This is a genomic window from Bartonella bennetti, from assembly GCF_045945445.1.
Lineage (GTDB): Bacteria > Pseudomonadota > Alphaproteobacteria > Rhizobiales > Rhizobiaceae > Bartonella.
In genome coordinates this window covers 173,014-230,684 of sequence record NZ_CP174576.1, presented here as the reverse complement: position 1 = coordinate 230,684, position 57,671 = coordinate 173,014, and the positions used below count along the sequence as shown (strand labels likewise).

The window sequence follows — 57,671 nt, the reverse complement described above, 5'->3', positions numbered from 1 at the left end:
AAGGGTAATACCAATATAAGAAATAACAATAAAAACCAGTAATTTTAAAATATCTGCAATATTTGAAGTTGCTCCCACCTTAGTCATTAGAGCAAAAATACCATAAGGTGTTAAAGAAATTATAATACGCACTAATCGCATAATCCAAGACTGTATAATTTGAATCAATACAAGCGCTTTCTCCCCTTTATCTGGTTCATCCTTTTTTAAAAGAATAACCGCAGCTCCTAAAAAAGCTGAAAAAATAACAACGCTAATAATTGATGTAGCCTTTGTTCCTATTAACTCAGCGAATAAATTTTGAGGAATAAATGATAAAATCAACTTTGGTATACTGATATCTTCAAGCTGAGAAGTATGACTTGCAAGAATAGTAGATATATCTTCTCCTCCATGTACTAAAGTACTTGCAGTGAGTCCAAAGAAATTAACCATCAAGATACCAATCAACGCAGAAAAAGATGTTGTCAAAAGGAGTATTGAAATTGTTATTATGCCAATTCTGCCAACAGCATAAAAAGAATGCAAATGTGCTACTGCCGAAACGATAGAGATAAAAACCAATGGCATAACAATCATTTTTAATAACGATATATATCCATCACCAACAATGTTAAACCATTCAACAGATTCTAATAGAATAGGATTGCCTTCCTTATAAATAATCTGCAAAACACTACCAAAAATTAAACCAATGATAAGACCTAGTATAACGTGCAATGTAAAATTTTTTTTAATTCTCTTGTAACAAACAAGACATAACAAAAAAATAACAAATAAAAATAAATTAATAAAAAAACCAAATATCATTATTTATTCCTATTATTATTTTTAAAAATTAAAAAATTATTCACAAATAAAATGTAAATATTATTATAATAAATATAAAAATTATTATTTTTTTATAATATTTAATATAATTTAAAAATATTTTTTATCTATAAATAATTTATTTCTAATAATTATTTTATCTAAAATAAGGTGACTTAATAAAAATAAATGTACACATAATGAATCTCGTATTCCAACACAAAACAATGTACAACAATAATCAAGCAATTTATCTAAAACAATAGTTAAATCTCTTCTGATTATTTCAAAAACCTTACTTTAAAAATACAGTTGCCTAAGGATTTCTTAACCGAAAAATATTGAGTGAAAGAAATTTCCCATTGTTTATCAATATTCTCCCTTTATCAACATATTAAAGAAGAAGGTTTTTTAGAACTTGAATCAATGGCTTATCAGCGTCAGGCATAGAATATTCATCAAGACTGCTAATAAAAACCCATTCTAAATTTTGTCCTTCCCGTCCTTTTGGAATCCCCTCATAACGGCGGCAAATATATAACGGCATTAACAGATGAAAAGTTTCATAATTATGGCTTGCAAATGTTAAGGGTAATAAATTATTCGGTTGAACATAAATGCCAAGCTCTTCTGCTAACTCACGAATTAATGATGCCTCTGGCGTTTCACCATTTTCAATCTTTCCACCAGGAAATTCCCATAAACCAGCTAATGATTTTCCTTGAGGCCGTTGTGCAAGTAAAACCCGATTATTCGGATCTAATAAAGCGCATGCAACAACAAGAAGGAGTGGATTTTTTATATGCATACTAATGGCCAAAAAAGTAATAGGTGACTATCATTTTTGCTATTGTAAAGCCCTATCCCAGAATAAACAACTAAATATCCAGTATTTTTCAGAAGTATATAAATACTAAATATTCAAGTTTATGTTTTATTAATCAACTTCTATAATCACTATTGACCGCAACATATTCCTTCGTTAAATCACAAGACCAGACTGTTGCTTTCCCACTCCCAAGACCGATATCAACACAAATTGTAATATGTTGACTTTTCATATAAGCACTCACTGATTCTTCGCTATAATGAGGATCACGTTCACCATTAAAAGCCACACGATGTTCACCAAACCAAATTTTTAATCGATCACGGTCTGCTTCAACACCTGCTTTACCAATCGCCATAACAACTCTCCCCCAATTAGCATCTTCACCCGCAATAGCTGTTTTTACAAGTGGTGAATTTGCAATTGATAGAGCAATAGTCTTAGCAGCACTATTTGTTGTAGCACCAATAACAGATACCTCAATTAAATGACGGGCTCCTTCACCATCACAAACAACTTGTAATGCAAGTTCATGCAAAAGCTCACGCAAGTTCTTTGCAAATATCCAATAACGAGGATCTAATTGGCTTGTCAAACAAGGGAGGCAGCCCTTCGCTTTTCCTGTTGCAAAGATCATTAATGTATCAGACGTCGAAGTATCACTATCAACAGTAATCGAATTGAAAGTTTCCTGAACAGCCTCTGACAACATCATTTGAAGTATATCTGAAGAAATCTCTGCATCACTTACCACAAAAGAAAGCATTGTTGCCATATCTGGTGCAATCATACCAGCGCCTTTTGCAATTCCATTAATAGTAACAAGCTCCCCCCCAAAATCAAACTGACGCGTTGCAAGTTTTGGAAAAGTATCGGTTGTCATAATAGCTTTTGCAGCTTCTAACCAGCATCCTTCCTTTGCTTTAGAAACCATATCAGGTAAAAGATTTAAAATACAAGCCTCAACCATTGGTTCACCAATAACACCTGTAGAAGCTATAAAAATTTCATTTTCTCTCGCCTTTAAAGCACTAGATGCGGAACGTACTATTGCATTTGTTGTCTGCTTACCTTTGTACCCTGTAAAAGCATTTGCATTTCCAGAATTAACAACAAGACCCCTAGCAACCCCATAAAGAAGCGATTCACGACAATGATCTACAGCAGAAGACCTACACTTTGAACGTGTAAAAACACCTGCCACATTAGCTGGCTCATCAAACACAATAAAAAGAAGATCTGTACGACCTTTATATTTAATACCAGCTTCAGCTGTAGCTATTCGCACACCAGATAATGGTGGGAGCTCTTGTATTTGTTTAGGTGACAAAGGCGATATCTTTACAGCCATTAAATGCTTTTCCATAAATGTAATTGAATACAATCATAAAGGTGCTGGGCCTTGTAAAAATGACCCAGCATAAGAAAAAGATTATTCTCCCCCCTCTAAATTGGATGCTTCACCTAGAAATGGTGCTTCATTTTCATTAAAAGATTGCATACGTTTTGCAATATTAGAATCAGGGTATTGTACATTGACCTTACTTCGTAAGTCAGTGATAAGTGTTTGATAATGTTCTCTTATAAGCTGTGTACGCAATACCTCTTTGACATCGTCAAAGACAGGAGGTTGTTTCAAACGACGATCCTCTATCTTAATAACATGCCAACCAAATGGACTTTCAATAGGTTTTTTAGTATATTCGCCTACTTTCAAATTAAACGCAGCCTCTTCAAATGATTTAACCATTTGACCACGACTAAAATAACCAAGATCTCCACCAACAGCAGAAGAACCATCTGTTGAGTCTTTTTTTGCAATTTCCTCAAAGTTTTCACCTTTATTCAAACGCTTAATAATTTTTTCTGCTTCTTCTTTTGTCTTAACTAAAATATGGCGTGCTTTAATTTCATCTTCTTTAGGTAAAGCAGCAATTTCTTTATTATAAAGGGCTTTCACATCAGCATCTGCAATCTTGTCAACAACCATCTCTTTAAAATAAAGTTGCTGAAGAATATTATCGCGCATTATTGCCATACGTTTATCATAAGCTTCTGTCTTATCTAAGCCTTTTTGCAGTGCTGCTTTAGCAAGTGCCTGCATATCCAAATAAGCTTTTAAGACCGTTACACGACGTTGTTCATCCGGAACACGAACTAAATTAGGATTTATTTCGAGTGCTAGCTCATCTAATTGCCCCGCTGTAATATTTTTCCCATCAATCACTGCTATTACATGAGAAAGAGAAACTGGTTTTTCAGTAGCGTTCTCTAAAGTACTTAAATCATTTTTCGCAGACTTTACACTTTCTTGGGCTATCACGCCCGTATGTACGCTAACTAATAAAGTTGAGGCCAAACATAGTGCCCTAAAATTGAATTTCATAAATATACTCCCTTTTAAAAATTAATGCATTTTCAAATTTAAATTTTTTTACCATAGCACTTTAAAATCTAGACATAGATAAATTTGATAATTTTATTTCACACAAACAAAAAAATGATCCTTCTATTCTATTACACTTTATTCCAGATAATACAAAACATGATAATATAGAAAAATGTCACATTATACCCTAAATTACTTCATACCTTAATTATTCAAATAATATCACTAAAGTTGACATGACGCTTTTAGGCCCTTAATCTCTATTTTTAGAAAAAAATGAAAAAAACATTATATATTACTTAACATAAAGCGCTGCACACACCTAATTATATCAAGCGTTTTAGGTAATGCAGAGTGATAGGTACAATTTATAAACACCCATTGCGGTGATAACAAATGAAAGAAAGGACCAGAAATGGTCAATTTAGGTGCTCTTGCGCATAAATTTTTTGGTTCGGCTCATGAACGCCGCATAAAAGCACTTCGCCAAAAAACAATACAAATTAATGCCTTAGAAGAACAATTGCAGAAATTAAGCGATAAGCAATTACACCAAAAAACCGCGGAATTTCGTAAAAGATTAACTGAAGGCGCAACGGTTGATTCGCTATTACCAGAAGCATTTGCAACTGTTCGTGAAGCAGCAAAGCGTGTTTACGGCATGCGCCCCTTTGACGTACAGCTTATTGGTGGAATGGTTCTTCATAACCGAGGAATTGCTGAAATGCGTACTGGTGAAGGTAAAACATTAATGGCAACCTTACCAGTGTATCTTAATGCCTTAGAAGGAAAAGGGGTCCATGTTGTCACGGTTAATGATTATCTTGCCGGTCGTGATGCTGAAACAATGGGGAAAATCTACGATTTTTTAGGTATGACAACTGGTGTTATTCTCAACCATCTTGATAATGATTCTCGTCGAGCAGCTTATGCATGTGATATTACTTATGCAACAAATAATGAATTAGGATTTGATTATCTTCGCGATAATATGGCTTTTGATCGTAGCCAAATGGTACAACGTGGCCATCATTATGCAATTATTGATGAAGTTGACTCAATTCTCATTGATGAAGCACGAACCCCGCTTATTATTTCTGGTCCCTTAGAAGATCGTACTGATTTTTATAATCTTATTGATGCATTTATTGCTTTCCTAACACCAGAGGATTACGAAATAGATGAAAAACAAAAAACAACAACTTTTACTGAAATTGGTACTGAAAAAATTGAGGAAATACTTAAAAAAGCTGGGCACCTCAAAAATGAAAGCCTCTACGACATAGAAAATGTTACAATTGTCCACCATATTAATAACGCTCTAAAAGCACATAAATTGTTTATTCGTGATAAAGATTATATTGTCCGCAATGGTGAGATCGTTATCATTGATGAATTTACTGGTCGTATGATGCCAGGGCGGCGTTATTCTGAAGGATTACATCAAGCATTAGAAGCCAAAGAACATGTCACTATTCAACCAGAAAATCAAACCTTAGCTTCTATTACTTTCCAAAATTATTTTCGTATGTATAAAAAATTATCTGGTATGACTGGAACAGCTATAACGGAAGCTGAAGAATTTAATAATACATATGATCTTGAGGTTGTTGAAGTCCCTACAAATTTACCCGTTCAACGCCGTGATGAAGATGATGAAATTTATCGAACAGCAGAAGAAAAATATCGAGCCATTGTTCGCGATATTCGTCAAGCTCATGAAAAAGGACAGCCTATTCTGGTTGGAACTACTTCTATTGAAAAGTCGGAACAATTAGCAGAACGCTTACGGAAAGAAGGTATTACTGATTTTCAAGTTTTGAACGCTCGCTATCATGAACAAGAAGCACATATTATAGCGCAAGCAGGTGTTCCTAAAGCGTTGACTATTGCAACCAATATGGCAGGTCGTGGTACCGATATACAACTTGGTGGCAATGTTGAAATACGTATTCGGCAAGAATTGCAGAATATACCTGAAGGCCCAGAACGAACCGCTAAAATTGAAGAAATCAAAAAAGATGTTCAACAACTTAAAGAGACAGCGTTAGCTGCTGGGGGTCTTTATGTTATCGCTACTGAACGCCACGAAAGTCGTCGAATTGACAACCAACTTCGCGGTCGTTCTGGTCGCCAGGGTGATCCTGGACGTTCAAAATTTTTTCTTTCTCTTCAAGATGATCTCATGCGTATCTTCGGTTCTGACCGTATGGATAGTATGCTGCAAAAGCTTGGACTAAAAGAAGATGAAGCCATTATCCATCCATGGATTAATAAAGCTCTTGAGAAAGCTCAAAAAAAGGTTGAAGCGCGGAACTTCGAAATTCGTAAAAATCTTTTAAAATATGACGATGTGATGAATAATCAACGCCAAGTTATTTTTGAGCAACGCATGGAAGTTATGAATGCAGAAAATTTAACTGAAATGACCGTTGAAATGCGTAATGAAGTCATTGAAGATCTAGTAGAAACCCACATTCCATATGGAACATACGCAGAAAAATGGAATGTGAAAGATTTACAAAAGGAACTATATCAGGTTTTCAATTTAAACCTTCCAATAGAAAAATGGGCAAGCGAAGAAGGAATTGTAGAAGAACAAATTGTAGAACGCATAACAAAGGCTGTTGAAAAATTTGAAAAGGAACGCTCTGAACGCTATAGTCCAGAAATAATCACTTACTTTCGTAAAGCTATACTACTTGAAACAATTGATATGTTATGGCGTGAGCATTTAGTTCATTTAGATCATTTACGTTCTGCTGTTGGCTTCCGTGGTTATGCACAACGAGATCCTCTCAATGAGTACAAAACAGAGTCATTTGAACTCTTTCAAACTATGCTTATCAATCTCCGTAAAAATTTTATTTCTAAATTCATGCATTTTGAAATTATTCAACAACCCGTAGAATCAAAAATACCGGAAAGATCTCGCTCCCAATATCCTTCCAGTAGTCAGAGCGAAAAAAATAACATTACAGCATGGACGCAGATAAACGAAAATCGGTTAGTTAATCCCCAAAAACGCAATCCTAATGATCCAAAAACATGGGGAAAAGTTGGACGAAATGAATCTTGTCCTTGTGGTTCAGGAAAAAAATATAAGCATTGTCATGGATCCTTCACCTAAAAAATCAAAGAATTAAATGAATAAACAAAGTTATGAAAAAGAATTGCGAATCGCCGGTCTAAGAGTAACGCGTCAAAGACGTATCATTCTTGACGTTTTAGCCGACACAGATGATCATCCGAATGCATTTGAAATTTTTCAGCGTGTTCATAAAATAGACTCTAGTATTTCGCTATCAACTGTTTACCGCACAATGAAAACATTAGAAGAAAATGGAACTATTCATCGCCATGCCTTCAATGGGGGACCTTCTCGTTTTGAACAAGCAAAAAGTGAACATCACGATCATCTTATTGATATAGACACAGGAGAAGCTATTGAATTTCAATCTGCTATCATTGAAAAGTTGCAAGAAGAAATTGCCCATTCCCTTGGCTATAATATTGTTCATCATCGTCTTGAAATTTACGGAAAAAAACGCACTTCCTAAATTAATAAACCTATGTGTATAATAAAAGAAACTACTTATGCACATCAAGTTTTTACATAAATTTATTCTAAAATTCTATAATTTGGTTGGCAAGAGTATTTTTCTTCTTTATTACCCCCTACAATAATATAATGGTATAATATTATCAACTTCTAACATTCAATGAATTAGGCCGATATTGCCATGGTTTCTTTGCCACAAGACCGCATGAAGCAGCTTGAAAAACGCTTCAAAATAATTGAAAGCCAAATGGCTGAGAACCCAAATGCGGAAACATATGTAAAATTAGCTTCCGAATACGCAGAATTACAGCCAATTATAGTTCCTATACGAGCATTAAATTCTCTCTATAAAGAAATAGCAGATATCGAAACCATAATAAGTGATACACAAACAGACACAGAAATGCGTAATTTGGCCCAAGAAGAGCTATCATCATTATATCAAAAAATTCAGGAACTTGAGCAAGAACTCCAAATTCTTCTTTTGCCCAAAGACATTGCTGATGAAAAAAGCGTTATTATTGAAATTCGAGCAGGAACGGGAGGATCAGAAGCAGCACTTTTTGCAGGAGACCTTTTCCGTATGTATGAACGTTATGCTAATACTCATAACTGGAAAGTTGAGGTCATTTCTTTGAGTGATGGTGAAGTTGGTGGATATAAAGAAATTATAGCAACCATTTCAGGAAAAGGTGTATTTTCTAAACTTAAGTTTGAATCAGGTGTCCATCGCGTACAACGCATCCCTGAAACAGAGACAGGAGGACGCATCCATACATCAGCCGCCACTGTTGCAGTTTTACCAGAGGCGGAAGAAATTGATATTGAAATTTGCCCAGAAGATATCCGCATTGATACAATGCGTGCATCTGGTGCAGGTGGGCAGCATGTCAATACAACTGATTCAGCTGTTCGTATTACGCACATACCAACAGGAATTATGGTTGTTCAAGCAGAAAAATCACAACATCAAAATCGCGCACGCGCACTCCAAATTTTACGTGCGCGTTTATTCGATATTGAACGACAAAAAGCAGAGAGTGAACGTTCAGCATCCCGCAAAACTCAAGTTGGCTCTGGTGATCGATCAGAACGTATTCGCACCTATAATTTTCCACAAGGACGTGTAACTGACCATCGTATTAATCTGACTCTATATAAACTTGATCGTATCATGGAAGGAGATTTAAATGAGCTGATTAATGCACTCATTTCTGATCATCAGACAACACTCCTTACTGAAATGGATCATAGTAGATGAACGATCATTCGCTCAGCAAAACCATTCAAAAAACACAAAAAAAATTGCAATATCAAGGAATTTCTGAAGCCGATCTTAACGCAAAAATACTCGTTGAATGGGTAACAGGAACTACTGCATCCGATAGAATTCTGCAACCAAATATGTGTCTATCTTCTGAACAGCTCGTACAATTAGAACAAGCTATAAATCGACGTATTGCAGGTGAACCTGTCTACCGTATTACCGGGACACGAGAATTTTACGGTATACCATTTACCTTGTCTAAAGATACGTTAGAACCACGTTCGGATACAGAAACACTTGTTGATCTTGTTTTACCAATTCTTAAAACATATCTAAAGAAATCAGAACAAGCTACACTGCTTGATATGGGAACAGGAAGTGGAGCTATTGCCATAGCAATTCTCAAGCAAATTCCTCAAACCTATGCTGTAGCCGTTGATATTTCCGAAGATGCTTTAAAGACAGCTACAAAAAATGCACAACATGCAAATGTTGCCCACCGTTTTACACCTCTTCTCAGCAACTGGTTTGATTCCGTCAAGGGACAATTTGATCTCATTATTTCCAATCCTCCTTATATTCCAGAAAAAGAAATCAAAAACCTTGCAAAAGAAGTGCGCCAACACGACCCTTTGCGCGCCCTAATTGGTGGAGAAGACGGCCTTGATTTTTATCGAAAATTGGCCCATGAATCAGCAAATTATTTAAAAGAGAAGGGCCATATCGCTGTTGAAATTGGCTATTCTCAAGAAAAAGAAGTTTGTGATTTATTTAAAAAAAATGGATTTAAATGTTTAAAAATACGTGAAGATTTAAATAAAATACCTCGTGCGCTTCTCTTTTCCTTCACTCATTAAAACGCCCAATCCTCATCCACAGTTGCAACTGCTTTACCAATAACATAAGAAGAACCTGATCCTGAAAAGAAGTCATGATTTTCATCAGAATTCGGTGACAAAGCTGCTAAAATAGCAGGGTTAACACGGCACACTTCAGGTGGAAAAAGAGCTTCAAAACCTAAATTCATTAATGCTTTATTTGCATTATAATGAAGAAAAACCTTAACATCCTCTGTTAACCCAATAGCATCATAAAGATCTTCAGTATATTTACACTCAATATTATAAAGATCAAAAAGTATATTAAAAGCAAAATCTTTTATTTCTTGTTTTTTAGCTTCATCAAGCTTCGCAAAACCTAATTGAAATTTATAACCGATATAATAGCCGTGAACAGCCTCATCACGAATAATAAGCCGAATTAAATCAGCGGTATTAGTCAGCTTAGCACGACTTGACCAATACATGGGTAAATAAAAACCAGAATAAAATAAAAAGCTCTCAAGCAAAGTCGAAGCAATTTTTTTCTTTAGCGGTTCATTCGCCTCATAATGCTCAAGTATTAATCTCGCTTTTTTTTGCAAATAGGTATTTTCTTCCGACCATCTAAATGCATCATCAACTTCCACTGTCGAACATAAAGTTGAGAAAATAGAGGAATAAGAACGTGCATGAACCGCTTCCATAAATGCAATATTCGTTAATACTGCTTCCTCGTGTTCTGTTACAGCATCAGCCATAAGCGAAATAGCTCCCACAGTATTCTGAACCGTATCCAGAAGAGTAAGACCTGTGAAAACACGAATTGTCAGTTTTCGTTCTTCCTCCGTCAAACTAGCCCATGAAGGAATATCATTGGACAATGGTACTTTCTCAGGTAACCAAAAATTACCAGTTAAACGATTCCAAACTTCAAGATCTTTTTCGTCATGGAGTCTATTCCAATTTATAGCGCAAACAACAGCATTTTTGGTTGTAATTTTGGTCATATAATCATCTCCTACAAACTGCATGAAACACAACCATCGACTTCTGTTCCACTCAATGCCATCTGCCGTAACCGTACATAATAAATGCTCTTTATGCCTTTTTTCCAGGCATAAATTTGTGCACGATTAATATCACGTGTAGTTGCTGTATCAGGAAAAAACAAAGTTAACGAAAGACCCTGATCGACATGCTGCGTAGCAACAGCATAAGTATCAATAATTTTTTCAGGCCCAATTTCATAAGCATCCTGATAAAACTCTAAATTCGTATTATCCATATAAGGAGCAGGATAATAAACACGTCCTATTTTTCCCTCTTTGCGAATTTCAATCTTCGAAGCAATTGGATGAATAGAAGAAGTTGCATAGTTAATATAGGAAATAGATCCTGTAGGTGGTACAGCCTGAAGATAGCGATTATAAAGCCCATATTGAGCAACTAATTGCTTGAGCTCTTGCCAATCTCTTTGGTTCGGAATAACGATATTATTACGTGTAAAAAGCTCTTGTACTAGCTCAAATTGTGGTTTCCATTCTTTCTCAATATACTTTGTAAAAAAATTTCCATCTGCGTAAGCTGATTTTTCAAATCCTACGAACATTTTTTTACGTTCACGCGCAATTAAATTAGAAGCACGCAATGCATGATATGTAACTGTGTAAAAATAGATATTGGTAAAATCAATTGCTTCCGGCGTTCCATAATAGATCTTTTCACGGGCTAGAAAACCATGCAAATTCATTTGTCCCAAACCAATCGCATGACTCTCAGCATTGCCTTTTGCAATAGAAGGCACACAAGCAATATTACTCATATCAGAAACAGCTGTTAGGGCACGCACAGCTATTTCCACTGTTCTCCCAAAGTTATTACTCTCCATCGCTTTTGCAATATTCATTGAGCCAAGATTACAAGATATATCATTGCCAACAGCACGATAAGTTAAATCTGTTTCCAGTTCACTGGCTTCACTCACCTGAAAAATTTCTGTACACAAATTGCTCATACTAATACGGCCTTCTATCGGATTTGCCCGATTGACCGTATCTTCAAACAAAATATATGGATATCCTGATTCAAACTGAATTTCCGCTAATGTTTGGAAGAAAACCCGCGCACTTATTTTCTTTTTGCGTATCTTTGAATTATCAACAAAAGAGCGATAATGCTCTGTCAAAGAGATATCACTAAAAGGTTTTCCTGTAACCCGCTCAATATCGTAAGATGAGAAAAGATACATATCCTCATTATTGCGAGCAAGCTCAAAAGTGATATCAGGAATAATAACACCAAGAGAAAGCGTTTTAATTCTGACTTTTTCGTCAGCATTTTCTCGTTTTGTATCCAAAAATTTCATAATATCTAAATGATGTGCGTGTAAATAAACAGCACCAGCGCCTTGTCGCGCACCAAGTTGATTAGCATAAGAAAATACATCTTCTAACATTTTCATCACAGGTAAAACACCCGATGATTGATTTTCTATTTTCTTAATTGGTGCCCCTGCTTCTCGTAAATTTGTCAAACAAAGTGCCACACCTCCACCGCGTTTCGAAAGCTGTAAAGCTGAGTTAATGGAACGACCTATCGATTCCATATTGTCTTCAACGCGTAACAAAAAGCACGATACTAATTCACCTCTTTGCTTCTTGCCCGCATTCAAAAATGTTGGTGTTGCTGGTTGAAACCGCCCTGTAATAATTTCATCAACCAACCCCTCAGCAAGGTCTTTAATCCCTTGTGCTAAATATAAAGCAACAAGACAAACACGATCCTCATAACGCTCAAGATAGCGTTTACCATCAAAAGTCTTTAATGTATAACTCGTGTAATATTTGAACGCGCCTAGAAAAGTAGGAAAACGAAATTTAAATGCATAAGCGCGTTTAAAAAGCTTTTTGATAAAAGAAAAATCATAAAGTTCAAATAATTCTCTCTCATAATAATTTTCTTCTACCAAGTAATCTATTTTCTCCTTTAAATTATGAAAAAAAACCGTATTCTGATTAACATGTTGGAGAAAATACTGCCGAGCAGCAAGTCTATCCATATCAAATTGAATATGACCATTCTCATCATAAAGATTAAGCATCGCATTGAGTGCATGATAATCTGTAATTTGATCTGGCGTCTCCAGTTTTTTTACACTTATTGTTTCCAAAACTTTTCCAATCCCTTTTTCACACAAATAACGTCTTCCTCAGTTCCTCGAAGCTCAAAACGATAGAGGCAAGGTATACAACATTTCTCTGCAATTATCTTGCTCGCTAAATTATAATAACAACCGAAATTGCGATTTCCACCACCAATGACACCACGAACCAATTCACGGTTTTCCACTTCATTAAGAAAATGAATCACTGCTTTTGGCACAGCCAATCTACCTTTACCATCTGCATAAGTAGGTACAGCTAACACGTACGGCTCATTAACCAATATTGATGGATTTTTTTTATCAATTTTGAAAAGTCGTTGGTCAAGCTGAGAAACAAAATGTTCAGTATTACCCGTTGCACTCGAATAATAAACAATAAGCCCCATTAGCCACAAAGACCATTAATCATATCTGGTCTAAAACCCGACCAATGATTATCATCGCAAACTACTACAGGCACTTGACGATATCCTAAAGATTGAACAAAATTATACGCTTGTTCATCACAAGAAATATCAATAACATTATAATCAACACCCTTAGCATCAAAAGCACGATAGGTAGCATCACATTGAACACAAGATGGTTTACTATAAATAGTGATCATTCTTTTCAACTTTCATAATTCAAAAAATAACTTAGAAACAAATTAATTATGATAATTTCACAACATTTACACAATAATTACACACTAAAACACTTAGTCATGTTTCAATTAAAATGACTTACAAGCTGATGAATGTAGTTTTAAATTACTACATTCCCTTAAAATAAAACATAGTACAAACGAAGAAATGGCTTACAGTCGCAATAACTGCTCTCCGTTATACAACAACTACCTACTAGCATTTTTCTTGTTTCACTGTTTTTGAATGAAAAGCATCATAAAGCCAACTACCTTTGTAGCCTTTACAGCCACTTTGTTAGTGCCTTCATTTGTTTTCCACCACAAAAAAATTTAATACATAGACAATGAACAAAAAAACTCCCCTAAGGTGACATTCCAATTGAACTGCTACTCTAAAATATATGGTACTGCACTATGAAATAATCTGATTTCAATAAAATGAACAATGTATTCACATTTAGCATTTATTTTGAATCACCGATCATTCTAATACTATATATAGTATACATAGACATGATTTCGTCAAGAGAAATTCAAAGCTATTTTAAATTTTCTACGATATTCCCATTGCCGTGAAAAGTCTCCTAAAAACAAAGGATATAAGATAACATTTGATTGACATATGTAATTATATAACATAACGTATTTGAAAATATTAAAAAAAGAATGGTATCAATATGAGCTTACAGTTCAATAATGTGGTATTAGGTTACACAAACAGAATTGTTATAAAAAAATTTTCAGCAAAACTGACAAAAAATTCATTAATTGCAATAACCGGTGATAACGGTTCTGGGAAATCTACACTTCTTAAAGCTATTGCCGGATTAATTAAACCTATCAGTGGTAAAATTACAAAACTAACGAAAAGCCGTATTGCTTACCTTGGCCAATACTGTGACATTGATCGAACATTCCCAGTTGATGTAGAAACACTCGTTAAAATGGGACTATGGTCTTTCTGTGGCTTATGGAAAAGCCAACATTCCTACCAATATAAAATTCAAAATGCACTAGAAATAGTTGGGCTTACAGCACTTGCTCACCGTTCACTTAACACACTATCAAATGGGCAATTACAACGTGCTCTTTTTGCACGTATTATTGTCCAAGATTCCGATATTATATTGCTTGATGAGCCTTTCAACGGTGTGGATCTTAAAACCCAAAAAGAACTCCTAAAACTGATTACTCATTGGCAACAAAAAGGTCGCACAATTCTTATAGCGCTTCACAATCCTCTTATTGTTCAAGAATATTTTCCACAAATGATTCATATTAATAAAAAACACGCTTTTTATGGAGAAACAACGCACTTATTAAGTGCCAATAATCCCCCTATTACGTCATCTCTCATATCCAATTTTTCCATATCAAGCGACAAGAACGAGGCTTTTCTGTCAAGTAATTTTATCTAAACTGGATTATCACACGTGTACGCATTTTTTCTCGCGCCTTTTATTGATTTCCAATTTATGCAAAATGCTTTAATTGGTTCCGTTTTATTAACGATCAGCGCCTGCCCTATTGGGGTATTTTTAATGTTACGTGGTATGAGCTTAACAGGTGATGCAATATCACACGCTATTCTTCCTGGTGTCGCCGTCGCTTTTCTTTTCTGTGGTTTTTCTCCCATATTCATGACTCTTGGTGGAGTTGGAGCTGGTATTATTGTCGCATTAGCAGCTACTTTGATTTCGCGAAATAGTTTTCAAAAAGAAGATGCCTCAATGACTGTCTTCTATCTTTTTGCATTAGCAACAGGTGTCACGATTATTTCTCTCAAAGGATCAACAATTGACTTATTGCATCTTTTATTCGGTTCAGTGCTTTCTATTAATACACAGGCTATTTGGCTAATTACTGTTATAATGCTCATAACAATAAGTAATCTGTGTATTTTTTGGCGAGCTCTTGTAGTAGAAAGTTTTGATTCACTATTTTTTAAATCACTCTCTCCACTAGGAAAATATGTTCACATTTTATTACTTGGACTCATGGTATTAAACCTAGTTGGCGGTTTTCAATCATTAGGAACACTCATGTCCATCGGCATTATGATGATTCCAGCCATCACTGCCCGTTTTTGGCTTTCGCGTTTGGGCCCTATCTGTGTATTATCAATTATTTTAGGAATAACTTCCAGTGTATTTGGTCTCCTGCTCTCTTTTCATACATCCTTACCCTCTGGTGCATCTATCATTATAGTTGCAGGATCTATCTATCTTCTTACCTGTCTTATAAGCCCACCTGGACTCATTGCAACTTGGTTCCCTCGCCTTTTCCTATACATCCTTTCCATCATAAGAAAACAACATGCATAAATTTGCTAAACAATTTGTTCTGCTGAACTCTCTTCTATTACTTCTCTTCCCACTTTCTGCCGCTGCGCATCAAAAAATTAATGTTGTCACAAGCTTTTCCATTCTTACAGACTTAGTAAAAAATGTAGGAGGCCATCATATCTCGACCACTACCTTTGTTGGTCCCAATACAAGCATCCACAGTTACGAACCTACACCTCGTGATGCAAAAACTATTAAAAATGCTCATATTATTTTCATCAACGGTCTATATTTAGAAGATTTCATAAATCGGCTTACGATAGCAACTGGAACAAAAGCGCTTCTTGTGGAAGTCAGTGCTAATATTCCCCCATTAGAAATTAAATACGAAAAACGCAATAGGACGCATCACCACGGCAATATTGATCCACATGCTTGGCAAGCTATTCCTAATGTTGAAACTTACGTCAAAAATATTGCCGCCGCTCTTTGTAAAATCGATCAACAATCATGTGAAAATTATAATAAAAATGCTCAGACTTATATTCAAAAACTAAAAGCACTGCATACAACCATTACAACACGAATTTCCACTATCCCGAAAGATAAGCGAACCATTATTACATCTCACGATGCCTTTGGTTATTTTGCTCATGAATATGGACTCACCATCATTTCTCCCGAAAGCGCTTCAAAAGAAGCTACTGCAGCAGATGTTGCTAAACTTATTAAACAAATTAAAAACAATAAAGTATCCGCATTATTTGTTGAAAATATCTCCAATCCTCGTCTTATAGAACAAATTTCAAAAGAAACAGGTTTAAAAATTGGTGGCATACTTTATTCCGATGCCTTATCCGAAAAAGAAGGCCCTGCCGCAACTTATCTTGATATGATGGAATACAATGTTAACACCATCATTAACGCTATAACCGAACGTTAAGACATGTAATATTATTGGAATGTAAACAATCAACCTAAAGATTATATCATCTCATATAAGAATCCTTGACTGTTTGCCTTTCTGATTATCTTTTTTCATTTTTTTTGGAATCATTGCCATTTTATAATGCCGACCATTACAATCACATCCAGACAATCACAAAAGTTGAAAACTGGTCAATTTACACAAATTCGTTTGACCTTTGCATGGTTCATGTTTAAATGAATTGGCATCTTTCTGAAAGAGAACCATCATGATATATTTATGAATTACATTAATAGTCCTGAGAAAACCGTGCTCCATCAATTCAAAAAGGGATGAATCATGAATCGTCTTTATCTTTCCTTAGCAGCATTTATGATTGCTATAACTGCGGCAAAAACGGGTTTCACACAAACAAAAATCAGCTTTTGGCACTCTATGAGTGGCGATCTAGGAAAACAAACAGAAAATCTTATCAATGATTTTAATAAAAGCCAATCTGATTATAAAATTGTTCCTTCATTTCGCGGTGAGTATGAAGAAAGTATGATATCACTTATCGCAGCATTTCGAGGGAAACAACAACCAGTTCTCGCCCAAATTTACGAAGTTGGCACAGGTACTATGATGGCTGCAAAAGGTGCGGTCTATCCACTTTACCAGCTCATGGCTGATACAAAGCAAGAGTTCGATACCCTAGACTATTTACCTGCTATTAGTAGCTATTATTCTGATGCTCAAGGACGTATGCTCTCTATGCCATTTAATGTTTCAGCACCAATCCTTTTTTATAATAAGGATATTTTTAAAAAAGCTGGGCTTAATCCGGAACAACCACCTAAAACATGGAAAGATATAGAAGATTTTTCAAAAAAAATTCTTGATAAAAAAGCTGCGAATTGTGGTTTCACAATGACTTATGCTGCACAATGGATTGGCATAGAAAATTTTTCAGCATTTCATAACATTCCTGTAGGAACAAAAAGAAATGGTCTTGATGGACTTGATGCAGAACTAACATTGAACAGTCCTTTGCAAATACGGATGTGGACAGATCTTAAAAGATGGTCAGATAAAGGTATCTTTCGTTACGGTGGTCCAGCTGGTGCACTCGATTCAGTACCAATGTTTATGGCACAAAACTGTGCAATTTTAATACAATCATCAGGATCACGCGGTGGAATTATTTCAGAGGCCCAATTTAATGTTGGATTTGGTATGCTTCCCTATTATGATGATGTAAAAGATGCACCACAAAACTCGATTATTGGTGGCGCCTCTATTTGGACTTTGAAAGGTCATACATCTAAAGAATATGCAGGTGCAGCAGCTTTTCTTAAATTTCTCTCGCAAACAAATAATCAAGTTAAGTGGCATCAAAAAACAGGATACCTTCCTCTCACAAAAGCTGCTTACCAATTAAGTAGAGACCAAAATTTTTATGATAAGAATCCAGGTATAGATATTGCTATTCAACAAATCAATTTAAATCCACAAACAGAAAATTCAAAAGGGATAAGATTTGGTAGCTTACCACAAATTCGTTCGATTCTTGATCAAGAATTGGAGGCTGTTCTGAATGGTTCTAAATCACCAAAAGAGGGATTAGATGAAGTAGTTAAACGTGGTAATAAGCTTTTACGCGAATTTGAAAAAGCCAATCATTAATGTTTCATGATCATTATTCAAAGTTGAAAAATTAGATCTTGAAAATTGGTATATTTCAATTCTCTTTTCCCGATGACTCTTATTAAAGAGCCCTGCACATGCAAGAAAAACACGCATATTTCAAAAATAGCCTACTTCCTTATTGGCTACTCTTTCCTCAACTTGCGATAACTTTTTTATTTTTTCTTTGGCCCGGCGCTCAAGCAATAAAATCATCCTTTGAGCGTGAAGATCCTTTTGGTTTTTCAACAACCTTTATTGGTTTTGAAAACTACATAACTGTCTTTTCTGACACTACTTATATACAATCACTGCTTACAACGATCATATTTTCTATTTCTGTCACACTTGTTTCAATGACAATATCACTTCTTCTAGCTGTTTCGGTTAACCGTGTTATCCATGCAAAAAAAGCTTATACTACGCTTTTACTTTGGCCATATGCTGTTGCTCCTGTATTGGCAGGTATATTATGGTTATTTATTTTTCATCCAACTATTGGAACTTTTCCTTTTTTCCTCAAAAAAATAGGTATTATATGGAACCATCGTATTAACAGTGTTCAAGCTATAATTCTCATTGTAATTGCTGCTAGTTGGCAACAAATTTCCTATAATTTTCTCTTTTTTCTTGCTGGTCTTCAATCGGTCCCTCACTCGCAAATAGAAGCAGCTGCCATTGATGGTGCCGGTCCTTTTAAACGATTTTGGACGATAATCTTTCCACAAATTTCACCAACAACTTTTTTTCTACTGATTATCAATGTCAATTATGTCATGTTTGATACATTTGGCATCATTGATAACATGACTTCTGGAGGACCTGCACGAGCAACGAGTACAATCGTTTATAAAGTGTATGAAGATGGCTTTAAAAATCAAATGATTGGTGCATCAGCTGCGCAATCAACGATATTAATGCTGATGGTTATTATTTTAACATTAATCCAATTCCGCTGGATTGAACGTCGCGTCCAATATTAGGAGAGAAGTTATGGTTGAAAACCGTCCTTTTTTGAAATTTTTCACTCATTTCATTCTCATTATTGGTATTCTTATCATCTGTTTTCCAGTCTATATTGCCATTATTGCATCAACACATAATTCAGCAACATTTAATGCAGGAACGCTTCCTCTCTTACCAGGACAATACGGCTTAGAAAATTATAAAACAATCTTTGGTGATGGCCTTGTACAACTTGGTCTTCCACGTCTCTGGCCACTTTTAATGAACTCATTTATTATGGCTATTGGTATTAGTATTGGAAAAATTACTATTTCACTCTTCTCTGCTTATGCAATCGTCTATATGCGTTTTCCTTTTCGTAAAACTGCCTTTGCTCTTATCTTTATTACGTTAATGCTTCCTATTGAAGTCCGTATTATTCCAACATATACAATAGTTGCACAATTAGGAATGATAAACACTTATAGTGGAATGATTATTCCATTAATTGCATCAGCAACCGCTACATTTTTATTTCGTCAATTTTTTCTCACTGTCCCTGATGAACTCTTAGAAGCTGCACGTGTTGATGGGGCAGGACCATTGAAATTTTTTAAGGACATTCTTCTTCCCCTTAGCAAAAGTAATATTGCGGCTTTATTTATTATTATGTTCATTTACGGATGGATACAATACCTCTGGCCTCTTATTGTTACAACAGATCAAAACCATCAAACTATTCTTGTTATATTGAAACAACTCGTTGTTGAATCACTGCAACATGATCCTCAATGGAATATCCTTATGGCAGTATCGGTTGTTGCTATGACTCCACCGGTTTTAGTCGTTATCTTCATGCAACGGCTTTTTGTCAAAGGTCTCATTGAAACGGAGAAATAATTGTGGCTACAATCCAACTATTAAATATAATAAAACAGTATGATAATGATAGTCTTGTTATTAATAACTTGAATTTAACTGTTTTTGATAAAGAACTTCTCGTTCTTGTTGGTCCATCCGGATGTGGGAAATCAACTCTATTACGTATTATTGCTGGACTTGAACAAGTTACCTCTGGTGAGCTTTATATTGACAATGAGCTTATTAATAATCTTGAGCCAGCAAATCGTGACATTGCTATGGTTTTTCAAAACTATGCACTTTATCCACATATGACTGTACGTGGAAACTTGGAATATGGTCTCAAAAATCGAAAAACGCCTAAAGAGGAAATGAATAAACGTATCGCCCATGCTGCAAAGCTTTTGGAAATAGAACCATTTCTTGACCGTAAACCACGGCAATTATCAGGAGGACAACGTCAACGTGTTGCAATGGGACGTGTCATTGTTCGCCAACCACGTGTTTTTCTCTTTGATGAACCACTTTCAAATCTTGACGCGAAATTACGCGCCCAAATGTGCATTGAAATTAAAACACTCCAGCGTTCCTTAGGAACAACCAGTCTTTATGTCACACATGATCAATTAGAAGCTATGACATTAGCTGACCGAATAGTTGTCATGAATAAAGGATGTATTGAACAAATTGGAACGCCAATGGAAATCTATGATTACCCAGCCACGACCTTTGTTGCTGGCTTCATTGGTTCTCCACCTATTAATTTTCTTGATCGTCAGATCTTAGAGCAATATTTAGGTTTCTCATTTTCTTTTAACAAAGAAACCGATATTTTAGCATTTAGGCCAGAAGCAACTTTGTTAGGTGAATATCCGGAAAAAGGACCCGTTTTTCATGCGCATATCGAACTCATAAAACCTGTAGGCACAGGATGTCACGTTTTAACACGCTGGAACAATATTATTTTCACTGTTGAAATCAAAGAACGTCTCACAAATGATTATGGACAAAAATTAAGCTTCACTGTTCCTAATCAGAATTTTCACACTTTTAATAAACAAACAGGAAAACGCACACAATCAACCTAGAAAATTTTTCCTTCCAGATTACTTAATCAGTAAAAAAACTCCTTTTTTTTATTTTTGTGAACGTAATCGTAAAGCAAGATCAGGTTGGTCTGTCGTAATATAATTCACCGGCATATCAAACCAATGAGACAAACGGGACACCCCATTAACTGTCCATACACCTACAGTGAAGCCAAAATCAAGAGCAGATTCAATAAAGTCTCGTGATACAATAGAGCTATCCAAACTTAGATCAGAATACCCTAATTTTTTCCATTCAGAAAAACAACAAGACATATTGCCTTTAAAACTATCAATACATGGCCCAGATGGTATTCCTGCCTTAATAAAAGGACGAAGACTCGTAGCATCAAAACTAATTGCTGAAACTCGTTTTTCTAAGTTTCTACTTTTGATTAATTCAAGCGCTCTTTGAGATAAAAGAGTTTCACGCTCAATTTCACCACATGTTTTGATTTCAAGATGAAGTGCTACATTGGTTGGCACCAAAAGATCAAGCAATTCTTCTAATAAAGGAGGCGCTTCAGTACTTCCTTTCACACGGAGTTGCTGACGTGTTTCATTATCAATCTCATGAATATATCCTTTTTTCCCAACCAATTGTTCAAGGGAAAAATCATGAAATATAACAACTTCACCGCTTTTAAGAAGATGAATATCGCATTCAATTTCGTCCACTCCCAATGCAATCGCATGACGAAATGCTGAAAGCGTATTTTCAGAATAAAGACTAGCTCCACCACGATGAGCAATAATTTTTTGTTTCAACATATTTTCAAACTTCTCTTAATTTTAAACGATAGTTCGCTAAAACGGCATTAATGACAATTAAAAATCATTAATACAAAGCTTATAACAATTTTCTTTTTTTACGTTCTAACTTTCTGAAATGTTCAATCCTAAAAAGGCTATATCTTTACTATTCTTGATTTCAATCATTCCCACTCAATAGTACCAGGAGGTTTAGAAGTTATATCATAGACAACACGATTAATACCCTGAACTTCATTAATAATACGTGTTGCTACTTTACTCAAAAATTCCATATCATACGGATAAAAGTCAGCGGTCATACCGTCTACAGATGTTACAGCACGAAGAGCGCAGACAAACTCATAAGTGCGTGCATCACCCATTACACCAACGGTTTGAACAGGAAGAAGAACAGCAAAAGCTTGCCAAATTTTATTATAAAGGCCAGCTTTTCTGATTTCATCAAGATAAATAGCATCTGCCTCACGTAAAATTTCTAATTTTTCGCGTGTAATTGCACCCGGACATCGAATTGCCAAACCAGGTCCCGGAAAAGGATGACGCCCAATAAATTGTTCAGGTAAACCTAATTCTCGCCCTAAAGAACGAACATCATCCTTAAAAAGTTCACGCAATGGTTCTATAAGTTGCATTTTCATCCGTTCTGGTAGCCCGCCTACATTATGATGACTTTTAATCGTTATGGGTTCACCAATTGCTGAAACACTTTCAATGACATCTGGATAAAGTGTTCCTTGTGCTAAGAACTCCGCGCCTTCTATTTTTTTTGTTTCTTCTTCAAAAACTTCAATAAAAAGGCGACCAATTATCTTCCGCTTTTTTTCTGGGTCGGTTTCGCCTTCAAGTGCATTGATAAACATATCAGCAGCATTAACATGAACCAGCTTTATATTATAATACTCTCGAAAAAGTGTAAGAACTTCTTCTGCCTCATTTTTACGCATCAACCCATGATCGACAAAAACACATGTTAGCTGATCACCTATAGCTTCGTGAAGTAATATAGCTACAACAGATGAATCAACACCACCTGAAAGACCACAAATTACATGACTTTTTCCAACCTTTTTGCGTATTGCAGCAACTGCTTGTTCACGATAAGCAGCCATTGACCAATTATTTTTAAGACCAGCAATTTTATAAACAAAGTTTTTTAAGAGTTTTGCTCCATCTGTTGTATGAACGACTTCAGGATGAAATTGTACCGCATAAAAACGACGTTTTTCGTCAGCAATAGCAGCATAAGGAGCTCCTTGTGATGTTCCAATAACATGAAAGCCTTCTGGCAAAGCAACCACACGATCACCATGACTCATCCAAACTTGATGACATGATCCTTTCTCCCAAACACCATCAAAAAGAGCACTTTCTTCTTTTATATCTAACAAAGCGCGTCCAAATTCACGTTCATGTCCTGCTTCAACTTTTCCACCAAGCTGAACACACATAATTTGTTCGCCATAACAAATACCAAGAACCGGAATACCAGCGTTAAAAATCTCCATTGGAACACGTGGTGAACCGTCATCGACAGCCGAATAAGGACTGCCTGATAAAATAACAGCCTGAGGATTGATTCGCTTAAATCCTTCTAAAGCAGACTGGAAAGGAACAATTTCGGAATAAACGCCTACTTCTCGCACTCGTCGTGCGATGAGTTGCGTAACTTGTGAACCAAAATCAATGATAAGGATAGTATCTGAACGCAATGTGCTCATAGAAAACCAATCAATAATTATCTAAAATAAAAAAACGTATTATTCAATCTTTCTCTTTTCACAAGTCTATTGACATAAGAAAAAGGTTATTCCTAATACAAATGCAAAATCAAAATACGCATTAGAATTCCTTTTGTAAAATAGATAAAAAGAAACCATCTGTTTTAGTTGCTGCTGGTGATAAAGTCAGTCCATAATTTGAAAATGCTGGCTGCATAATTAGAGAGCTAAAATGTCGATGCCAAAGTTTCTGCATATTGATTGGAAAAAAATTAGAATGCTTCTCAAGAAACCGAGAAATTTGTTTTTCATTTTCATCATTAAAGAGAGAACAGGTGATATAAACTAAACGCCCTCCTGGCTTTATATAAATTAAGGCTTCATTCAAAATAGCGAACTGTTCTTCTTGACGTTGTTTCACCTTTTGTAAGGTCAAACGCCATTTCGCATCTGGATGACGGCGCCATGTTCCTGTCCCACTACATGGAGTATCCAATAAAACAATATCTATTTGACCTATTAATGATTTTAATTCTTCTTTATTCACTCGTGGTTGTACATTATGAATACCAGCACGTTGCAGTCGATTAAAAATAGGAGCTAAGCGAATCTTGTTTGAATCATAAGCATAAATTTGGCCTCGATTCTCCATACTGGCAGCTAAAGCTAATGTTTTTCCCCCAGCTCCCGCACAATAATCTAATAACTGCATACCTGCTTTTGCTTCTATAAGATAAGAAACAAGTTGAGACCCCAAATCCTGTATCTCAAAATATCCTTTTTGAAAAGCAGGTTCAGCCTGAACATTAGGATGGCGCTCAAATTTTTCAATCGGTTCAATCCTTAACGCTTGTTGAAACCATGAAAAAGACTTAACCTTTGTTTTTTCTAAGGCTTTAAGCACCTTCTTAGGTGTTGCCTTTAAACTGTTCACACGTAAATCTAAAGGAGGACGTGTCGCTAAAGCAGCTGCTTCCTTAATCCAATTATCTGTAAATAAAGGATATAAATAAGCTTGACACCATTGAGGAATATCAGCACGAATATAGTCTGGTGCATTTACTAACTGACGTTGTTGCCATGCTTTCCTCTGTTGAGGTGCCAATAACTGCGGTGCAAATCGATCTCCCTCTAAAACTTTATCAACTTGCTCAATCGTCATCATACCAGAATCGAACAAAGTACCAAAAACTATATCTCGAATATTGTTACTATCCATACGCCATTGCAATGAATAACGCCGCCTTAAAACATCATACACAATTGTTCCAATTGCTGCACGATCACTTACCCCAGCAAAACGGTGAGAAAGCCCCCAATCTTTTAAAGCTTCACTGGCAGGGCGATAACGTGTTTCTATTTCTTGCAGAATATCTATTGCAGCCTGCAACCGCCCACCCAATCGCATTTAATTCTCCTATTCAATCTCTAAAAATCTAAATGATTTAACTGAAAAATAAAAATTATCGTACCTATTTTTTAGCATTAACTTTAAAACAATCAAAAATGGATATTGAAAACCGAATAGTTCTAGTAATATGATCTAGAATATTTTATTCTAAAGCGAAAGAGGGGCAATCATCTTATAATTTATAAACCTTAACGAAGCTAATAAAATATTCTGTAACATGAAAGCATTGAGAAACTAGCAATGACAAAACCAATACTCGCTCTTATTGATTCCTCAATATATGCAAATCCTGTATGTGATTTAGCATTATGGGCTGCTAAATCTATGCAAACAACAATTCGATTGTTGCATGTATTGGATAAATCAGAAGAAGAAATTCATTTACCAAATACACAACAAATGGATATTAACAGTAATATCCTTGATCCATCGCCCCTAGCACAACAAGATCCTACTCTTGCTAAAGCACTTTTTGCTCAAAAAATCGGACAAACCGCTTTAGACGAAGCCAAAAATTACCTCAGCTCTCATAGTGAAATTGAAGTTGAAACACGCTTACGTCATGGAACTCTTCTAGATGCATTAAACACTTATAGCAATAAATCATCAATGATTGTGATGGGAAAACGTGGTGAGCAAACAGCCCTTGATAAAAAGCGATTAGGACTCAACTTTGAAAATGTCGTACGCTCTTCTGAACTTCCAATTCTCGTTGCCTCCCGTAACTTCCAGCCTATTCAACGAATTCTAATAGCCTTTGATGGTGGTCCATTAATTATGAAAGCTATTGATTTTATTTGCACACAAGAATTTTTTAAAAATGTAACCTTTATATTAGGGATGGCAGAGCAACAAATACAAACCATACAAAACAGCTTTGACGAAACCTTAGCACGGTTACAATCTGCAGGATTTAATGCTGAACCACTCAGAACAGAAATTAATTTTGAGCAAATGGTTCTTCATAATATAGAACCACTTAATCTTAATATGCTCCTTATGGGCGCTTTCCATCATTCTAAGGTGCATAATTTTTTATTTGGCTCTAAAAGTCAGGCTATTATCCACAACGCACCTATTCCGGTTATGATTATGAGAAAATTATAAATTATTATCAAATCAGTAAAAGCAAACATTTATTGCCCCAATAAGTCACTATAAATATCCAAAATGATATCCTGCAGAATTTTATTTTCTGTGAAAAATGAAAATACATCTGAAAACACTATATAGATTTATCTTTTCTCCTCAAAAAGTATAAGAGAACTTTTTAGAAAATTATTGGAACTACTCTTTAGCATGACCGTTTGTCTTGTACTGGTATATCATTGGTATATGCCAGATAATTAAAAAGGAGAAAATAATGAAGACTTCTAGTCATGGAAAAACAACTGCATCCAAAAGCAGCCAAAATAAAATGCCCTCAAACAGTGGCAAGAAATCCGTCCAAAGTGGTATGGCTAACAATCGCCAATATGCATCAAAAACAGGACGGAAAAACGTAAAAAATTAATTTTTTATTTATATAACTTCTACATAACTACAACTTCCAGAAAGAATTGGATGTTAATACTCCAATTCTTTCTTTTTATTAAGTCTAAAATAATTAAATAGGAAAACTATTTACGAAGTGACCAATACCTTATGATTTCGCTCTAAAACTTCTTCATACTGATAGTCTTCCCTAGCAAATAGGACCGCGATAATTCGGACTTTCACGCGTAATAGCAACATCATGTGTATGGCTTTCATAAAGACCAGCATTGGTAATACGTACGAAAGTCGCTTTTTCACGAAACTCAGCTAAATTTTTTGCTCCCACATATCCCATAGAAGCACGCAAGCCGCCTGCCAGTTGATGTAAAACTGACGCGATAGGGCCTTTATATGCAACTTGCCCCTCAACACCTTCAGGAACTAATTTGAGTGTATCTCGAACTTCAGCCTGAAAATAACGATCTGCTGATCCCCTCGCCATAGCACCAACTGATCCCATACCCCGATAAGCTTTAAAGGATCGGCCCTGATAGAGATAAACTTCTCCTGGGCTTTCTTCTGTACCAGCAAGAAGAGAACCAATCATAGCAGCACAAGCACCACCTGCTAAAGCTTTAGCAAAATCACCGGAAGCTTTGATACCCCCATCAGCAATAATAGGAATACCTGCTTTATCAGCAATTTCTGCAGCTCCCATAATAGCTGCAAGTTGAGGAACACCAACACCTGCAACAATTCGCGTTGTGCAAATAGAACCAGGCCCAATACCAACTTTTACCGCATCAGCACCACTATCAATCAAAGCTTGTGTTGCTTGAGGAGTCGCTACATTACCAGCAATAACAACCGTAGAAAGCGCCATTTTTTTAATACGTTCAACCATATCCAATACACGTTGAGAATGACCATGAGCCGTGTCAATTACTAATAAATCAACACCCGCATCAATTAATTGTTCAGCACGTTCGATTCCTTCATCCCCTACACTACTCGCAGCAGCAACACGCAAACGACCCTGAGAATCTTTTGCAGCATTCGGGTTTAACCGTGCCTTTTCAATATCTTTAACTGTCACCAAACCAACACAGCGACCTTGTTCATCTACAACAAGTAACTTTTCAATACGATGATGATGTAAAAGATATTTTGCTTCATCTAATTGAACATTTTCACGCACTGTAATTAAATTTTCATGCGTCATTAATTCATAGATTTTTTGTTTTGGATCTGATGCAAAACGCACATCTCTATTAGTCAAAATGCCAACAAGTCGACCAGAAATTCGGCTTTTAGCACCACTCTCAACAACTGGAATACCTGAAATACTATGAAAACGCATCAAATTCTTGGCTTCTTCAAGTGTTGCATCGGGACCAATTGTTACTGGATTAACAACCATACCGGATTCAAATTTCTTCACTTGACGTACTTCTTCAGCTTGCTCCGCAGGAGACATATTCCGATGAATAACACCAAGACCACCAGCTTGAGCCATAGCAATTGCTAAACGAGACTCTGTCACCGTATCCATTGCAGCAGAAAGAAGTGGTAAATTCAACTCAATATCTGCTGCAATACGGGTTTTAAGATCCACTTGGCTAGGCATAACAAGAGAATGGCCTGGCTGCAAAAGCACGTCATCAAAGGTTAGTGCCAATGCACCTGTGCTTGTTTCAATAATTTTTGCCATAGCCAAATTCCTCTAATACTAAAACACTGCGACAGTTATAGGGGCAACTTTAATTTTCTTAAGTCGCGAATTGGCAGTCAATTATGCCATGTGACCAATAAAATGAAAAGAGAAAATAAATATTTTTCTAAAATAGAACTTGTATAATCTATAATTGCGATTCAATGGGCAACCAACTCATTATTTTTGCAAATACACGACGCTTCAAATTACTTTCTGGTTCATAGTCAACACTGTGTTTTTTTTCATTTTCAATAAAATCCCAGTAAATACGATCATTATCACCAAGACGTAAACAATAACTCATTTCACCGGTCGTTTCCTCAGAAAAAAGTAAGTCTAGTCTTGCTGCAATTGGCGCACATTCAAAAAGAATTCCCATTTCTGTATTCAATGAAACCGAACGAGGATCAAAATTTAAAGATCCAATAAAAGCAGTTTTACAATCAATTAAAAAAGCTTTCGTATGCAAACTCGCTTTATTAGATCTAAACAACTGCAATCGGTGAGCTCCTCCATCCGGTTTTAATTCATAGAGTTGAATACCACTTTTTAATAACACTTTACGATAAGGTGCATAACCACCATGTACAATGGCCACATCAGTAGCTGCTAAAGAATTAGTAAGAATTTTGACATTAATACCTTTTGATACCAAATTGCGGAAGCTCTGTGTACCTTCTTTACCCGGTACAAAATAAGGCGATGTAATCTGAACTGTTTTTTTTGCGCTATCAATAACCTGTGAAAGGGCTTCCATCAGCCAATTTGCTGTATGCTTCCGTAATGCCTTTTCTGGAGGATCTGAAAGAACATCGACTTTATCTGCTACAAATAATCGTTTACCTATTTGAATAAAATATTCAAAATTGATATGCTTATTGACATAAGTTAAGTAGACTTTGGCAACTTTTGAGTTACGGAATTTACGTAATTTAGCTTTCCAAATATCGAGGTCTCTCGCTCTGTCAGGAACAACCAAAGTATGAATCGGTAAAACCACAGCACTATTCCAAAAGTTATCAAAGATCGTTTCTATTTTTTTTACCGACGGACCAATTAACATGAGATCTAAATCTCGAAAACTTGACTGTTTACTTACACCCAAATAAGAATCTGCAAGATTTCGTCCTCCTACAAAAGCTACACGCCCATCAACAATAAAGGCTTTATTGTGCATTCTGCGCGTTACCATAATCGCCCGCAATATAATCTCTAAACCACGGCGTAAACCACCTTTACGTATGCGCCCTGGATTAAATACTCTCACCTCAATATGAGGATGTTTATCAAGTGCAACATAAGCCGGATCACGCCCCTGAGCATTAATATCATCCAAAAGAAGACGCACTCGTACACCACGATCAGCTGCCTCAACTACTTCGCTAAGCAACAAACGTCCTGTTAAATCATCATCCCAAATGTAATACATCAGATCAAGACTGCGTCCAGCTTGTGCTGCTCCTATCGCACGAACACAAAATGCATCTAAATTGCTTACAATAAGCGAAAGAGCATCTTTATCAATCCCCACCCCATTTGTTTCTTTTGCTAATCGGCTGACTATACGATCAATTTCAGTCTCACTTTTCTCAACACTTAGTGCGTAAGAACATTCTCCTCTGGCACTTCTAGCGAAGCAACCATAAGTATAAATTGCTAACATAGAAGCAATAATGAAAAGTATAGTGAGGCCAACAATAATGTTTAATAGAGTCAAAGAGATAAACTTTCTTTCTAAAAAATATCATATACTCAATAAATACGTAAAAAAACATTAGAATCAATGGCTCTGTTCATATTCAAAAATTCTGAGCAATCTTACTATTATTGTTTGAATAATATTTTAAATAAGCAAATTATTACAATAAGTAACGTTTCATTTTTATAGCTAAAAGGACTTCTTTTTTTGCTGATAAGACAATCATACCTTTTTGAATTATTCTGATTCGTAAATATAGATGTTTTGTTAAAGATCTTTTACTGCTTTTAATTATTTATTGTATTCAATTCCTCTATTCTACGATAAAGAGTAGAACGCCCAATCTGGAGACGCCGCGCAATTTCACTCATACGTCCTTTATAATGTACAACTGCCTTTTCAATAATATCACGCTCCATCTCAGAAAAAGTGCGTACATGCCCATCAACATTTAAAAATCGTATAAATTTTCTCTCATAGCATTCTTGAATATCATTATCAGTTATCTTTGAAATACTCATGTATGGATTTTTTATCAATTGCGGAAAATCTCGTACAGTTAATAATGGTCCTTCGCTCATCAAAACCGCACGGAATAGCAAATTTTCCAGTTCTCTATAATTGCCAGGCCAATCATACTGCATAAACATAGAAATAACCGTTCCTGCTAAACCATGCACATGCGATTGCCCCGTTTCAGCAATAATATGATCAATTAAACATTGAGAAATTTCTGGAAGTTCACCCCTCAACTCTCGCAAAGCGGGAATATTAATATATAATTGAGAAATTTGTTCAAAAAAACTGTGTGTAAAAAAGCCTACCTGAACTAAATCTGCAAGACGTGATGTTGAAAAAGCAATAATACGAAAAGGTAGATTTTTATCTTTTGTTGTTTCTGCTCTCTCTTGCAGGTAATGCGCAAAACGTTTTTGCTGTATCGGCTCCAATCGATCAATATCACATAAGCAAAGCGTCCCATGTTCAAGAGAAGAAACCAGCGGTAAAAACTCTTTAAACCAAAAACGACTCTCTTCCTCTGAATCAAAAACCGGTAAACATTGGAAGCGCACAAAAGCTCCCTTCGAAAAAAAACTTTCATCGTGGATGATGCGAGCTAATTTCTCATGACCAGTCCCTACTTCACCCTCTATCAAAAGATTCTGAAAAGAAGTCGCTGCACTTTTTGATTGTTCTAAAATAACCTGCATTACACTGCTTTTTTTATAGATATCAGAAAATTGTAAATGATTTTCTTTTTGTCTACGAATATACTGAATTTCATTTTCTAATGCGGAAATGAACGCAAGATTATTCAAAGTAACTCTTAACCGTAGTGGTGTAACTGGATAAATCCAATAATCAATAGCTCCAGCTTTTAAAGCCTTTTGAATCAATTCTTGATTATCTTGTTTTGCTATAATAATGACGCGAATAGAGATTCGGGCTGTTCTAATCATTTTAATGAGATCACTTACGCTTAAATCACTCATAGCAACATCAAGCAACACAAGCGTGATATTTTTACGCCTATATAAAAGATCAATTGTACGTAAACTATTTTCTGCTTCAATAACATGATAACCAAATCCTCGAAGCATAATAGAAAGCTCTGCACGCTTTCCGTGATCTTCGCCCGCAACAAGAATAGGACCAGCCATAACTTTAATAATCTCCTTTGAGACTACTAAATATATTTATAATAAGATTCATTATAAACCACAAAATACATTTTACCTTTTATAACCGGCATGCTAATTTTATCAAATTATTCATTAAGCACAATGTTTAAAAGTCTTTTCAATTTTTTTCTTTTACTTTAAACTTGTCGTAAAAAGTAATAAAGAAAACATATAGAGTAAAAAACATGAAACACATTTGCTGTATTTTATACCTAACAATAACTGCTTTGATATTAGTTGCTTGTAATCATTCGCACAATCACAAGAATTTCTTATTTATCAACAATATGCCAACCGGAATCGATGGAGAATGGATCGACACAAACGGTATTATTTCTTCTTTTCATAATGGTATTTTTGAAACACGAGCAGCAGATACAAGAGAAAAACTTTCAGAAGGTACCTACCATTATATCAATACTCACCACGTAGAAATTGAAATATATTCTCTTCTTCGTGGAACTGTTTCTAGAGCAAGTTGCACAATATCTAATGATACAATGCAACTCCTCTGTACATCAAATACTGGTTCACAATTCTTCCTCAAACGCAAAACCTAAATAAAATTTAAAACTTTTTATAAGAATATAAAAAACACTCTCACAGGAAAAAAATTCTTTCTTCCTGTGAGTAAATTATTAGATAAAACATATTACGATATCTCTAAATCTCTAAGCTTATATTATGTCATAAACTTTAAAAATAACCACTCACAAATAGATACCTCAAGTCTTCTTCCTCTTAAAGATATTACTGCTATTGTTTCATCATTTTTTACTGATAAATAATATTGGATTCTCAGTATTAATTAACTCATGCCACACCAATACGCAAAAGATCATGAAAATGAACGATTCCAATAGGCTTTTTATTTTCAATCACGAAAAATGCTCCAATATGATGATCATTAATAAACGCTGTCGCTGCACCAACGAGTGTGTCTGGACCAACAGTCTTTGGATTTTTAGTCATTACCTCATCAACATTAAACTGTGATAAATCATTGTGAATATTTCGTGCAAGATCACCATCTGTTATAATCCCAATTAATTCGCCTCTTGAATTTACAACACCAACGCAACCAAAATGTTTTTTAACCAAAATCTCCATAGCTGCTGTCATGGAGACTCCCTGCATAACTAAAGGAACACGATCACCTTGATGCATAATATCACGCACGTATTTAAGGTTTGCACCAAGAGAACCTCCAGGATGATAAATTTTGAAATCAGTTGCAGTAAAACCTCGCATTTCCAAAAGAGCAATAGCTAATGCGTCCCCTATCACTAATTGCATAGTTGTTGAAGCTGTCGGAGCAAGCCCGTGAGGACAAGCCTCCTCTACTTTTGGCAATAATAATACAATATCAGCTTGCCGCCCTAATATAGAGTGCTCACCAGATGTGATTGCAATTAGTGGTATATGGAAACGTGCAGTATGACTTATAATACCACTTAACTCTGTAGTTTCCCCAGACCATGATAAAGCAAGAACAACATCATCAGAACCAATCATACCAAGATCACCATGATTAGCTTCCGCAGCATGAATAAAAAAAGCAGGTGTTCCAGTTGAAGCTAAAGTCGCAGCAATTTTCGTTCCTATATGACCGCTCTTGCCAAGACCAGTAATTACCACGTGACCATTCGCATTACTAATGGCTTGGACAGCTGCTTTAAAAGAATCCGCAAGCTTCTCATGAAAGGCCTTTTCAAGAGCTTCAAGCCCTCGTTTTTCAATAGAAATAGTCTTAAGCGCTAAGATAACCGCATTTTGTAAATTTAACGTATGAAGAGACTCTATCGTCATAATTAAATTCGATAAATGAAATCACACTCAAAGTCTATATCATTTTGCAACGTTAATTTTTGCAAGTAAGTTTTTCAATGATGTAAAAAGTTGCTGATGCATATCAGTACGTGAGAGAGCAAATGCGACATTAGCTTCAATAAAGCCAATTTTAGACCCACAATCAAAAGTGCATCCATCTAATTGAAAACCAAAAAAAGCCTGTTCATTTGAAAGTTGCACCATAGCATCTGTTAATTGAATCTCATTTCCTGTCCCTTGTTTTTGATCAGCTAAAATATCAAAAATCTCTGGCTGCAAAATATAACGTCCATTAATATACAGATTAGATGGAGCTTTTTCTATGGCTGGTTTCTCTACCATTTGTGTAATTTCAAAACCATTTGCAACCTGCTTTCCTTTTCCTACGATACCATATTTATATACTTCTTCATGATTACACTCTTGAACAGCAATAATATTACCTCCTCCTGTTTTTTCATAAAGACGCATCATCTCAGAAAGACAACCTTCTTTAGTTTGCATGAGCATATCCGGCAATAATAAAGCAAAAGGCTCTTTTCCAACGAGCTCACGCGCACACCAAACAGCATGTCCTAATCCTAAAGGTTGCTGTTGCCGAGTGAAAGAAGTCATTCCTGGCTGTAATTGCAAATTTTTTAAATGCTCTAGCTCCTCTGTTCTTTCACATGCAGCAAGAGTCGTATATAATTCAACCTGAGCATCAAAATAATCTTCAATAACTGCCTTATTACGCCCAGTAACAAAAATGAAATGCTCAATACCTGCTTCACGTGCCTCATCTACCACGTATTGAATAACAGGCTTATCAACAATAGTTAGCATTTCTTTAGGAACTACTTTTGTTGCTGGAAGAAAACGAGTACCAAGACCTGCTACAGGAAATACTGCCTTACGGATTTTATGCACACTCATCTTCCTATTTAATTTACTGTATAACTCTATTTACTGTATAATTTTCTGACATAATATATTTTAACTACAAATAAATAAAGATGTTCTATTCTCTAGCTTTTCATATAATAAACATAGAAAGGACGCAATAATTAATAAATTACTTTATTAAAACAATTAATTTGAATAATTTGCTTAATCTGATATATAATTCACTAAATACAAAAAATAAAATGATTGCATGCTCAAATACTTCATAAAAAGATAAAAATTAGAAAATGAAAATAACAAAATTTAGTACATTATTTTCTTCAGAAAAAAACATAAATCGAATACTCCTTCTCATTGGTTTAATTTCTATCTTTACTATTCTTCCAATAGCTTTTTCCTCGCTCACATATGCTGATAGTCGTTTTCAACACTGGATTAATGAATTTAAAAAAACGGCTTTAGCCAACAATATTTCGCCCTCCACATTTGATATAGCTTTTAAAACAATTCATACAATTGACCAAGAAGTCTTAAAAAAAGCAGCATATCAACCAGAATTTGTTGATATGCCATGGGAATATTTTGACAATCGCATTCATGATAATGCAATTATCGAAGGAAGACAGCAAGCTAAAAAATGGCAACAGTGGTTACAAAAAATTGAAAACCGTTTTGGTGTTAACCGTAATCTCCTCCTCGCTATTTGGTCTATGGAAAGCAACTATGGAAAAATTTTAACAAATAAAGGCATAATGCGTGATACTATCCGTTCACTTGCTACTTTAGCTTATGCTGACCAAAAACGTCAAAAATATGCGCGCACGCAACTTATTGCAGCAATGAAAATTCTACAAAGTGGTGAAATTCACCGCTCTCAACTCGTGGGATCTTGGGCGGGAGCATTAGGACATACGCAATTTATTCCGAGCAGTTATCTCATCTATGCTATTGATATGGATGGAAGTGGGCGCTCTGATATTTGGAATTCGATTCCCGATTCACTTGCTACTGCTGCTAACCTTCTCCATAGGAATGGTTGGCAATCTAATCTCACCTGGGGAATTGAAGTTAAATTACCAAATAACAAAAAATTACCTGAAAATTGGTTATCCTTTAAACAATGGAAAGAATTAGGTGTTCAACATGCACATCAAAAGCCTTTTCCTTCTTTATCTGAACAAGCAATATTAAAATTTCCTGATGGTCCAAAAGGGCCGGCGTTTCTGGTAACAAAAAATTTCTTTGTGATTAAACGTTATAATAATGCAGATCGTTATGCTTTCGCTGTTGGCCTTCTTGCTGACCGTATCGCTGGACACCCTAAATTATCCCAAGATTGGAATCGACCATTTAAACCTATTACTTTCAAAGAGCGTATAGAACTGCAATCTCGCCTAGAAAAACTTGGAGACTATCAAGGAGAAATTGATGGTAAAATTGGTACAGCCTCCAAGAAAGCTATTAAAGCTTTTCAGCTACGTCATGGTTTAGAAGCCAATGGATATCCAAGCTACGAAACTCTTTCTCATATCAGAAAACAATAACCTTAAAGTACAACACTCATCTCATATTCATTTGATTTATTGAATTTTTTATTTCTTATTGATTATATGATATCTTAAAATTGGACAAAATTCTTAATTTCAAGATGATTTTCTTGTTTATAAAAAATCCCTAAAATAAATTGAAATAAAATTTTCACTCTATGAAATGCATCATGCAATTAGAAAAAAGTGCTATAATTGCTAACTCTGCGTTTTAAAAATAAGGATCTCGTTACATTATTTAAATATAACTATATCTCAAAAAAAATTTTAGTAAAATTATTCAAGACCATAGAATTATTATTTAGTGATGTCATAAGAAATACAAGCTTTGGTTGAAGCTAAAGCTAAAATAGGTAACGTACAAAATTTTAGTTCTAGCTTTCAAAAATCATAGTATTTTTATCGGTGCCTTAATTTATCTTCAGCCAAAATCAGTATATCCACACCCTATTCTTTATCTTTACAGTCCACGTTTCTTTATCATTGATTCTGGTGAAGGTAATCGCCCTCGAAAAGATTCATAGAGTTTCTCGGGATCATAACTCCCTCCAGCAGAATAGATAAAACGCTTTAATCGACTAGCAAGCTCTGGATTAAAAACATCACCTGTTTCTTCAAAAGCTTGAAAAGCATCAGCATCCAGTACTTCTGACCACATATAAGAATAATAGCTAGCCGCATAACCATCACCTGAAAATATGTGTGCAAAATGCGGAGGACGATGACGCATAATAATTGCGTCAGGCATTCCTAGCTTTTCTAGTTCCTTACGTTCAAAAAGTGTTGGATCCACCACTTTTACTTCTTGATGAAAAGCCATATCTACTAAAGCAGATGAAAGAAACTCAACAGCATTAAAACCAGAATTAAATGTATGTGCTGACAAAATTTTATCTAACAAAGTTTGCGGCAAAGGAGTACCTGTTTCTATATGCGTAGCATACGATTGTAAGACTTCTGGTACAATTAGCCAATGCTCATAAAGTTGAGAGGGAAGCTCAACAAAATCACGCACAACTGATGTTCCTGCAACAGATGGCCATGTGACATCAGAAAGCAAACCATGCAACGCATGCCCAAATTCATGGAAAAGTGTGCGTGCATCATCAAGCGACAAAAGAGAAAGCTTCCCTTTAGAAGACTTAGCAAAATTGCATACATTATAAACGATAGGCTTTTGTCCTCCATTCAATTTATGCTGTGATTGTAATCTGCTCATCCATGCTCCAGATCGTTTTGAAGAACGTGCAAAATAATCACCAATGAAATGGCCAAGTAAACTTCCATCAGATTTTTTGACCTCCCATAAGCGTGCATCAGGATGCCAAAGCGCAACAGTAGTTTTTTCTTCAAATGAAATTCCAAAAAGTTTTTTTGCAACAAAAAAAGCTGCTTCAATCATGCGATCAAGCTGCAAATAATATTTTACTTCTGTTTCATCAAACAAAAATTTCTCATTACGCAATTTTTCAGCATAATAGCGCCAGTCCCAAGCTTTTAAGGGCTCATTATTTCCTTGATTTTTTGCAAAATTTTGTAATTCAGCTTGTTCAGCAGCAGCTTTAACCTTTGCACGCTCCCATACAGGGATAAGCAAACTCATAACTGCATCAACATTTTTAGCCATAGTATTGTCAAGCTTTAAATCCGCAAAAGATTTATACCCCAACAATTTCGCTTTTTCATCCCGAAGTGCAATCATCTCAACAATAATTGCTTTATTATCATGAGTATTTTCACCCCGTTGGGACCAAGCTTGAAAAGCTGTTTTGCGCAAATCACGACGATGAGAGAATTTTAAAAAAGGTTCAATAATCGAGCGCATTAAAATTAATGCATATAGTCCATTACGACCTCTTTCACAAGAAATTGCCTCCATAGAAGCAATAAGATCATCTGGCAAACCAGATAAATCTGTTTTTTCTAAAAACAAAATCCACTCAGCCTCATCTTTTAAGATATGCTGACCAAAAGTAGCACCTAAAAAGGCAAGTCTTTCATCAATTTCAACAAGACGTTTTTTACCTTTTTCATCAAGTTTTGCACCATTATTAACAAATTTCTTCCACCATAATTCAATCACACGTTTAGTTTCGTGATCATATAAACCTTGCTGTGATTGTTTGTAGAGCATATCCATTTTCGCAAATATTCGTGTATCCATCATAATTCTTGCAGAATAACGCGAAAGCTTGACAACAAATTCTTGTTCTAATTTTTGAATCAATTCATTACTGTGTGCACTCGCACGCAAAAAAAATATTGAGCATACACGATCAAGATTCTTGCCAACAAGCTCAAAAGGCTGCAAAAAATTCTCAAGTGTTGGTAGCTCTTCCAAAGCAGCAATAACTTCTATTTCCTCTTCAGCTTCTTTCAGTACATGTTCAAAAGCAGGTTTAAAATCATCATCATTTATTGAAGCAAAATCAGGAAGCCCTGAAAATCCCATCCAGTCGAATATTGCTGCTTGTGTCATAATATTATATTGCCTCTATTAGTATTAATAAGTTTAAAACAAAATAATCACTTACATAATATAATCCATTAATAACAACTTTATATTTCAAAATAGCCTCTTAAATTGAACTTTTTACAGAAAAATAAAATATTATTTTGTCATTACGGAATACACAAAAAGACCTCTTTTGCTGGTCATATGACATTGTTTACAGTTTTTACGATTGCAATCTATCCTTGACTTTGCTTTGAATATTAACAATTGAAAAACTTGTATTCTAAGTTGTCTATAATTTTGATTCATTATATCTATAAACCTCTAATCTTTTAGAAGGCACTTCACATGACTGAGACTGAAATTAAAACAACTACCAGGTACCTCAAAGATTTACCTTCTGAAACTCTTGCTGAAGAATTAAAAAATCTTCATTTTGCTGACTCGATTGATATCATTAATGACCTTGATATTATGGAGCGGGTAACTATCCTCAGTCTTTTACCTCTTGATTATGCCATTGAACTTTTCGATAAACCAGAACTTGAAAAACCAGCAGCTATTCTTGAACTTTTACCCGTGAATCTTGCTGTTGAAATTCTTGACGGTATGTCTGCAGATGCCGCTGCAGATGTCTTCCAAGAAATGAATAAAGAGACGCGTACACGGCTTTATGCCTTACTAAAACCTTTAACCCGAACTGAACTCAAAAAACTTACCAGTTATCCAGATCATACAGCTGGTGCATTAATGACAACAGAGTTTATAGCAGTACCAGCAAATTGGACTGTAAAAAAAACTTTAGATCATATTCGTGATGTTGAAAGAACACGTGAGACCGTATACACAAGTTATGTCATTGATCCCAAAACAAGCACGCTTCTCAAAGCTGTTTCTCTCCGTAACCTTATTCTTGCCTCACCTGATGATAAAATTTTAAACGTCTCCACACACGATACACCTATCACAATATCGCCCTTTACGCATCACGAAGATATTGCTCGCCTTTTCCAACGTCATGATCTTCTTTCTGTACCAGTTATTGATGGCAGCAATCATGTTATTGGTATTGTAACAGTTGATGATGTACTTGACTCTATGGTCGATGAAATGAATGAGGATGCCTATAAATTTGGGGGACTAGAAGCTCTAGATAAACCATACATGCAAATAAATTTTTTTGGGATGATGAAAAAACGCGGTGGCTGGCTGGCTTTACTCTTTATGGGTGAAATGTTGACAGCAAGCGCCATGCAATATTTCGAAACAGAACTTGAAAAAGTAATTGCCCTTACATTATTCATCCCTCTTATTATGAGTTCAGGAGGAAACTCTGGTTCACAAGCAACATCTCTTATTATTCGCGCATTAGCCTTAAGGGAACTCACACTTAAAGACTGGTGGAAGGTCATCATTCGTGAAATCCCAACAGGCATATCCCTTGGTATTTTACTCGGAATCATCGGTATTACGCGGATTACTGTCTGGCAACAACTCGGAATTTATAATTATGGTGAATATTGGTTTTTTATTGCTATAACTGTAGGAGCAGCCTTAGTTGGAATTGTTACATTTGGTTCTTTAGCTGGATCTATGTTGCCCTTTATTCTTAAACGTTTAAAATTTGACCCGGCAAGTGCTTCAGCTCCCTTTGTTGCAACCTTAGTAGATGTCACGGGTATTATAATTTACTTTTCTGTTGCTTCCTTTATTCTATCTGGAATCTTACTTTAATATGGTATGTACTAAAATCTTTTCTGTCATTTTTTTATAAAAAATGTTCTTCCTCTTCCCAAAGTCTAAAAAAAGCTGTAAAGAAAGATGCTTTACCTCAAAGAAAATTTCATTAAACGAAAAGAAGAAAATTTATGCAATTGCGTAATATTGCTATCATCGCCCACGTTGACCACGGTAAAACAACACTTGTAGACGAACTCCTCAAACAATCAGGAAATTTTCGTGATAACCAGCGCACAAGCGAGCGCATGATGGATTCAAATGATATCGAAAAAGAACGCGGTATTACAATTCTAGCAAAAGTGACATCTGTTGTTTGGAAAAATACCCGAATTAATATTGTTGACACCCCTGGTCACGCCGATTTTGGTGGTGAAGTAGAACGTATCCTCAATATGGTAGACGGAGCTATTGTTCTTGTTGATGCCGCTGAAGGCCCCATGCCACAAACCAAATTTGTTGTTGGAAAAGCATTAAAAGTAGGATTACGTCCTATTGTTGCAATCAATAAAATTGATCGACCTGACGCTCGTGCTGATGAAGTTGTCAATGAAGTTTTTGACCTTTTCGCAGCTCTTGATGCAACCGATGAACAACTAGATTTCCCTATTCTTTATGGCTCAGGTCGTGATGGATGGATGGCTGAATCTCCTAAAGGCCCCAAAGATCAAGGACTAAATGCCTTGTTTGATCTTGTAACCCGTCATGTACCTACACCAACCATTGCTGAAGGACCATTCCGTATGATCGGTACTATCCTTGAAGCTGATCCTTTTTTAGGACGAATCATTACAGGGCGCATTCATTCAGGCTCAATTAAATCCAATCAAAATATTAAGGTTCTGGGACAAGATGGAAAACTTTTAGAAACTGGGCGTATTTCAAAAATTTTAGCATTCCGTGGATTAGAACGGCAGCCTATTGAAGAAAGTGCCGCTGGGGATATTATAGCAATTGCAGGACTCCAAAAAGGAACTGTTGCTGATACCTTCTGTGATCTTTCCGTTAATGAAGCTCTTATTGCTCAACCAATTGATCCCCCCACTGTTACCATGAGCTTTCTTGTAAATGATAGTCCTCTTGCTGGTACAGAAGGAGATAAGGTAACAAGTCGCGTGATCCGTGATCGTTTGTTAAAAGAGGCAGAAGGAAATGTAGCTCTTAAAATTGAGGAATCAGCTGATAAAGACTCCTTTTATGTTTCAGGACGAGGAGAATTACAGCTTGCAGTTCTTATTGAAAATATGCGTCGTGAAGGATTTGAACTAAGTGTTTCACGACCACGTGTAGTCATGCAAAAAGATGAAAATGGAATAACTTTAGAACCAATTGAAGAAGTTGTGATCGATGTTGATGAAGAATATTCCGGAACTATTGTTCAAAAAATGTCAGAACGCAAAGGAGAAATGGTTGAATTACGTCCATCAGGTGGAAATCGTGTACGTCTTGTGTTTTACGCACCAACTCGCGGACTTATTGGCTATCAATCTGAACTTTTAACAGATACACGTGGTACAGCAATTATGAATCGTCTTTTCCATGCCTATGAGCCTTATAAGGGAGAAATTAGTGGCCGTACCAATGGTGTAATGATTTCAAATGATAATGGTGAAGCCGTTGCTTATGCACTTTTCAATCTTGAAGATCGTGGCCCTATGATGATCAATGCTGGCGTTAAAGTTTATCAAGGTATGATTATTGGCATACACTCACGCGATAATGACTTAGAAGTAAATGTTTTAAAAGGAAAGAAGCTAACCAACATGCGTGCTTCTGGTAAAGATGAAGCCGTAAAATTAAGCCCTCCAATCAAAATGACCTTAGAACGCGCACTATCATGGATACAAGATGATGAGCTGGTAGAAGTGACACCTAAAAATATTCGTCTACGTAAACTCTATCTAGATCCAAATGAACGTAAACGTTTCGAAAAAACGCGCTCGTCACTTGCCTGATAGATGATCTCTTCACATCAATGTACTATTCTATTTGATTTTACTTAATCCTAGAAAGGGTAATTACATGAATATTAATGAAATACCTATTGGCAAAAATCCGCCAGAAGATATTAATGTTATCATTGAAGTTGCTGTTGATAGTCAACCAATAAAATATGAAATGGATAAAAAATCTGGATTATTATTTGTTGACCGTTTCCTCCATACACCAATGGCTTACCCTGGAAATTACGGCTTCATCCCGCACACACTTTCAGAAGATGGTGATCCTATTGATGTTCTCATTAGTAACACCCGTCCTCTTATCCCAGGCTGTGTCATTAATGTATACCCAATCGGTGTTCTTATGATGGAAGATGACGGTGGTAAAGACGAAAAAATTGTTGCTATTCCTTCTGCAAAATTAACAAAACGTTACATTAATGTTCATAATTATACAGATCTTCCCGAAATCAGATTAAAACAAATTGAGCATTTTTTTAAACATTACAAAGATCTTGAACCTGGAAAATGGGTTAAAATTGAAGGTTGGCGTGATAAAGATTGTGCACATGAGTTGATTAAAAAAGCGATTGAGCGCAATAAACAGTCTAATTGTTCGCTCTAAATAAAAATATAGCCTGCATCTTAAACAGGCTATTATCTTCCTCATTTTTTTATAGGATTACAATCTCTAAACAATTCTAATATTTGCTCTATCTCTTTTAGATATTTTGAAAAATAAAGTTGTTTATAGTGTGATGTTGCACCACTTCCAAGAGAAATGCAAGATGATGGAATCTTCCACTGTTTTGCCAAAAATTTAATTAATGCCTTATTTGCCTTTCCATTTTCAGGAATAGCACGCAAACGTATAATCAAATGCTGTTTTCCATCATCTCTATTTTCAACCTTTATTATACTATCAACTGAGGCTTTTGGAATCAAACGGACAAATAAAATCAAACGTTGAGGTTCAACTCGATAAAACATCTTTATTCGCCTAAGGAAGTATCTTCACTTTTATAAAAACATCCCTGCATAAGCACGCCACATAAAGATACGAATAAAATAAATAATCATAAAAACCACAATAGGTGAAATATCGATTGTCCCAAGATTGGGTAAAAAGCGTCGAATATAGTACAAAATTGGTTCTGTTGTACGATATAGAAAGTCCCCTATCATAGCGACAAAAGCATTTCGGGTATTGATAATATTAAATGTATAAAGCCAAGAAAAAATAGCGTGAGCTATTAAAATAGCAATGTAAATACTAAATGTCAGATCCAGTACACTAAGAAAAGCATAGATCATTCCTATTTCCTTTACCAATCAATAGAATGGAAGCTCACGTAGAAAACTTTAATGAAAATAAATTCTTTTTTATAATAGTTTCACCAATTATTCTTCTTTTTCATCGCTAAGAGAATAAGATAAAAATTAACATTTTTAGCATATATCATTATGCCGCAATGTAATAAAATATTAAAATGAAGCAATAATACACCAAAATAAAAAAAGAATTTACAGAAACTCTTCATCCTTCATATAATTAGCCAATGGACTAATTTAATTTTTGTTTTCCTTACAAACTGTTCTAAATGAAATCGGCCTTTAAAGACCGATTTTAAATTACATTTGCAAAGCAATAAAACGGTTAAGTGCATCGCTAAAACCAGTTAATTGAACAAATAAGTCATTCAGAGCTGGCTCTCCTGGAGTAGAAACTGTCATCGCTAAATTCAACTTTTTTCCTGCACGTAAAGCAGCCACATAACTTTTGTCAAAAGCTATTGGTACAATACAACCTGCTGGTATGCAGGTTCGAATGCTCGTTTCAATAACATTCTTCCCACCATCTACTTGTAAACGAATAGGTTTAGAAACTAAAATACCGAAAGGGACTGTCAAATTTCCTGACAAAGAACCATCGGAATTGGAAGAAATGTTCATAGCTAATATGACACGATTTTGATCATTAACTTCTTGACGATACATAAAGCAAACTTTTTTTCCTTCCTGTAAATTACAGTTAACATTCCATAAACCATAAGTTTCAGTTAAAGAAGAAGCACCGTTCGGCAATGAAGCTTCAGAAAGCTTTGTTGTAGTTGGTTTTGTACTCTGTGCAAATGCAATAGAAACACTCAAGAGTGTAAAAGTTATAACAAAACTAAATATTTTTTTCATCTCACATCCTAATTTTAAACACACAATAGAATCACTTCTATTATTTCTGATAAAGAGGTATAATACAAAGCCTCTTAAGAAAAAAATAGCTTTTACAATTATAAGAGTTATAAACACCTAAAACTATTTCGGAATTCTTTTACAATTTGTGTATAAACATGCTTTTTAAAAGAAACAACAATTGACGGGAGCATTTCCAAATCAATCCATTTCCACTGATCAAACTCTGCATTATTGCCATCAGGCGGCGGGTTAATCGTAATTTCAGAAATTTCTCCCGTGAACTGAAAAGAAAACCATTTTTGCATTTGACCACGATATTTATTGCTTAAAACATGTCCAATAAGTTCTTTTGGAAAATCATACTCAAACCAATCCTGAGCTTCCTTAATCAACTTAACGGATTGGATACCTGTTTCTTCATAAAGCTCACGCAGTGCTGCATCTATCGGTTTTTCTCCCTGATTAATTCCCCCCTGTGGTAACTGCCAAAGTTTGGACATGTCAACTTGTGCATAAGAAACTGTCATCAAACGGCGTCCAACCCAAACCTTACCTTCATGATTAAACACAAGAATTCCCACACATTTTCGATAAGGGAGAGCTCTAAAATCAACAATTGTATCCACCTCATTATCCCTTAATAAAAGTACAGCTCATATAAAAATATAAGCTGTACACCTTTCTTCTTACTTTAAAGTATCTTGACGAGGATCTGGTGGAAACGCCTTATGCGTTATCTCACCCCGTAAAAGCTTATAAGCTTCATTTAATTGCATATCATCTTTAGGATCTTTAGGAACAAAAGCAGCCGAACCAGAGCCTTTTTCACTTTCTTGTTTTCCTTTGATATGTCCTCTTAACTCAGATTCACCAAGGGTTACATCATAGCCCTTATATTTTTCAGGCAATGGCTGCTCGACAATAATATCAGGTGTAATCCCGGTTCCTTGAATTGATGTACCCGCCGGGGTGTAATAAAGCGCTGTCGTTAAACGTAAAGCTCCATTTTCACCTAAAGGAATAATCGTTTGAACAGATCCCTTACCAAAAGATTGTGTTCCCAAAATTGTAGCACGGCGATGATCTTGTAAAGCTCCTGCGACAATTTCAGAAGCGCTTGCTGAACCACCATTAATAAGAACAATGAGAGGCTTCCCATTAAGCAAATCTCCTGGTCTAGCATCAAATCTCGTCACATCTTTCTTTCTGCGACCACGAATCGATACAATTTCACCTTTATTAAGAAAAGCACCTGAAATACTAACAGCCTGTTCTAAAAGCCCTCCAGGATTAAGGCGTAAATCAAGCACATACCCTTTCAAACGATCTTGAGAAATTTTGGATTGAATATCTTTAACTGCAGCTTGAAGATCACCAAAAGTCTTTTCAGAAAATTGAATGAGTCTTAAATAACCAATATCATTTTCAACACGATACTTAACCGCTTTCACTTTGATAATATTACGAATAACTTTGATCTCAAGCGGTTTATCAACACCAGAACGAATAATTGTTAGCGTAACCGGTGTACCAACAGCACCTCTCATCTGATTCACAGCTTCATTCAAAGATTGACCGTTCACCTGTTTACCATCAATCTTTGAAATAACATCTCCTGCTAAAATACCAGCTTTTGAAGCTGGTGTATCCTCCATTGGGGAAACAACCTTAAGGAGGTTCTTCTCCATAGTCACTTCAATACCAAGACCACCAAACTCTCCCTTAGTAGCAGCTCTCATGTCTTTGGCTGCTTCAGCATCCATATAAGAGGAATGTGGATCAAGCGAAGAAAGCATTCCATTAATAGCATTTTCAACAAGTTTTTTATCATTTGGAACCGTAACATAGTGCGTCCGCACTCGTTCAAAAATATCACCAAATATAGCCAACTGTTTATAAGTATTACTATCATTATTCGCAGAAACAGATTGCACCATAATCATTGAACTAGCGCTGAGCAATATCACAGCTACCGAAAGAATAACTTTACGAATCATTTTTGTTCCTTTTTAATTGTTCAGTCTGCCACCAAGGGTTTGGATCCACAGGTTTTCCATGCTTTCTAAACTCAATGTAAAGCATTGGAGTACTTTTTCCTATATCCAATGCAATAGTATTCGCAATAAATTCCGTTCCCATTGTACCAATAGGTTCACCTGAAAGAACAAACTGCCCCTGAATTACATTGATTTTAGCCATCCCGATAAGAGTAATATAATAACCATTCCCAACATTAAGAATGATTAATTGTCCATAAGAACGGAATGATCCAGAAAAAGCAACAAAAGCATCAGCAGGAGCTATAACTACAGCTTCTGGTTCTGTTGCAATAATTTCACCAAAACGCGCAACATGCGAACTATTATTAAAATGTTGAATTCTTTTTCCCGAAACAGGTAAAAGCAAGTGACCCTTTTTATTTTGAAAATCCATCTGCTCTAATAATTGTAAACTCTTCCGTACATTTTCTGATGAAGCGGAATCAGACTGTGATTGATAATCAAGCTCTAAAATTAATTCTTCTAAAGACTGAGCTTTCTTAATAAGAGTAATATTTTTCTGTCGTAACATCATAAGCTCTTTTTCTGATCTTTTCTGTAATTTCGCTTTTTTATCTAATAAAAACTCTAAATATTTAAGCTGCTCTGCTTGATTCTGCATTTTAGCTTTTAAATCTGCGCATTCTGTAGCAATTACATGACTTAAGTTGGTCAATTTTTTTAGATTCTCTATTAAACTCTGTGTTTTTTCTTGCATATCAGGGATGATGGCTCCTAACAAAATAGAGCTGCGTATGGAAGCAAGAACATCTTCAGGTCGCGCTATAAGAGCAGGAGGTGGTTTTAATTCTGTCCGCACTAAAACAGCTAATATCTCTGAAAATTCAGCCTGGCGATTTTTTAAATTGTGATACACTTGCATCTTCTGCTCTAAAAGTTGCTTAAGCTTTTCCTCCCTTATAATAATATCATTTGCTACATTACGCTCTACTTTAGCAATTTTTATGAGTTCATCAGTTAAAGTGCGTTGATCTTTTTTTAAGCGATCCACTTGTTGTATCAACGAAGCAATATGCTTACGCGATACAGAAATACTATTGCGAATGTCCGTTAATGTTTTTTGTACTAATTCGCGACTGTCTATATCTTCAGCATACAAAATAGATGTCCCGATATCCATGCTTAATATCAGCATCAGCAATATCATGCATTTCTTGCATAAATACTGCATCTTTATCTCTTCATGAAGAAACCTCTTCATTTGTCCAACCATCAAACTCAATTATATAAACTAATGATGCTTTAAATGCTGTCGCCTAAAACAATGTTAATAAGTGCATGAATAGGTGTAAAAAAATATATACAATTTAAAGACGATGATAAGGATGATGGCTGATGATTGTTATGGCTCTATACAACTGTTCTGTGAGTAATATACGTGCAATCTGATGCGGCCATGTCATAAAACCAAAAGATAAAAGAAAATCAGAACGGTTTTTAACCTGTTCGCTATGTCCATCAGGGCCTCCTAAAGCAAATATCAAATCACGAACACCCTCATCACGATAAAATGCTAATTTTTCAGCAAAAACAGATGATGACATCAACTTTCCACGCTCATCCAATACGATTAATCGGCATTTTTCAGGCAAATATTCAAAAAGTTTTTTTCCTTCTTCTTCCATACGTTGACAAACTGTATGAGCACGACTTTCTGATATTTCTTGCATTTTTCCAAAATGAAAACCTACAGCCCCAGCACTTTTAGAAAAACGATCCAAATAACGGTGAACTAATATCTGTTCAACACCTTGTTTCATACGACCAACAGCAAAAATAGAAACTTGCATGTCAGTTATCTCCAACAAAAATTGTTTCAATATTCTCCAAACCTGAATGAAGCCATATTTTTTCTAAATTATAAAAAGTACGAATTTCCGGACGAAAAAGATGAATAATGATATCGCCTGCATCAATCAGCACCCAATCCCCTCCAGCCATTCCCTCTACCCTTGCTCTACCGTATCCACTTTCTTTCCAAACAGATAAAAGACGATCAGTGATAGCCGAAATATGACGCTGCGAACAACCAGAAGCAATAACCATATAATCAGCCAAAGAAGACCTTCCCTGCAAATCAATAGAAACAATATCTTCTGCTTTTATATCTTCTAAATTGCTAAGAATAATTTTAAGGCCATTCATAACTGACAAGCCTTTTTCTTCTGCCAAAGGAGCAATAATATTACAAGGTTTTTGTACAAATTTTTCCAGACTAATATCCTTTCTTATTATTTGAAACATAAGAGTTAAGAATAAAAATAAGTTACTCTAAAATAGTTGCAGAATCCTATAGAATCTTCAAGAAGAATCATTCTCTTGTAAACGAAGCTTTGTTGAAGACTGAAAAGATAAAGGTCCATGTAAATAAATCCAAGCAGGTGGTGCCATAAAAGGCAATAGTGTGCTTGCTCTCTCATCCACACGAGAATAACAATAAGTTCTAGCCATAGGAGAAGAAAGTGCCGACATACGTGCTAAAGGACGATCAATGATGGCAATGGGAATCATAGACACGATATCTCGCCACCTATGCCAATAATGAAATGTTGCTAAATTATCTGCTCCCATAACCCACACAAAATGCACTCCCCTATGGCGTGTAAGGATATAAGAAATCGTATCAACAGATATTTTGCTCCCTATAGTCTTCTCAAAACCTGTTACACGAATCTTTGGATGATTAAGAAGTTCCACGCTTAACTGCATTCTTTTACGCAAAGATAGCAATTGTAAACAATCTTTTAAAGGATTTCCTGGAGTTATCATCCACCATAATTGGTTAAGACGCAAACGCAAAATTGCAGTCTTTGCAACAAGAAGATGACCGGCATGTGGTGGATTAAATGACCCACCAAAAAGGCCAATAACATTGGATTTTTCAACATGTGGTATACGATTTTCCCATGGAAAAAAAAGTTGCTTCAAGGCCTAACCTGCCCATTTCCACTAATGTAATATTGAAATGATGTCAACTGTTCAACTCCTATTGGTCCGCGCATATGCATTTTCCCTGTTGCACTACCAATTTCTGCTCCAAAACCAAATTCACCTCCATCAGCAAATTGTGTTGATGCATTATGAAGTAAAATGGCTGAATCTAAACGATTAAAAAACATTTTAGCTACCCCTATATCCTCACTAATAATTGCTTCAGTATGTCCTGATGAATAACGCTAAATGCATTCAATAGCTCCCTCAATACCATCAACCATTTTAACAGATAAAATTGCATCAAGATATTCACAAGACCAATCTTCTTCACAAGCTAATCTATCTCTTTGCATAAGCAATATGATATCTTCTATCATACGAATTTCACATTCCTTCTCCTGTAAAGCAATGAGAACAGAAAATAATGCCTGACAGTTAATCAAAACTGTCTCAACAGCTCCATATATACCCGTACGCCTTAATTTCGCATTTAATACAATTTCACGTGCCATATCTAAATCCGCTGATTTATCAATAATAAATATAACAAAGACCCTCTAAATGTGCAAAAATAGGAACACGAGCAGCGGATTGAATGCGTGCTACAAGATTTTTCCCACTACGGGGTATAATAACATCAATTGCGCCATCCAAACTTTAAGCATTTCTCCAATAGCATCGTAATCTTTTGTTTCCACTATTTGAATAGCGCTCTTAGGTAAGCCGGCTTGTTCCAACCCTTTCACTAATGCCGAATGAAGCGCAAGTACAAAATGACAACTATTTGAACCACTACGCAAAATTGTAGCATTTCCACCTTTCAAACACAAAGCACTTGCATCAATTATAACATTTGACCGCCTCTCATAAATAATACCAATGACACCAAGTAATGTTCACACACGATGAATATGAAACCCATTTGGATGCATCCATTCACTGATCACTTCTCTAACAGGATCGGGCAAGCAAGCAATCTGACGAACACTATCGATTATTGCATGTAAACGTGCTTCATCCAACTTCAGCCGATCAAGCATTGCGGATGTTAAACTATTCCGAGCAGCATTTTCTAAATCTTGACGATTAGTACATAAAATTTCAACCGACTGATTTTCTAGGTTCAGAGCGATCATTTCCAAAGCACTTTTTCTTTGGTCAGCAGAAGCACTTGCAAATATCGAAGCAACATCACGTGCTTTCTGCCCCATAACTCTCATCTGCTCTGCTAAAGTCATATGATCACTCATCCACAAATTCACAAAAAAAGAGACCTTTTATATTCAATCCTATAAGCAACGTAAAACCATATCATTGCGATGCATTACAACGGAACATACTCCATTCCCAAGAATATATTCTATTTCTTCGTTCTTACAACTTATAATAATTTTCGCTTCATCTGCTCCATAATTTATAAGACCATGAACAATCTCAATTCCATTTTCATCAACAATCGCAATCGTATCTTCACGATCAAACATTCCCTCAACCGCAACAACTCCGGTATCAAGTAATGATTTTCTAACCTCAAGTGCTTCAATGTCCCCCTGATCAATAGTCAAAACACCAAATGGATCTAAATGACCAGAAATCCATGTTTTCTGAGCATTTATTAGCTTCTCATTTGCAGCAAAAAACTACTGCGTTCTCCTTTGTCAATTACTACAAGGGGATTCATGCGTTTTCCTGAAGTAATAACCACTGCTGTTCCAGCAGTAGTAGATTTTTTCTCGGCCTCAAGTTTAGTTTTCATTCCACCCCGTTAAAACTCTGAAGCAGCAACGCCCGCCATTTTCTCAATATCACTTCTAATTGACGCAATAAAAGAAACAAGTTCAGCTCCTGGTTTCAAATGAGGAGAACACGTATAAAGACCATCAACATCGAATAAAAAGATTAAAAGATCCGGCCCCATCATCGTTGCAACATGTGCTGCTAAACGATCATTATTACCATAACGAATTTCACTTATTGCTACGATATCATTTTCATTGATAACAGGTACGATCCCCAAACATAAAAGTGTATCAATAATAGCACGCGCATTAAGATAACGCCGACACTCTTCCTTATCGGATAATATCAGCAAAATCTGGCCTGTTCTCAATCCATGTTGGGCCAGTCCATCACTAATCACTATAAGCTTTAACAAGTTCAATTTAGCCTAAGGCAGCACATGCCTGACTCTCTTCTAATTTAAAAAAACTTTAGAAAGATGAAGTAAGGTAAACCCCAAAGCAATAGCACCAGAAGAAACAAAAAAACCTCAACACCATTTTGGCATAGTGCAACAGCATTATTCATTAAACTTTTAAGCCATTCAACGCGTAAACCTGTTTGAGGAGCAACTAAAAGCACAAAACCAACTTTAATCGCAATACGTTTATATTGCTAAAGTTTTTGCATTCCAATGGTTATTATCATGAAGCCTATTTATGCTTTATAAACATTATTTTTTCTTTCTTTTTCAATGATATGTGCAATAGCACGCAATACATGATCTAAACCTTCATGACTAACCGCAGAAAACATCATAACCGATTTACCAGATGCTCTTTGCAATATTTCTTGTTTGACGGCACGTTCCTCAATAGGCAGAGTATCAATTTGACTTAAAGCCACAATTTCAGTTTTATTGCTCAACTGATGTCCATATGACTCAAGCTCATGACGAATAATATGATAAGCTTTTGCCACATTTTCTTCTTGAGCAGAAACTAAATGAAGTAAAACACGGCAACGTTCTACATGCCCTAAAAAACGGTCACCGATTCCCACACCTTCATGAGCTCCTTCGATCAAACCAGGAATATCGGCCAAAACAAATTCACGAGCATCAATAGATGCAACACCAAGATGAGGATACAAAGTAGTAAAAGGATAATCCGCAATTTTTGGCTTTGCAGCTGTTACTGCCGCTAAAAAAGTTGATTTGCCAGCATTTGGCAGACCAACAAGTCCCCCATCAGCAATCAATTTCAAACGTAGCCAAAGTGTACGTTCTTCTCCACTCAAGCCTGGATTTGCATACCGTGGTGCTCGATTCGTAGAAGTTGTAAAATGAAGATTACCAAAACCGCCATTGCCTCCTTTGGCAAGACGATAACGTTGACCAACTTCTGTCAAATCACAAATTAATGTTTTATTATCTTCTTCAAAAATCTGTGTTCCAACTGGCACTTTCAGAATGACATCATCACCCTTTACGCCTGTCATATTGCGCCCCTTACCATGCCCTCCTGTTTTTGCTCTAAAATGCTGTTGATAACGATAATCAATCAGTGTGTTGAGTCCATCAACGACAAGAGCCCACACATCACCACCACGTCCTCCATTCCCTCCATCTGGACCTCCAAATTCTATAAACTTTTCACGACGGAATGATACTGCTCCTGCTCCACCATTACCAGAACGAATATAGACTTTAGCCTGATCAAGAAATTTCATAAAACGCCTATTGAGGAATTAGCTTCTTCTATTTATATAAAAATACGTTTATTTTACGGGTTTTTATTCTATACAAAAAACGCACAATAATTACTACAAATTGATTAAAGAAGTTTTTGTGTTATCAATAAAATCAAATAACTTTTAGCCTTTTATATATAAAAACTATTTTTGTGTTTCAGTTATACCCTTAAATTCAAGAGCTAAAAGATAAAGTTCAACTGATTCTGCTCGGCTTGCAGGGGGTTTGACATGATGGACTGTTTTAAAATTCTGTTTTAATGTAGTGAGAAGAGTATTCTCTGCTCCTCCCTGAAAAGCCTTTGCCAAAAAATGACCTCCAGACTTAAGAACAGAAAGAGCAAAATCAGCAGCCATTTCACATAAATATACTGTTCTCAAATGATCCGTTTGACGATGTCCCGTTGTTGGCGCTGCCATATCAGAAAGCACTATATCTGGCTGTTCTCCTAAAGCATTCATCAATTTCTGCGATGCATTTTCATGTAAAAAATCCATCTCCAGTACTATAACCCCCGGTAGTGGATCCACCGGCAAATAATCAATACCAACAACGCTTGGCTTCTGATCACTTGATTCCACTTTACGGGCTGCAACCTGACACCATCCCCCAGGAGCAGCGCCTAGATCGATGATTTTCTGGCCTTTTTTGAAGATCTTATAACGCTCATCAATTTCAATAAGTTTATAAGCAGAACGTGAACGATAACCATCTATTTTTGACTGATGAACATAAGGATCATTCAAATGCCTCTCTAACCATCGCCGTGACGATGCTTTAATCGTTCCTGCTTTCTTTTTTACACGCTGATATAGCGCGTATGACCCTGAACCACCTCTACCACCTCTTGATGTTGTTTTTTTCATAAATTTACTATTTTTATATTCTGATAATTTTTAATGCTTAAAATACTTATTCTTATGATGATGCTCCAAGTACTATCATTCAACATTCAATCCTAGCAAATCTCTTATTTCGCTTCATAAAACGCAAGAAGTAGTTGCACATTTTTCTATATCCTACGACAATAAATTTCTATCATAAGGATCATAGCTACTCTACGTTCTTTATCAAAATATCTTCAATTTAACTTTGACCGTACTCTATTTAATTGAGATAGATACCTACTCAATAAAATTATTATTGTTCCAAAAGTTCCCAAAAATAAAATTTTAAGCCTTGCAATAAAATTCTTTTAAAAATTAGCTAAAATAGCAATCTCTTTTTTCTGTATCTTATTACATCTTTTATCGTTGTAAAGAAAATAGCGCTTCACTCAGCCCATTAAATGGTAAGATAAAAGAGAGAGTTTTTCCTTCTTTCAGCTTATAGGAAATACGTACATTCTTCTTTTTCTCTATTTGATCACTTAAGACAGAACTCAAAGCTGACTGTGCCAAACAGACCATTTCATCACACTGCGTATAACGAACTAAACTAGGTTCTTTAACACCTTCTACAGATATTTTTATAGGAGTAGTTGTATCAGAATTTGGCAATGTACGGAAAAGCATAGCTGGTTGACCATTTTTTGTAGAAACAAGAGACCAACTAAATACTGTATTATCCTCTTCATCATGAACTGTTTGTGTTACATTACATATACCCTGCTTAAGAATTGTGTTTTCATCACAAATCAAAGTCCAATTATAAAACTGCATAATGAGACGTCGTATTTCTCCAGGTTTTCCGGATGGTACAGACAGCTGGGGTGGATGTAGCGTATACATATTTTTTTCATGAGCAAAACTTCCTCCTTTGCCTAATAAGACAAAGACAAAAAAAAGACTTACAAAAATATTTTGATATTTCACCATTATTTTAGTCTCAAACTTAGTCCTGCACCCACGCCCCAATGACCACCAGCAGTTGTTACAGAGATGTTAGAGCGAATATTTCCATCTTCAGATGTATAACCAGCACCAAAAGCAATTGCAGATTGACTGCGCCATGAACCACTACTAAATGCAACGCTTAATGCACCAGGAGCATCTTCATAACGCAAACTAGATACAGCTAAACCAATAGCTGCTGCTTGCCTTGCTTCTTTTTTTACACCCTCGATATTATAATTTAGGCTATCAAACTTCATATCAGTATAATCTTTAGCTTCAGAAACAGCATCCTTCATCTTTTCATCTGTATACTTTTTTGCATCATCGAGAACAATTTCCATTTTCTCATATAACTGCCCACCATTAATAGCTTCTTTCGAACCTTTTTCAACTTTACCATCGCCAATATTATCAATCACAACAGGAGCACTTGCATCACCACCTGCTAAAGTGATTTTATTCGTTTTCTTCCCATCTTCATCTTTATCATATTGAACAGCACCCTCTGCCATTTGGCCAACTGCATCCTCAAAACCATCAACCTTGTTTTTAAGATCATCTACGTCGTTTTTAAGACCATCTACTTTGTTGTTCGTTTCCCAAAGCTGATTTCCAGTAACAACATCGCTAGAACCTTTTGATATATCTCCATCTTTAACACCGGTAATCTTACTGCTGTCAAGATTTCCTTCTTCATCCTTTCGACTTGCATCATAAGCGCCTTTACCTTCATTCCAGTTTAAACCATTCTGTTCTGCTTGATTCTCAACACTATCAATACGATTATTTAGGCTTTCCATACTTTTGTTAACACCACCAAAAGCATCAGCTACATTATTATACGTATCATATTTCTGCTCACCAGCTTTACCACCAAAATTAAATTGAATAACTTCAAACGTTGGAGCAACCCATCCGTTAGCTCCATATTCTGCTCCACCTCCAAAATAGGAAGCTAGTGTACTATTCGTTGCATATAACTGACTACCTGTAATCGCTTCTGTCGAACCCTCTGCTATATCTCCATCATCAAGAAACTTAAGTTTGCTCTTAACTTTCTCTTGCCCCTTTTCACCATGAAGTGCAACAAATGCTCCTTCCTTTTCATCCCATAATAAACTATTTTGAAGATTTTCAGTATTTTCACTCGTTTCATTTAGAAGCTGTGTCAACGTTGTATCAATGCCAGCAAAGGCTGTTCCTACATTCTGGTAATCTATACCCTGAACCTTATAAGTTGGGGCTGTCCCATCAAGAACATTCGCTCCGCCTCCTAAATAGTCAGAAGCATTCTTGGCAATAACCGATAAATTACTTTGAACGTTCGTCATACTCGTAGACAATTCATCAACACTCGCAGTAAGTTTGGTATCAACTTCATAAAGTTGTTTTCCTGTCACTGCTTCTGTGGAAGCTTCTGAAACTGCTCCGTCCTTCAAGCCTGAAAGGGTCCGCCCTTTCTTATCTTTGTTTGCAAGACTGATTTCTGTACCTCCTACTTGCGCACCTATCGTGATACGGCCATCGCCTTTTTCACTTTCCTCTTGTTGGATAAGATTATTCTCTACAACCGTCGTAAATGAACTACTAATATCCTTTAAAGCATCTGCTACATTCTTATATTCTTTCTCTCCCGTAGAACCATCTTCTTGGAGAACATTAATTGTGAAAGTAGGGTCTGTCCATTTGCCATCTTCATAGCTCGCACCACCTCCTAAATAACTAGCAATCTGGCTATTCGTGATATAAAGCTGGTTGCCCGTAACTGCCTGAGTAGAGCCTCCTGAAACCATGCCATCCTTCAAGCCTGAAAGGGTTCGACCTCCATCATCTTTGTTCGCAAGATTGATTTCTGTACCACCTACTTTCGAACCTATCGTGATACGGCCATCACCTTTTTCACTTGCTTCTTGTTGTACAAGGCTCTTACTTCCAACTCCTGAAAGTTCCTGATAAATATCCGAAAGAGAACTATCAACACCTGCAAACGCTTCTCCCACATTATTGTAATCACTACCCTGAACATTATAAGTCGGGGCTGTCCCACCAAGAACATTCGCTCCGCCTCCTAAATAGTCAGAAGCATTCTTAGCAATAACCGATAAATCACTTTGAACGTCCGTCATACTCGTAGACAATTCATCAACACTCGCAGTAAGTTTGGTATCAACTTCATAAAGTTGTTTTCCTGTCACTGCTTCATTAGAAGTTTCTGAAAGTGTTCCATCCTTCAAGCCTGAAAGGGTCCGCCCTTTCTTATCTTTGTTTGCAAGACTGATTTCTGTACCACCTACTTGCGCACCTATCGTGATACGGCCATCACCATCTTCACTTTCCTCTTGTTGGATAAGATTATTCTCTACAACCGTCGTAAATGAGCTACTAATATCCTTTAAAGCATCTGCTACATTCTTATATTCTTTCTCTCCCGTAGAACCATCTTCTTGGAGAACATTAATTGTGAAAGTAGGGTCTGTCCATTTGCCATCTTCATAGCCCGCACCGCCTCCTAAATAACTAGCAATCTGGCTATTCGTGATATAAAGCTGGTTGCCCGTAACTGCCTGAGTAGAGCCTCCTGAAACCATGCCATCCTTCAAGCCAGAAAGGGTCCGACCTTTCTTATCTTTGTTCTCAAGACTGATTTCTGTACCTCCTACTTGCGCACCTATCGTGATACGGCCATCGCCTTTTTCACTTGCTTCTTGTTGTACAAGGCTCTTACTTCCAACTCCTGAAAGTTCCTGATAAATATCCGAAAGAGAACTATCAACACCTGCAAACGCTTCTCCCACATTATTGTAATCACTACCCTGAACATTATAAGTTGGGGCTGTCCCACCAAGAACATCCGCTCCGCCTCCTAAATAGTTAGAAGTATTCTCAGAAATAGCTGATACATTACTTTGAACATCCGTCATACTCGTAGACAATTCATCAACACTCGCAGTAAGTTTGGTATCAACCTCATAAAGCTGTTTTCCTGTAACCGCTTCTGTGGAAGCTGCTGACAGTGTTCCATCCTTCAAACCGGAAAGGGTCCGACCTTTCTTATCTTTGTTCTCAAG

At 35.9% G+C, this 57,671-nt stretch carries 48 protein-coding genes and 2 pseudogenes (2 of these 50 only partly in view); 18 read left to right on the top strand and 32 right to left on the bottom strand.

The genetic code is table 11. The features are described from left to right. The 4 genes from ACJTDF_RS00875 to ACJTDF_RS00860 form a co-directional block, all read right to left on the bottom strand. A protein-coding gene (locus tag ACJTDF_RS00875; RefSeq protein WP_407965737.1) for an L-cystine transporter crosses the window boundary here: on the bottom strand, positions 1–810 show its 5' portion. Its footprint begins 546 nt before the window's first position; 810 of the gene's 1,356 nt are visible here — the first part of the coding sequence; its start codon is at positions 808–810; its stop codon lies off the left edge, out of view. Positions 811–1,204: 394 nt separating this feature from the next. Then, the gene (gene mutT, locus ACJTDF_RS00870; protein ID WP_407965736.1) at positions 1,205–1,618 is read right to left on the bottom strand and encodes an 8-oxo-dGTP diphosphatase MutT; all 414 of its coding nucleotides are present in this window, start codon (positions 1,616–1,618) and stop codon (positions 1,205–1,207) included. 133 nt (positions 1,619–1,751) lie between these two features. Next, positions 1,752–2,990, bottom strand: a complete 1,239-nt coding sequence (gene argJ, locus ACJTDF_RS00865; RefSeq protein WP_407965735.1) for a bifunctional glutamate N-acetyltransferase/amino-acid acetyltransferase ArgJ — start codon at positions 2,988–2,990, stop codon at positions 1,752–1,754. Between the two features lie 81 nt (positions 2,991–3,071). After that, positions 3,072–4,025, bottom strand: coding sequence for a peptidylprolyl isomerase (locus ACJTDF_RS00860; RefSeq protein ID WP_407965734.1), 954 nt, complete (start codon positions 4,023–4,025; stop codon positions 3,072–3,074). A gap of 418 nt (positions 4,026–4,443) precedes the next feature. On the opposite strand from ACJTDF_RS00860, the gene secA reads away from it, so the two are divergent. The 4 genes from secA to prmC all read left to right on the top strand — a co-directional run bounded on the left by secA (position 4,444) and on the right by prmC (position 9,714). Continuing rightward, on the top strand, positions 4,444–7,158 hold the full coding sequence (gene secA / locus ACJTDF_RS00855; protein ID WP_407965733.1) for a preprotein translocase subunit SecA: 2,715 nt from the start codon (positions 4,444–4,446) through the stop codon (positions 7,156–7,158). A gap of 16 nt (positions 7,159–7,174) precedes the next feature. Continuing rightward, on the top strand, positions 7,175–7,588 hold the full coding sequence (locus ACJTDF_RS00850) for a Fur family transcriptional regulator (protein ID WP_407965732.1): 414 nt from the start codon (positions 7,175–7,177) through the stop codon (positions 7,586–7,588). Between the two features lie 183 nt (positions 7,589–7,771). Then, positions 7,772–8,851, top strand: coding sequence for a peptide chain release factor 1 (gene prfA, locus ACJTDF_RS00845; protein WP_407965731.1), 1,080 nt, complete (start codon positions 7,772–7,774; stop codon positions 8,849–8,851). Further along, a complete protein-coding gene (gene prmC, locus ACJTDF_RS00840; RefSeq protein ID WP_407965730.1) occupies positions 8,848–9,714 on the top strand; it encodes a peptide chain release factor N(5)-glutamine methyltransferase in 867 nt (288 codons plus the stop codon). Before prfA ends, prmC begins: the two co-directional genes overlap by 4 nt. Here the strand turns inward: prmC and nrdF are convergent. Genes nrdF through nrdH form a run of 4 tightly spaced genes read right to left on the bottom strand, consistent with a single transcriptional unit; the run spans position 9,711 to position 13,448 of the window. Next, positions 9,711–10,685 (bottom strand): class 1b ribonucleoside-diphosphate reductase subunit beta, encoded by a 975-nt coding sequence (gene nrdF / locus ACJTDF_RS00835; protein ID WP_407965729.1) that lies wholly within the window; start codon positions 10,683–10,685, stop codon positions 9,711–9,713. The two genes, prmC and nrdF, sit on opposite strands and share 4 nt — an antisense overlap. Before the next feature lie 11 nt (positions 10,686–10,696). Continuing rightward, entirely contained in the window at positions 10,697–12,778 is a 2,082-nt protein-coding gene (nrdE, locus tag ACJTDF_RS00830; RefSeq protein ID WP_407966193.1) for a class 1b ribonucleoside-diphosphate reductase subunit alpha, read from the bottom strand. Between the two features lie 56 nt (positions 12,779–12,834). Further along, positions 12,835–13,227, bottom strand: a complete 393-nt coding sequence (gene nrdI, locus ACJTDF_RS00825) for a class Ib ribonucleoside-diphosphate reductase assembly flavoprotein NrdI (protein ID WP_407965728.1) — start codon at positions 13,225–13,227, stop codon at positions 12,835–12,837. Next, positions 13,227–13,448 carry a glutaredoxin-like protein NrdH gene (gene nrdH / locus ACJTDF_RS00820; RefSeq protein WP_407965727.1) on the bottom strand — a complete coding sequence of 74 codons (222 nt, stop codon included), beginning with the start codon at positions 13,446–13,448 and terminating at the stop codon, positions 13,227–13,229. The genes nrdI and nrdH overlap by 1 nt, the downstream gene beginning before the upstream one ends. Before the next feature lie 698 nt (positions 13,449–14,146). Here nrdH and ACJTDF_RS00815 point away from each other — a divergent pair. The 7 genes from ACJTDF_RS00815 to ACJTDF_RS00785 all read left to right on the top strand — a co-directional run bounded on the left by ACJTDF_RS00815 (position 14,147) and on the right by ACJTDF_RS00785 (position 21,241). Beyond that, a complete protein-coding gene (locus ACJTDF_RS00815; RefSeq protein WP_407965726.1) occupies positions 14,147–14,887 on the top strand; it encodes an ABC transporter ATP-binding protein in 741 nt (246 codons plus the stop codon). Positions 14,888–14,902: 15 nt separating this feature from the next. Further along, positions 14,903–15,793 (top strand): metal ABC transporter permease, encoded by an 891-nt coding sequence (locus ACJTDF_RS00810; RefSeq protein WP_407965725.1) that lies wholly within the window; start codon positions 14,903–14,905, stop codon positions 15,791–15,793. Further along, the gene (locus ACJTDF_RS00805) at positions 15,786–16,697 is read left to right on the top strand and encodes a metal ABC transporter solute-binding protein, Zn/Mn family (RefSeq protein ID WP_407965724.1); all 912 of its coding nucleotides are present in this window, start codon (positions 15,786–15,788) and stop codon (positions 16,695–16,697) included. Before ACJTDF_RS00810 ends, ACJTDF_RS00805 begins: the two co-directional genes overlap by 8 nt. A gap of 324 nt (positions 16,698–17,021) precedes the next feature. After that, positions 17,022–18,347, top strand: coding sequence for a sn-glycerol-3-phosphate ABC transporter substrate-binding protein UgpB (gene ugpB / locus ACJTDF_RS00800; RefSeq protein ID WP_407965723.1), 1,326 nt, complete (start codon positions 17,022–17,024; stop codon positions 18,345–18,347). Between the two features lie 98 nt (positions 18,348–18,445). After that, positions 18,446–19,330 carry a sn-glycerol-3-phosphate ABC transporter permease UgpA gene (gene ugpA, locus ACJTDF_RS00795; protein ID WP_407965722.1) on the top strand — a complete coding sequence of 295 codons (885 nt, stop codon included), beginning with the start codon at positions 18,446–18,448 and terminating at the stop codon, positions 19,328–19,330. A gap of 10 nt (positions 19,331–19,340) precedes the next feature. Beyond that, entirely contained in the window at positions 19,341–20,192 is an 852-nt protein-coding gene (ugpE, locus tag ACJTDF_RS00790; RefSeq protein WP_407965721.1) for a sn-glycerol-3-phosphate ABC transporter permease UgpE, read from the top strand. 2 nt (positions 20,193–20,194) lie between these two features. Further along, a complete protein-coding gene (locus ACJTDF_RS00785) occupies positions 20,195–21,241 on the top strand; it encodes a sn-glycerol-3-phosphate import ATP-binding protein UgpC (protein WP_407965720.1) in 1,047 nt (348 codons plus the stop codon). A 48-nt stretch (positions 21,242–21,289) separates the two neighbouring features. On the opposite strand, the gene ACJTDF_RS00780 is transcribed toward ACJTDF_RS00785, so the two are convergent. From ACJTDF_RS00780 to ACJTDF_RS00770, 3 genes are all read right to left on the bottom strand, one after another. Beyond that, complete coding sequence (locus ACJTDF_RS00780) at positions 21,290–22,012, bottom strand: glycerophosphodiester phosphodiesterase (protein WP_407965719.1); 723 nt, start codon at positions 22,010–22,012, stop codon at positions 21,290–21,292. A gap of 164 nt (positions 22,013–22,176) precedes the next feature. Continuing rightward, positions 22,177–23,733 (bottom strand): glutamine-hydrolyzing GMP synthase, encoded by a 1,557-nt coding sequence (guaA, locus tag ACJTDF_RS00775; RefSeq protein WP_407965718.1) that lies wholly within the window; start codon positions 23,731–23,733, stop codon positions 22,177–22,179. A 121-nt stretch (positions 23,734–23,854) separates the two neighbouring features. Next, a complete protein-coding gene (locus ACJTDF_RS00770) occupies positions 23,855–25,141 on the bottom strand; it encodes an RsmB/NOP family class I SAM-dependent RNA methyltransferase (RefSeq protein WP_407965717.1) in 1,287 nt (428 codons plus the stop codon). Positions 25,142–25,384: 243 nt separating this feature from the next. Here ACJTDF_RS00770 and ACJTDF_RS00765 point away from each other — a divergent pair, with 243 nt between their 5' ends. Both ACJTDF_RS00765 and ACJTDF_RS00760 read left to right on the top strand, forming a co-directional pair. Continuing rightward, complete coding sequence (locus tag ACJTDF_RS00765) at positions 25,385–26,251, top strand: universal stress protein (protein WP_407965716.1); 867 nt, start codon at positions 25,385–25,387, stop codon at positions 26,249–26,251. A gap of 256 nt (positions 26,252–26,507) precedes the next feature. Next, complete coding sequence (locus ACJTDF_RS00760) at positions 26,508–26,657, top strand: hypothetical protein (RefSeq protein WP_407965715.1); 150 nt, start codon at positions 26,508–26,510, stop codon at positions 26,655–26,657. A 171-nt stretch (positions 26,658–26,828) separates the two neighbouring features. Here ACJTDF_RS00760 and guaB read toward each other — a convergent pair whose 3' ends face one another. From guaB to ACJTDF_RS00745, 3 genes are all read right to left on the bottom strand, one after another. Continuing rightward, positions 26,829–28,331 (bottom strand): IMP dehydrogenase, encoded by a 1,503-nt coding sequence (guaB, locus tag ACJTDF_RS00755; protein ID WP_407965714.1) that lies wholly within the window; start codon positions 28,329–28,331, stop codon positions 26,829–26,831. A gap of 148 nt (positions 28,332–28,479) precedes the next feature. Then, positions 28,480–30,051, bottom strand: coding sequence for a phospholipase D family protein (locus tag ACJTDF_RS00750; RefSeq protein ID WP_407965713.1), 1,572 nt, complete (start codon positions 30,049–30,051; stop codon positions 28,480–28,482). A gap of 269 nt (positions 30,052–30,320) precedes the next feature. Next, positions 30,321–31,694 (bottom strand): sigma-54-dependent transcriptional regulator, encoded by a 1,374-nt coding sequence (locus ACJTDF_RS00745; RefSeq protein WP_407965712.1) that lies wholly within the window; start codon positions 31,692–31,694, stop codon positions 30,321–30,323. A gap of 206 nt (positions 31,695–31,900) precedes the next feature. Between ACJTDF_RS00745 and ACJTDF_RS00740 the strand changes: the two genes are divergently transcribed. Next, a complete protein-coding gene (locus tag ACJTDF_RS00740; protein WP_407965711.1) occupies positions 31,901–32,275 on the top strand; it encodes a hypothetical protein in 375 nt (124 codons plus the stop codon). Between the two features lie 253 nt (positions 32,276–32,528). On the opposite strand, the gene ACJTDF_RS00735 is transcribed toward ACJTDF_RS00740, so the two are convergent. Together ACJTDF_RS00735 and galU are read right to left on the bottom strand one after the other, a co-directional pair. Further along, entirely contained in the window at positions 32,529–33,524 is a 996-nt protein-coding gene (locus tag ACJTDF_RS00735; RefSeq protein ID WP_407965710.1) for an SIS domain-containing protein, read from the bottom strand. Between the two features lie 39 nt (positions 33,525–33,563). Beyond that, positions 33,564–34,454: a UTP--glucose-1-phosphate uridylyltransferase GalU gene (gene galU, locus ACJTDF_RS00730; RefSeq protein WP_407965709.1), complete on the bottom strand. Its 891-nt coding sequence runs from the start codon at positions 34,452–34,454 to the stop codon at positions 33,564–33,566. A 263-nt stretch (positions 34,455–34,717) separates the two neighbouring features. Between galU and ACJTDF_RS00725 the strand changes: the two genes are divergently transcribed. Then, positions 34,718–35,974, top strand: a complete 1,257-nt coding sequence (locus ACJTDF_RS00725; protein WP_407965708.1) for a lytic murein transglycosylase — start codon at positions 34,718–34,720, stop codon at positions 35,972–35,974. A gap of 463 nt (positions 35,975–36,437) precedes the next feature. On the opposite strand, the gene ACJTDF_RS00720 is transcribed toward ACJTDF_RS00725, so the two are convergent. After that, positions 36,438–38,456, bottom strand: a complete 2,019-nt coding sequence (locus tag ACJTDF_RS00720; protein WP_407965707.1) for a M3 family metallopeptidase — start codon at positions 38,454–38,456, stop codon at positions 36,438–36,440. Positions 38,457–38,780: 324 nt separating this feature from the next. Here ACJTDF_RS00720 and mgtE point away from each other — a divergent pair, with 324 nt between their 5' ends. The 3 genes from mgtE to ppa all read left to right on the top strand — a co-directional run bounded on the left by mgtE (position 38,781) and on the right by ppa (position 42,734). Continuing rightward, the gene (gene mgtE, locus ACJTDF_RS00715) at positions 38,781–40,166 is read left to right on the top strand and encodes a magnesium transporter (RefSeq protein ID WP_407965706.1); all 1,386 of its coding nucleotides are present in this window, start codon (positions 38,781–38,783) and stop codon (positions 40,164–40,166) included. 134 nt (positions 40,167–40,300) lie between these two features. Continuing rightward, positions 40,301–42,124 carry a translational GTPase TypA gene (typA, locus tag ACJTDF_RS00710; protein ID WP_407965705.1) on the top strand — a complete coding sequence of 608 codons (1,824 nt, stop codon included), beginning with the start codon at positions 40,301–40,303 and terminating at the stop codon, positions 42,122–42,124. Between the two features lie 67 nt (positions 42,125–42,191). Then, positions 42,192–42,734 carry an inorganic diphosphatase gene (ppa, locus tag ACJTDF_RS00705; protein WP_407965704.1) on the top strand — a complete coding sequence of 181 codons (543 nt, stop codon included), beginning with the start codon at positions 42,192–42,194 and terminating at the stop codon, positions 42,732–42,734. Between the two features lie 41 nt (positions 42,735–42,775). Here the strand turns inward: ppa and ACJTDF_RS00700 are convergent, their stop codons facing one another. The 15 genes and pseudogenes from ACJTDF_RS00700 to ACJTDF_RS00630 all read right to left on the bottom strand — a co-directional run. Continuing rightward, positions 42,776–43,099 carry a DUF167 domain-containing protein gene (locus ACJTDF_RS00700; protein WP_407965703.1) on the bottom strand — a complete coding sequence of 108 codons (324 nt, stop codon included), beginning with the start codon at positions 43,097–43,099 and terminating at the stop codon, positions 42,776–42,778. A gap of 30 nt (positions 43,100–43,129) precedes the next feature. Then, positions 43,130–43,423, bottom strand: a complete 294-nt coding sequence (locus ACJTDF_RS00695) for a YggT family protein (RefSeq protein ID WP_407965702.1) — start codon at positions 43,421–43,423, stop codon at positions 43,130–43,132. A gap of 318 nt (positions 43,424–43,741) precedes the next feature. After that, positions 43,742–44,299 (bottom strand): invasion associated locus B family protein, encoded by a 558-nt coding sequence (locus ACJTDF_RS00690; RefSeq protein ID WP_407965701.1) that lies wholly within the window; start codon positions 44,297–44,299, stop codon positions 43,742–43,744. Between the two features lie 107 nt (positions 44,300–44,406). Beyond that, a complete protein-coding gene (locus tag ACJTDF_RS00685; protein WP_407965700.1) occupies positions 44,407–44,928 on the bottom strand; it encodes an RNA pyrophosphohydrolase in 522 nt (173 codons plus the stop codon). Positions 44,929–44,988: 60 nt separating this feature from the next. Continuing rightward, positions 44,989–46,299 carry a S41 family peptidase gene (locus tag ACJTDF_RS00680; protein ID WP_407965699.1) on the bottom strand — a complete coding sequence of 437 codons (1,311 nt, stop codon included), beginning with the start codon at positions 46,297–46,299 and terminating at the stop codon, positions 44,989–44,991. Then, entirely contained in the window at positions 46,289–47,575 is a 1,287-nt protein-coding gene (locus ACJTDF_RS00675) for a murein hydrolase activator EnvC family protein (protein WP_407965698.1), read from the bottom strand. Before ACJTDF_RS00675 ends, ACJTDF_RS00680 begins: the two co-directional genes overlap by 11 nt. A 94-nt stretch (positions 47,576–47,669) precedes the next feature. Next, on the bottom strand, positions 47,670–48,152 hold the full coding sequence (rlmH, locus tag ACJTDF_RS00670) for a 23S rRNA (pseudouridine(1915)-N(3))-methyltransferase RlmH (protein ID WP_407965697.1): 483 nt from the start codon (positions 48,150–48,152) through the stop codon (positions 47,670–47,672). A 1-nt stretch (position 48,153) separates the two neighbouring features. Next, positions 48,154–48,606: a ribosome silencing factor gene (rsfS, locus tag ACJTDF_RS00665; protein ID WP_407965696.1), complete on the bottom strand. Its 453-nt coding sequence runs from the start codon at positions 48,604–48,606 to the stop codon at positions 48,154–48,156. Positions 48,607–48,663: 57 nt separating this feature from the next. Next, the gene (locus ACJTDF_RS00660) at positions 48,664–49,257 is read right to left on the bottom strand and encodes a nicotinate-nucleotide adenylyltransferase (protein ID WP_407966192.1); all 594 of its coding nucleotides are present in this window, start codon (positions 49,255–49,257) and stop codon (positions 48,664–48,666) included. Between the two features lie 29 nt (positions 49,258–49,286). Further along, positions 49,287–50,516, bottom strand: a pseudogene (locus tag ACJTDF_RS00655) (glutamate-5-semialdehyde dehydrogenase). 69 nt (positions 50,517–50,585) lie between these two features. Then, a pseudogene (proB, locus tag ACJTDF_RS00650) lies at positions 50,586–51,678 on the bottom strand (glutamate 5-kinase). Between the two features lie 54 nt (positions 51,679–51,732). After that, complete coding sequence (gene obgE / locus ACJTDF_RS00645) at positions 51,733–52,746, bottom strand: GTPase ObgE (RefSeq protein WP_407965695.1); 1,014 nt, start codon at positions 52,744–52,746, stop codon at positions 51,733–51,735. A gap of 165 nt (positions 52,747–52,911) precedes the next feature. Further along, on the bottom strand, positions 52,912–53,634 hold the full coding sequence (locus ACJTDF_RS00640) for an RlmE family RNA methyltransferase (protein ID WP_407965694.1): 723 nt from the start codon (positions 53,632–53,634) through the stop codon (positions 52,912–52,914). 381 nt (positions 53,635–54,015) lie between these two features. After that, the gene (locus tag ACJTDF_RS00635) at positions 54,016–54,585 is read right to left on the bottom strand and encodes an invasion associated locus B family protein (RefSeq protein WP_407965693.1); all 570 of its coding nucleotides are present in this window, start codon (positions 54,583–54,585) and stop codon (positions 54,016–54,018) included. Further along, positions 54,585–57,671 carry the end of a Vomp family autotransporter gene (locus tag ACJTDF_RS00630; RefSeq protein WP_407965692.1) on the bottom strand. Its footprint extends 6,573 nt past the window's final position, so 3,087 of the gene's 9,660 nt are visible here — the last part of the coding sequence; its start codon lies off the right edge, out of view — the gene reads right to left on this strand; it ends in the stop codon at positions 54,585–54,587. Before ACJTDF_RS00630 ends, ACJTDF_RS00635 begins: the two co-directional genes overlap by 1 nt.

What these genes read in the sequence shown, in the direction of transcription:
- ACJTDF_RS00675 (WP_407965698.1), bottom strand. Translation starts at nt 47,575, where the DNA reads ATGGTTGGACAAATGAAGAGGTTTCTTCATGAAGAGATAAAGATGCAG.
- ppa (WP_407965704.1), top strand. Translation starts at nt 42,192, where the DNA reads ATGAATATTAATGAAATACCTATTGGCAAAAATCCGCCAGAAGATATT.
- nrdI (WP_407965728.1), bottom strand. Translation starts at nt 13,227, where the DNA reads ATGGGGCTTATTGTTTATTATTCGAGTGCAACGGGTAATACTGAACAT.
- ACJTDF_RS00740 (WP_407965711.1), top strand. Translation starts at nt 31,901, where the DNA reads ATGAAACACATTTGCTGTATTTTATACCTAACAATAACTGCTTTGATA.
- ACJTDF_RS00725 (WP_407965708.1), top strand. Translation starts at nt 34,718, where the DNA reads ATGAAAATAACAAAATTTAGTACATTATTTTCTTCAGAAAAAAACATA.
- nrdF (WP_407965729.1), bottom strand. Translation starts at nt 10,685, where the DNA reads ATGACCAAAATTACAACCAAAAATGCTGTTGTTTGCGCTATAAATTGG.
- ugpB (WP_407965723.1), top strand. Translation starts at nt 17,022, where the DNA reads ATGAATCGTCTTTATCTTTCCTTAGCAGCATTTATGATTGCTATAACT.
- ACJTDF_RS00815 (WP_407965726.1), top strand. Translation starts at nt 14,147, where the DNA reads ATGAGCTTACAGTTCAATAATGTGGTATTAGGTTACACAAACAGAATT.
- prfA (WP_407965731.1), top strand. Translation starts at nt 7,772, where the DNA reads ATGGTTTCTTTGCCACAAGACCGCATGAAGCAGCTTGAAAAACGCTTC.
- obgE (WP_407965695.1), bottom strand. Translation starts at nt 52,746, where the DNA reads ATGAAATTTCTTGATCAGGCTAAAGTCTATATTCGTTCTGGTAATGGT.
- ACJTDF_RS00850 (WP_407965732.1), top strand. Translation starts at nt 7,175, where the DNA reads ATGAATAAACAAAGTTATGAAAAAGAATTGCGAATCGCCGGTCTAAGA.
- nrdH (WP_407965727.1), bottom strand. Translation starts at nt 13,448, where the DNA reads ATGATCACTATTTATAGTAAACCATCTTGTGTTCAATGTGATGCTACC.
- ACJTDF_RS00640 (WP_407965694.1), bottom strand. Translation starts at nt 53,634, where the DNA reads ATGAAAAAAACAACATCAAGAGGTGGTAGAGGTGGTTCAGGGTCATAC.
- ACJTDF_RS00760 (WP_407965715.1), top strand. Translation starts at nt 26,508, where the DNA reads ATGAAGACTTCTAGTCATGGAAAAACAACTGCATCCAAAAGCAGCCAA.
- nrdE (WP_407966193.1), bottom strand. Translation starts at nt 12,778, where the DNA reads ATGCTTAATCTTTATGATGAGAATGGTCATATTCAATTTGATATGGAT.
- rlmH (WP_407965697.1), bottom strand. Translation starts at nt 48,152, where the DNA reads ATGCAAGTTTCTATTTTTGCTGTTGGTCGTATGAAACAAGGTGTTGAA.
- ACJTDF_RS00695 (WP_407965702.1), bottom strand. Translation starts at nt 43,423, where the DNA reads ATGATCTATGCTTTTCTTAGTGTACTGGATCTGACATTTAGTATTTAC.
- ACJTDF_RS00720 (WP_407965707.1), bottom strand. Translation starts at nt 38,456, where the DNA reads ATGACACAAGCAGCAATATTCGACTGGATGGGATTTTCAGGGCTTCCT.
- prmC (WP_407965730.1), top strand. Translation starts at nt 8,848, where the DNA reads ATGAACGATCATTCGCTCAGCAAAACCATTCAAAAAACACAAAAAAAA.
- argJ (WP_407965735.1), bottom strand. Translation starts at nt 2,990, where the DNA reads ATGGCTGTAAAGATATCGCCTTTGTCACCTAAACAAATACAAGAGCTC.
- secA (WP_407965733.1), top strand. Translation starts at nt 4,444, where the DNA reads ATGGTCAATTTAGGTGCTCTTGCGCATAAATTTTTTGGTTCGGCTCAT.
- ACJTDF_RS00635 (WP_407965693.1), bottom strand. Translation starts at nt 54,585, where the DNA reads ATGGTGAAATATCAAAATATTTTTGTAAGTCTTTTTTTTGTCTTTGTC.
- typA (WP_407965705.1), top strand. Translation starts at nt 40,301, where the DNA reads ATGCAATTGCGTAATATTGCTATCATCGCCCACGTTGACCACGGTAAA.
- ACJTDF_RS00780 (WP_407965719.1), bottom strand. Translation starts at nt 22,012, where the DNA reads ATGTTGAAACAAAAAATTATTGCTCATCGTGGTGGAGCTAGTCTTTAT.
- ACJTDF_RS00700 (WP_407965703.1), bottom strand. Translation starts at nt 43,099, where the DNA reads ATGTTTTATCGAGTTGAACCTCAACGTTTGATTTTATTTGTCCGTTTG.
- ACJTDF_RS00765 (WP_407965716.1), top strand. Translation starts at nt 25,385, where the DNA reads ATGACAAAACCAATACTCGCTCTTATTGATTCCTCAATATATGCAAAT.
- ugpA (WP_407965722.1), top strand. Translation starts at nt 18,446, where the DNA reads ATGCAAGAAAAACACGCATATTTCAAAAATAGCCTACTTCCTTATTGG.
- rsfS (WP_407965696.1), bottom strand. Translation starts at nt 48,606, where the DNA reads ATGTTTCAAATAATAAGAAAGGATATTAGTCTGGAAAAATTTGTACAA.
- ACJTDF_RS00770 (WP_407965717.1), bottom strand. Translation starts at nt 25,141, where the DNA reads ATGCGATTGGGTGGGCGGTTGCAGGCTGCAATAGATATTCTGCAAGAA.
- mutT (WP_407965736.1), bottom strand. Translation starts at nt 1,618, where the DNA reads ATGCATATAAAAAATCCACTCCTTCTTGTTGTTGCATGCGCTTTATTA.
- ACJTDF_RS00745 (WP_407965712.1), bottom strand. Translation starts at nt 31,694, where the DNA reads ATGGCTGGTCCTATTCTTGTTGCGGGCGAAGATCACGGAAAGCGTGCA.
- ACJTDF_RS00690 (WP_407965701.1), bottom strand. Translation starts at nt 44,299, where the DNA reads ATGAAAAAAATATTTAGTTTTGTTATAACTTTTACACTCTTGAGTGTT.
- ACJTDF_RS00805 (WP_407965724.1), top strand. Translation starts at nt 15,786, where the DNA reads ATGCATAAATTTGCTAAACAATTTGTTCTGCTGAACTCTCTTCTATTA.
- guaA (WP_407965718.1), bottom strand. Translation starts at nt 23,733, where the DNA reads ATGAGCACATTGCGTTCAGATACTATCCTTATCATTGATTTTGGTTCA.
- mgtE (WP_407965706.1), top strand. Translation starts at nt 38,781, where the DNA reads ATGACTGAGACTGAAATTAAAACAACTACCAGGTACCTCAAAGATTTA.
- ACJTDF_RS00735 (WP_407965710.1), bottom strand. Translation starts at nt 33,524, where the DNA reads ATGACGATAGAGTCTCTTCATACGTTAAATTTACAAAATGCGGTTATC.
- guaB (WP_407965714.1), bottom strand. Translation starts at nt 28,331, where the DNA reads ATGGCAAAAATTATTGAAACAAGCACAGGTGCATTGGCACTAACCTTT.
- ugpE (WP_407965721.1), top strand. Translation starts at nt 19,341, where the DNA reads ATGGTTGAAAACCGTCCTTTTTTGAAATTTTTCACTCATTTCATTCTC.
- ACJTDF_RS00680 (WP_407965699.1), bottom strand. Translation starts at nt 46,299, where the DNA reads ATGATTCGTAAAGTTATTCTTTCGGTAGCTGTGATATTGCTCAGCGCT.
- ACJTDF_RS00860 (WP_407965734.1), bottom strand. Translation starts at nt 4,025, where the DNA reads ATGAAATTCAATTTTAGGGCACTATGTTTGGCCTCAACTTTATTAGTT.